This is a genomic window from Sphingomonas sp. GC_Shp_3 (genome assembly GCF_026540945.1).
GTDB lineage: Bacteria > Pseudomonadota > Alphaproteobacteria > Sphingomonadales > Sphingomonadaceae > Sphingomonas.
This window is the reverse complement of the sequence record NZ_JALNUT010000011.1, coordinates 57,672-108,039: the sequence shown is the minus strand read 5'-3', so window position 1 is coordinate 108,039 and position 50,368 is coordinate 57,672. Positions and strand designations below refer to the sequence as shown.

Below are 50,368 nucleotides of genomic sequence, written 5' to 3'. Positions count from 1 at the left end.
GGACGATCGCGAAAGCATGTGGCGTAAACCTTGCGGACATGCACCATCTCCGCCGGCAGTGCCCAAATTTACGCGTTCCCAGTCGGCGCGTCGTCATAAGTTCATCAATCTGATTGTCCGCGCGGCGGAAGACGATCTTTGAACAGCTTGGGACCTGCTCCCGAGAGTACCTGCCGACGGCAACATGGAGATTATTTAATGTACATCGTTGTGATGTGATGCCGCACGGTCCCTTGGGTGACGATGGTTGTAACGCTGGCGACTTAAACAACGGGTAGCGGCCCGGGCATCGGGAGAACGTCCCGAGGCTAGGGGTAACGACATGAAAACTTCGCCAGGCGTCCGCCTGCAGCTGCTACTCGGCAGCGCTCTTATCGCACTCAGTGCTTCGCCGGCACACGCCGCGGATGCAGCTGCCCCCGTTCCCGCGGCAGCGCCCGCTGATGCCGAGCCCGCAGCAGATACTCAAAACGTCGGCGTACCTGACATTGTCGTTACCGCGACGCGCCGCGAAACCAATCTTCAGAAGACACCCATCTCCATCAGCGTTCTCGGCGCGCAAGGCATTGCCGACCGGCATGTGCTTAGCCTGTTCAATCTCGCCGATGGCTCGATACCGTCGCTGCGCGTCGCCACGTTCGAAGCACGTCAGTCAGCACTGACGATCGGCATCCGCGGCATCGTTCCTTATGACCAGAACCAGACCGCACGTGACGGCGGCGTCGGCGTGTATATCGACGGTGTTGCCCTCGGTAAGACCCAGGGCCTCAACGCCGCGCTGTTCGATATCGAGCGCATCGAAGTCCTGAAGGGGCCGCAGGGCACGTTGTTCGGCCGTAACACCGAAGGCGGCGCGCTCAGCCTCGTTTCCAAGGCGCCCACCGGCGAGTTGGACGGTCGCATGACCGCTGGCGTCGGCAATTACGGCAGCCGCAACGTTGACGCACACCTCGATCTGCCATCCTTCATGAACATCGCGTTGAAGTTCGACGGCGTATACCAGCATCAGGACCCGACCGTGAAGGATCCGCTCTCGGGTTCGACCGGCTGGAACTATTACGATCGCAAGGGCGGCCGCGCCGCCGCGCGCTGGACGCCGATCGACGGGCTGACGGCGGATTTCGCATATGACTATGCGAAGGACAACAACACGCCGAACTTCAGCCAGTTGGTCAACTACAACCCGAACGGCTACGCCGTTGGCAGCTACACCAATCCCGCCACCGGCGTGGTTGGCACGCAGCTATACCAAGCGAATGGCCAGACCTGCGGCGGCACCAGCAGCCGCATCTGTATCGCGCCGAAGGCGCCGCTCGTCGGCGTCCATCCGGACCGCCAGTATGTGGCGGACGTCGGTGTGCCGCAGCAGCCAAGCGAGGATATCACGCATGGTTTCTCATCCAACCTGAAGTACAAGGTTGCACCTTGGCTCGAGCTGCGTTCGATCACGGCGTGGCGCGGTGTGAGCACGGACCAGTGGGACAATTCCGGCGGTCCGGAACGTCAGACTTTCGCTCCCAACTCGAACTTCAGCCGGTACAGCCTGTCTTTCTTCCGGCAACACCAGTTCAGCCAGGAAGTTCAGGCAGTCGGCAGCGTTCCGCAGTTCGACTACGTCGTGGGTGCCTATTACTATACTGAGCACGCAACCGAATATGCCGCAACCCCGTTGAGCAATCTGTGGAACGCAGACGGCACGGGCTACACGGTTCGCAGCCCAATCCCGGGCAACGCGGCCGCGATTTCGAGCGCGAACTCGGGCTACCAGCAGTACGACCCGTCGTGCAACAACACGCTGGCGCCGACCGTTCCGCAATTCACCAACAGTTGCCAGTTCATCACCCGCGCAAGCCAGGCGCACGACCACAATTACTCCGTGTTTGGCAACCTGACCTTCACCCCGGAGGCGTTGGGCGACGTCGTGCACATTACCGCCGGCGGCCGTTGGACGAAGGACGACCGTCACGGTACGCTGTATGTCGTAAACAACCGTTCGAACCTGGTAACGCCGGCTGTTACGAACGTCGCGTCGCCATTCAGCTTCAAGAACAGCATCAGCCGATTCGATCCGATGATCAACATCGCGTTCGACGCAACGCAGGACGTTCACCTCTACGCCAAATACGCGACCGGCTTCCGCGCCGGCGGTGCCAACGACCGCTCGCAGAGCTTCAACGCGTTCGGCCCCGAGTCCGTGAAATCGTATGAAATCGGCGCTAAGATGGACTTCTGGGAGCACCGTGCGCGTCTGAACATCGCCGGTTACATCATGGACCGCAGCAACACGCAGTTCGACTTCGATCTTTACGACACGTCAGCGACCAGCCCGACCAACGGAAGCCATATCGAGCAGACGCAGAATGCTGGCGACAGTAAGATCCGCGGCATCGAAGCGGATCTGACCGTGAAGCCGATCCCGGACCTTACGCTGACTGGCTCGTATGCCTACACCTACTGGCGCGCACCGTCGGCGGTGAACTCGATCACGGGTGGCCTGCCGCAGCAATTGTACATCGTCTACACACCGAAAAACGCAGCATCGGGCGCAATCGACTATGTGAAGCCGGTCCAGATCGCGGGTGGTGCTAACATTCGCCTCCACCTCGACGCGAACTATGCGAGCAGCCAGTACAGCTTCCAGCTGGAGCCGACCAAGACAAGCGCGAGCTTTGTCGTGAACGGTCGCCTCGCGCTGGCGGACGTGATGGTCGGCGATCGCAGCAAGGTCACCTTTGCGGTGTGGACGCGCAACCTGTTCGACACCACCTACATCTACCGGCGTTCGGCAGCCAACTCCGTACCGGTCAACAACTATAACGGCACCACGCTGGTTTCGACCAGCTATGCCGGCGTGCTTGGCGACTATGCCAACTTCAACCCGCCGCGCACGTTCGGCGGTGAGGTCAGCGTCAGCTTCTGATCCGCTGAACGCCCACGAACGGGGCCGGCAACCGCAAAGTTGCCGGCCTTCTCGTTTCCTACCGCAAACGTGGGAAAGAGATCACCAGCCGGAGGCCCGGCGCAGCGTCCTCCAGCCACAGCGTCCCATCGTGCAACCGCACGATCGCATCGACCAGCGACAAACCAAGCCCCTGCCCCTCAACCTGATCGTTGAGCCGGCCGAACTTCCGCATCGCCAGTGCGTGATGCTCGCGGGCGATACCCGGGCCATCATCCTGAACTGTCAGCACCACGACGTCCGCCGATCCCGCGAGTGATACTGTCGTCGTCGTACCGGTGGGTGTGTGCCGGATCGCGTTCTCGATCAGATTGACGAGCATCTGGCGCAACAAATTGGCGTCGCCCAGCACCCAGGCCGACACGATCTGGTTAGCGGAAAGCCGATCGCCGGCATCCTCCGCCACGGTTTCCAGCATTTCGACCACGTCGCCGACCAAAGTGGCGACATCTACGGTGCCAAACCCTTTGCGCCGCGCGTCTCCTTCAATCTCCCACAAGCGCGTCAGGCTGGTGAAAAGGTCCAGCATGCGATCAGCCCGCGCAACGAGCGCCGCAAGCCCGTCGGCCTGCGGCGAATCAGCCGCATGCCGCGCCAGTGACGCCGCCTCGCCGCGCAGCTGCGCGAGCGGCCCCCTCAATTCGTGCGCGATATCCTTTGCACCATGCTGCAGGTTCGTCATGCGAGCCTCGATCCGGTCGAGCATGTGATTGAACGAAGCCGCTTGCCGGTCTCCCGCTGAGCCGGAGCCATGCAGCGGAATGCGTCGGTGCAAATCGCCCGCGACCACCGCGTCGATCGCCGCCTGCATCCTTTGCCGCTCGCGATCCCTCGGTAGCCACGCGCGCACGATGTGCCGTACCCATGTTGCAGGTCGCCACGCCACATCAGGCCTTGTCGGTGAGCATGTAGCCGACCCCGCGGATCGTCGCGATCGGATCGCGTTCGTCCGCAATGGAGAGGTGGTTGCGCAGCCGCGTCATATGCGATTCAACGATGTTGGTTCGGGGTACGAAATCGTAATTCCACACCGCTTCGTACAGCATCTGCCGGGTCACGATCGTATTCGCATTGCGCACCAGTTCGCACAGGATGCGGAACTCGATATTCTGCACCTTGATCGTGCGCCCCGCCCTGGTCGCGCTGCGCTTGACTTCGTTCACCTCGATATCCCCAGCCCACATCACGCCCGATTTCTGCGTGGAGGCACCGCGCCGCAGGATGACGCGCAGGCGCGCGTCGACTTCCGCAGGGGCTGCGGGCTTGATGAGGTAATCGTCGGCACCCGCCTCTAGCGCGATCAGCCGATGGTCGAGATCATCGACGGCAGAGATCATCATAATCGGCAGATCGATACCACGATCGCGCAGCAGCGCGGTGACGGCGATGCCGTCGACGAACGGCAGCAAGCAGTCGAGCAGGATTGCGTCAAACCGGGTTCCGGTCGCCTGGATCAGCGCTACACGTCCATCGCCTGCGATCTCGCAGTCGTGGCCGAGCTCCGCGAGATCACCGGCAAGCTGCCGGGCGGCGGCGCTGTCGTCCTCGACGATCAGTAAGCGCATGTTACTCTTCCACTTCGCTAAACGAGCCCTGGGGGTGGGCTTGCCAGCACGCACACGCCAAATCGCGTGAAATTCGCGTCACCTTAGCAGCGCTTTCGCAAAGCTGCGATGTCGCTAAAGCTATGCGGATGGATAATGAGATCACTACGCGCGAACGGGTGCGCCGGATGACCCGCATCGGTCTGGCCGTGTTGCTGGCCGGACTGGGATTGTGGATCGCCGGTGCGTTCGTGCCGGCATTGGTGTGGGCCGTCGTCATCGCAGTGGCGATCGACCCGTTGCGGCAACGCGTTGTGCAGCGATGGCCGGGCGACCGCGCGCGGACATGGCTGGCGGCGATCGGCACGACCGCACTCGCGCTGCTGGTGGTGATCCCCCTGATATTGGGCATCGCCGAGGCCGCGCGTGAGGCGCATGATGTGGCCACCTGGGTCACGCTGGCGCAGACGCAGGGGCTGCCGGTACCGGATTGGGTTTCGCATCTTCCGTTCGGTTCCCATGTCCTGTCGAACTGGTGGCAGGAGAACCTCTCCACGCCCGAGCGTGCCACGCTGCAATGGCAGCATTTTCGCGGCGCCGAATGGGTGGCGCGCACGCGGCTGATCGGTAGCAACGTGCTGCACCGCGCGGTGATCTTCGGCTTCACGCTGCTTACGCTGTTCTTTCTGCTGCGGGATCGTGACGCGATCCTCACGCAGTGCCGCCACGCCAGCGACCGTATGCTCGGCCCGCCTGGCGAGCGCGTCGCACTGCTGGCCGCGCTGTCGATTCGCGGCACGATCGACGGGCTCGTGCTGGTCGGGATCGGCGAAGGCGTGGTGATGGCGGTGGTATATCTTGCGCTCGGCGTACCGCACGCTTTGTTGCTAGGCGCGCTGACGGCAGTGGCGGCGATGATCCCGTTTGGAGCGGCGTTGATGTTCGCGGTGGCGGCACTACTGTTGCTCGCCAAGTCTTCGGTGGCGGGTGCGATCGCGGTGGTCGTGATCGGACTCGTCGTTGTCGGTATCGCCGATCACTTCATCCGACCAATCCTGATCGGCGGCGCGACTCGCCTGCCTTTCCTGTGGGTGCTGATCGGTATCCTTGGCGGGGTTGAGGCCTTCGGACTGCTTGGTCTGTTCGTCGGCCCCGCAACCATGGCGGTGCTCATCATGCTATGGCGCGATTTCGTCGGTGAGGCACACGTGGAGACGACTGCGACCTAGCGCGGGTGCGAAGCGCGGCGCAGCCGGTCGTTGATCGCGGTGCCGACGCCCTCCCCCGGCACCGGCGCTACAGCGATGCGGGCCTTGTCGCTTGCATCCGCCTGATGCAACAAATCGAACAACCGCGCCGCCGCCTCCTTGAGGTCGCCCGTGCGCGACAGCGATGCATCCCCGAAAATCGGGCCGAACCCGATCATCCACTCATCCGGCTCAGCGTAGATCGCGCCGGTACGAAGCGGTTTGGTCGGCGCGTAGTGCGAAGCGAGTTGCCCGGGCGCCTCGATCCGCGCCTCGAAGCCGCCTAGTCCCGGATCGAAGCGCTCGACGCCGGGGATCGACTGCCATCGTTCGCCCGCACCTTGCTGGATTGTGGAGAGCAGCGCGTTCACGCCGATCGGCCCGTGCCGCAACACGCGGGTCGTGCCGTCAACTTCGTGCACGATCGTCGATTCCACCCCCTGCTCGCACGGGCCGTCGTCGAGGATCAGCGGGATGCGACCGCCGAGGCTCGCCTGAACATGTGCTGCCCGCGTCGGGCTAATCGCCCCACTGCGGTTGGCGGAGGGTGCCGCCAACGGCCGCTCGGACCTTACGATCAACGCGCGCATGGCGCGGTGGGCAGGAACTCGTATGGCGATCGTATCAAGCCCGGCGGTGGTGATCGCCGCGATCCCCGATCCGGCGCGGCGCGGCACCACCAGCGTCAACGGGCCGGGCCAGAATGCGGTGGCGAGCGCCTCGGCGCGTGAGTCAAACTCGCCAAGGCGGTGCGCCATGTGCAGATCCAACACGTGCACGATCAGCGGATTGAATGCAGGCCGCCCTTTGGCGGCGTAAATTTCGGCAACCGCCACCGGCTCGGTCGCGTCGGCAGCGAGGCCGTACACCGTCTCAGTCGCGACTGCGACCACCGCGCGGGCCTTGATAAGCGCCGCCGCCTCGGCGATGGCGGCGTCGCCGAAGGGTAAGATGCGGGTGCTGTCGGTCGGACCGGACGCGTTCATTGGATCGCAGCCTAGCATGTTGCGTCGCAATATATAAGAGGGCCGCGATGAATAGCTTCGACATTGCCGCCTACCTGGAACGCCTTCACCTGCCCCAACCGGAGGCAGCCGATGCGGCTTCGCTGGAGGCCCTGCAACGTGCCCACCGTTTGGCGATCCCGTTCGAGAACCTCGACGTCATGCTGGGCCGAACAATCGCAATCGATAGCGACGCGGCGTTCGCCAAACTGGTGACCGCACGGCGTGGTGGTTATTGTTTTGAGCACAACCGACTGTTCCTCGACGCACTCGCCGCGCTTGGTTTCGCCGCGCGTCCGCAGCTTGCGCGGGTGTGGCTCGGAGCGACCGCCGTACCGCCGCGCACCCATGCGATCAGCATCGTTACGCTGCAAGGCGACGAATGGATCGCCGATGCAGGTTTCGGGGGTAGCTACACGCCGCCGATGCCGCTGGTGGAAGGTGCTGAAGCGCATGCGCCAGATGGCGCGCGCTTCCGTCTGACACGCGATGCCGAACACGGCTGGATGCTGTGGCGCGCCGGCGACATCGCCACGACAGACGGGCGCGGCGGAGGCGACGGCTTCCAGCCCCAGTACAGTTTCGTGGTCGGGCCGGCCTATGATTCGGATCTGGCGATGGGCAACTTGTGGGCTGCAACCGCACCGGGCAGCCGGTTCCGCACCACCAATGTCGTCAGCATCGTGCTGCCGAAGGGCTTCGCTTCGCTGACCGACCGCCTGTATCGCCGCCGTTCCGGCAACGACACGACGGAGGCGGAGATCACCGATCCGCGCGTTTACCGGATGCGGCTGAGCATGTTGTTCGGCATTGACCTGACCGCCGAAGATGTCGCGAAACTGGGTCTGTTTTGAGAGGCTAGATACCGGATTTACGATGCTACGCCGTTTGCCGACGCAGCTACCGCCTCGTGAGGGCGTTCTGAATGACGCTAGGTTTCCACGGCAACGCACTTCAGCCGATCAGGCGTCGACGCCCTCCAACATATCAGCGGCACTCAGTCCGAGCAGGCGGATGTGGTCACGGATCCGCGGCCAGCTATCGCGCAGGAATCGCGTGCGCTCGGCCTCGCGGAGTTGCTCGGCGGCACCGGGCAGCACGAACATGCCGACGCCGCGCCGCACCTCGACATAGCCATCGTCCTGGAAGGTCTGATAGGCCTTGGCGACGGTGAGCGGGTTGGCGCCGTGCTGCGCGGCGAGCGAGCGCACCGATGGCAACTGATCGCCGGCGCGGAAATCACCGCGAAGGATCGCGGCGACGATGATACCGCGCAGCCGGATGTAGACCGGGCTGTCGTCGTTGCTAAGCGCTGTCATGCCGCCCTAATACAGCAACCGTGCCGCCCGTCCAGCGGTCAGCCGCCCCATTCCGAGACGACCGCGCCCAGGTCCGGGCGTGGCCGCTCATCGAGCAGACGTTCGGGCGTGCCGAGGAACATGAACCCGGCGATCCGTTCCGGCGCGGCGCCGAACGCATCGCGCACCGCATCCGAATAGGCGGGCCAGCCGGTCAGCCAGCCGCCGACGAAGCCTTGTGCGTGCGCGGCATGGAGCAGGTTCATGCACGCCGCACCCGCCGACAGTTCCTGCTCCCACACCGGGATCTTGGATGTCGGGTGCGGCGCGGACAGAACGACCACCAGCGCAGGCGCCTGATGCGCGAACTGGACGAGCGCATCGACCTCAACCTTGGTCGCCTGCGGGCGCTCGGCGCGATAAGCGTCGGTGATGACTTGGGCGAGCTGGTCGCGCTGACCCTCACCCACCACCACGAAGCGCCAGGGGGCGAGCTTGCCGTGATCGGGCGTGCGCGCGGCAACCTGGAGGATGGCCTGCATCTGCTCGGCAGAGGGGCCGGGCGCGACCATGTCGCGCGGTTTGCCGGAGCGGCGGGTGGTGAGCAGCGAAAGCGGCGAATGGGTGTCGTTGAACATGCCGCCGTATGTAGCCTGTGCTTCCAAGTATTTACAGACCGGCGATTGCCGCTAGTTTCATCCGCTACCAACCGCCCCCATTCGAGCGGGCCGGACAGTCTTTGGGAGCGTATCGACATGGTGGACACCCCGACCGCGGACAGCCCGCGAGAGCCGGACATCACCCATATCAATCCGGCGGCGGGCGAGACGTGGTTCGGCCATCCGCGCCAGCTCGCGCGGCTGTTCACCACCGAGATGTGGGAACGGTTCGGCTATTACGGCATGCGTGCGCTGCTGACCTTGTACCTCACAAAGCATTTCGTGTTCGGCGATCGCGCCGCCACCGGGCTGTACGGTGGCTATACCGCGCTGGTGTATCTGACGCCGCTGGTCGGCGGTTATCTGGCGGATCAGTATCTCGGCGCGAAACGCGCGGTGAAGTTCGGCGCGCTGCTGATGGCGGTCGGTTATTTCGTGCTGTGTTTCGGCGGCCCGGCGGCGACGCCCTATGCGGTGGTCGACGGGACGCGCCACACGGTCGAGGTGACGACCACGGCCGGCACCGAGGCGCGCTACGTGGTCGACGGCGCGCAGCGGCTGCGCATCAAAGGGAACGACGACGGCAGCGTATCGCTGCTTCGCCAGAACGGCGCGGTCGCGCAGACCGTCGCCAAGGGGCATTTCGTCTCGGACGGCGAACGCAGCCCGTTCTACATCGCGGTATTGCTGATCGCATTGTCGATGGTGTCGGTCGGCAACGGCTTCTTCAAACCCAACATCTCGACGATGGTCGGCGAACTCTACGCGCAAGGCGACCGACGACGCGATTCGGGGTTCACGATCTTCTACATGGGCATCAACCTCGGTTCGCTCGGCTCGCAATTGCTGTGCCCGTGGCTGGCGGATGCGGTCGGCTGGTGGGCAGGCTTCGGGCTGGCCGCGATCGGCATGCTGTTTTCGTGGGCGCTGATCCAGTTCAACGGCGGCAAGCTCGGCGGCTACGGCGAGCCGCCAGCGGGCATCGCGGCGGGTACGGTCAAGGATCGCGCGCTCGGCATCTATGCCGCCGCGCTAGTTGGCGTACCGATCTTCTACCTGTTGTTCGTCAACCTGATGAACGCGGAGCCGCCGGTGCCGGGCTCTGGCTTTGTCGGCTATGTCGCGTCCCTGTCGTTGATGGGTAAATTGCTGTTCGGCACGTTCCTGGTGTCGGTGCCGGGCATTCTGATCTGGTCGTTCATCGCAGGCTCGCGCAAGGAATTCCAGATGATGCTGGCGGCGATGGTGCTGGTCACCTTCAACGTGATCTTCTGGACGTTGTTCGAGCAGGCCGGATCGTCGTTGACCTTGTTCGCGGATCGCAACACCCAGCCTGAGCTGTGGGGCATCCCGATCTCGGCCGGGCAGACGCAGTTCTTCAACGCGTTCTTCATCGTTACGCTCGCGCCGGTGATGAGCTGGCTGTGGACGAGCCTCGCCAAGCGCGGGCTCGAGCCATCGATTCCGGTGAAGTTCGGCCTCGCGCTGGTCGGCGTCGGCCTCGGCTTCCTGTTCCTGGTGTGGGGGACGACGTTTGTCGGGCCGGACTTCAAGGTCGCGATGTGGTGGCTGGCCGGCCTGTACCTGATCCATTCGGTCGCGGAGCTGTGCATCTCGCCGGTCGGGCTGTCGATGATCACGAAGCTGTCGATCGCGCGCGTGGTCGGGCTGATGATGGGCGTATGGTTCCTGTCGATCTCGGTCGCACAATATGTCGCGGGCGTGGTGGCGCAGTTCGCCAGCGTGGAGACGGTCGGCGGCGAAGTGACCAACCTGAAGGTCAGCCTCGACACCTATGTGCGGGTGTTCGTGACGATTTCCGAAGTGGCGATCGTATTGGGCGTGGTGTTGTTGCTGCTGTCGTGGCCGCTCAAGAAGTGGATGCACGGGGTAAAGTGACGCCCCCGCCCTCTCGCGCTGGCCGCCCGCCAGCGCTATCAGGGCGGTAATCCACCCTTGGAGCGACGCATGGCACGCAAGTATTTCGGCACCGACGGCATCCGTGGCCTCACCAACAAGAGCCCGATGACGGCGGCGATGGCGATGCAGGTCGGCATGGCGGCGGGTGCGCACTTCCGGCGCGGTGACCACCGTCACCGCGTGGTGATCGGTAAGGATACGCGCCTGTCGGGCTATATGCTCGAAAACGCGATGGTGGCGGGGTTTACGAGCGTCGGCATGGACGTGGTGCTGGTCGGACCGATGCCGACGCCGGCGGTGGCGATGCTGACGCACGAGATGCGCGCCGATCTTGGCGTGATGATTTCGGCCAGCCACAATCCCTATCAGGATAACGGCATCAAGCTGTTCGGGCCGGACGGCTACAAACTGTCCGATGCCGACGAACTCGCGATCGAAGCGCTGATCGACGGCGAGGTGCCGCTTGCCGCCGCCGAGGAGATCGGGCGCGCGCGGCGCGTCGAGGATGCGCGCGGGCGCTATATCCACGCCGCCAAGCTGACCTTCCCGCCCGGGCTGACGCTCGACGGGCTCAAGATCGTGGTCGATTGCGCGAACGGAGCCGCCTATCAGGTCGCGCCCTCCGCGCTGTGGGAACTGGGCGCGGAGGTGATCGCGATCGGCGTGACGCCCAACGGCAAGAACATCAACGACGGCGTCGGCTCGACCGCGCCGCAACTGCTGTGCGAGACGGTGGTGGCGAGCGGCGCGCATATCGGCATCGCGCTCGACGGTGATGCCGACCGGCTGATCGTGGTGGACGAAACCGGCAAGGTGATCGATGGCGACCAGTTGATGGCGACGATCGCGAGCGGCTGGGCGCGCGCCGGGCGGCTGCAACAGGGCGGTCTGGTCGCGACGGTGATGTCCAACCTCGGGCTGGAGCGGCACCTCGCCACGCAGGGCATCAAGCTGGTGCGCACCAGCGTGGGGGATCGCTACGTGCTCGAGGCGATGCGCGCGCAGGGGTATAACGTCGGCGGCGAGCAGTCCGGTCACATCATCCTCGCCGATTATGCCACCACCGGCGACGGGCTGGTCGCGGCGCTCCAAATCCTCGCCGAACTGGTGCGCGCGGGCGTGCCGGCGAGCGAGCTGCTCCACCGCTTCGATCCGCTGCCGCAATTGCTCAAGAACGTGCGCTTCTCGGGCGGCAAGCCACTCGAGGCGGAGAGCGTCAAGGCGGTGATCGCCGAGGCCGAGGCGGAACTGGTCGGCAAGGGCCGGCTCGTCATCCGCCCGTCTGGCACCGAGCCGGTGATCCGCGTGATGGCGGAGGGCGACGATCTCGCCCAGGTCGAGCGCGTGGTCGACCGGATCTGCGACGCGGTGCGCGTGGCGGCGGCCTGACATGCTGGAGATGCGCCCCGATTGCGAACGCTGCGGCGTCGACCTGCCCGCCAATGCGGCGGGCGCGTTCATCTGCTCGTTCGAGTGCACCTTTTGCGCCGAATGCGCCGAGGATCTCGACGATCGCTGCCCGACCTGCGGCGGCGAGCTGATGGACCGGCCCGCGCGGGTCGGCAAGGCGCTGGCGGGCAACCCCGCCTCGACCGTGCGCCGCTTCAAGGGGCATGCGTGACGACACCGCGGATCCTCATCATCGCCGGATCGGATTCGGGCGGCGGTGCCGGGATACAGGCCGATATCAAGACGGTGACGATGCTCGGCGGGCACGCAATGACGGCGATCACCGCGGTCACCGCGCAGAACACGCTGGGGGTGCAGGCGGTGATGCCGGTGCCGGCGGAGATGGTGGCGGCGCAGATCGCGGCGTGCGTTTCGGACATCGGCGTCGATGCGGTGAAGATCGGCATGATCGGATCGGCGGAGATCGCGCATGTCGTGGCGGATGCGATCGCAGGCTTGCGGGTGCCGGTGGTGTTCGATCCGGTGATGGTGGCGACCAGCGGTGCGTTGCTCGCGGATGACACGACGGTGGCGGCGTTCGCACGGCTGATGCGGCTGGCGAGCGTGGTGACGCCGAACCTGCCCGAACTGGCGACGCTGGGCCGCGATGCCGAAGCGCTGGCGGCGAACATAGGCACAGCGGTGCTCGCCAAAGGTGGCCACGGCGATGGCGACATGCTGACCGACCGGCTGGTCGGACCGGATGGCGAGATCGCGCGGTGGAAGAGTCCACGCATCGACACGCGCCACACGCATGGCACCGGCTGCACGCTCGCCTCGGCGATCGCGGTCGGGCTGGCGCGCGGGGCAACGCTGCCCCGCGCGGTCGAGCGCGCGCGGGCGTTCGTGCGGCTGGCGATGCTTGGCGCGGCCGGCCTTGGCGGCGGACATGGGCCGATGGCGCAGCAGAGCGTGCGGCTCGATCGTGATGGCCCCAACCAGATCACGCTGCCGCTCACCGACTTTGCGTCGAGTGCTGCCTTCTACGAAGCGCTCGGCCTGACCCGCATCGTCGATGCCGCCCCGCGTTATGCACGCTTCGAGAGCGCGAACGGCGTCACCGTCTCGATCGAGGCGGCGGAGGAGATGCCGAACGGGCCGATGCTGTACGTCGAATGCGACGACCTCGACGCCGCCCTCGCCGCGCTGCGGGCGACCGGCGCGTTGGTGAGCGATCCGCAAGACCAAAGCTGGGGCTGGCGCGAGGCGCGCACGCTCGACCCCGCAGGCAACGCGATCTGCCTCTACCGGGCTGGTGAGGCGCGGCGGTTTCCGGCATGGCGGATCCCCTGATGCCGACGCGGAAACGCCCCCTCCCCAAGCCGAGTTTAAAACACGAGAAGCTATGCCTCGCTCCCGTCGTCGGCGTGGACGAGGCGGGGCGCGGGCCGCTCGCCGGGCCGGTGGTGGCGGCGGCGGTGATCCTGCCCGCCAAGGCCATTCCGCGCGGGATCGACGATTCGAAGAAGCTCCCCGCCGCCGAACGCCTGCGGCTGCATGACCGGTTGCAGGCCTGCGCACAGATCGGCATCGGCATCGTCGAGCCGGACGAGATCGACACGCTCAACATCTACTGGGCAACAATGAAGGCGATGACGCTGGCCGTAGAGGCGCTCGGTTGCGCGCCCGGCCACGTGCTGGTCGACGGCAACCGTCTGCCGCGCTGGAGCTTCGCCGCCACGCCGATCGTATCGGGCGACGCGATCAGCCTGTCGATCGCCGCCGCCTCGATCATCGCCAAACATACCCGCGACACGATCATGCGCGCGCATCACGACGCGCATCCGCATTACGGCTGGATCACCAATCAAGGCTATGGCGCGCCCGAACATCTGCGCGCTTTGCGCGAACACGGCCCCTCGCCGCTGCACCGCCGCAGCTTCGCTCCGGTCGCGCAGGCCGCGGTTGCGTTCGCGCCAGCCGTCGCGGCGGAATAGCGAGCGGGCGGTTGGGTGGTCGCGGTGGCGACGGGTTCGCGGGAGGTAGAGGAAACGCGCACGTTTGGGAGTGATGCTGTCGCGCGATCCCTTGCGGTTCCCGTTCTGTCGGACACCTGCTATCAGCGCTCGTCTTGTGAAAGTTCCGCCATGCTTCGCACGTTAACGTCGGCCGCGTTCTTGCCGGTGGCGATCTGCTCTCTGGCTCTTGCCGCTCCTGTGCTGGCGTCGCCGGGGCCGCCTCCGCCGGGCTATATCGTCGAAGCGGCCAAGCACCTTGTTCCCACACAAACGGCGGCGACATTCGATGGCTATGCTGACGAGTTGGCAGGCGACGTAACAGTGTGGGTCGATGGCGAGAAGATCGCATCGAACAAAGCCGATTGGCTCGTGATGGAGCGTCGCAGGGTTGGGAAGGTCGACCGACGTGTCTTGGGGTATGCGGTTGGGTACAACACGATCCTTGTCTTCGATCAGTTCGACGACAGGTCCGCCTTACCAGATAATCCCGACATAATTTTCGACTCACGTTTCCTGACGCGCGCAGTCCAGTATCGTTTTGGACCTGACCACATGATCCATGTGATACGTGTCTCGCAAACCGAAGGCGTGCTGCAGAAGCCGTTCTGAGCGAGCGTATCGCCATCCACCAACATCCGACACTGCGGCTGCATCGGAACAGGTCGCTATCCAGGCCGGGCCGCACAGCGGTGGCGCGTAGGGGAAATAGCTACGCCATTTCAGTGAGTCTTTCGCGCCACACACCATCCCTTGGGCCTGTGGATAACTCCACGACTCAATATGTGGATAAGTCTCGGAATGTTCCGCCGTGTTAACGCTTTAGCAGTGATTCCCATTAACCAATGTTCGCTTGACGCGAGTCCCGCGATCCGCAGGAAGGGGCGGAATGGAACACGGGGATACGGGCATGGGGCTGTTGGAAAAGGTTAAGACGCGCGGCGCGAAGCCGGTTGTGGCAGCGCCTGCGGAACTGCCGCTCGACCGGATCATCCAGCGTGATTGCATCTCCGCGATGCGCGCCCTGCCGGCCGCGTCGGTCGACATGATCTTCGCCGATCCGCCCTATAACCTGCAACTCGGCGGCGACCTGTCGCGGCCAGATGGCAGCCATGTCGATGCGGTGACGGACGAATGGGACAAGTTCGACAGCCTCGGCGCATATGACAAGTTCACCCGCGCTTGGCTGGCCGAGGCGCGGCGCATCCTGAAACCGAATGGTTCGATCTGGGTGATCGGCAGCTATCACAACATCTTCAAGGTCGGCTCCGCGATCCAGGATCTCGGCTACTGGATCCTCAACGATATCGTCTGGCGCAAGTCGAACCCGATGCCGAACTTCAAAGGCACCCGCTTCACCAACGCGCACGAGACGCTGATCTGGGCGTCGATGGGCGAGAAGGCGCGCTACACGTTCAACTATCGCAGCATGAAGACGCTGAACGACGAACTCCAGATGCGCAGCGACTGGGAGTTCCCGGTTTGCGGCGGCCCGGAGCGGTTGAAGAAGGATGGCCACAAGGTCCACCCGACACAGAAGCCCGAGGCGTTGCTGTATCGCATCCTGCTGGCGTGCACCAAGAAGGGCGACGTGGTGCTCGATCCTTTCTTCGGCACCGGCACCACCGGCGCGGTGGCCAAGCGGCTCGGCCGGCACTGGATCGGCATCGAGCGCGAAGACGCTTATGTCGCCGCCGCACAGGAACGGATCGATGCGGCGCTGCCGCTGGACGAATCCGCGTTGACGACGATGCAGTCGCCCAAGGCCGCGCCGAAGGTGGCGTTCGGCGTGCTGGTGGAAAACGGCTACCTCACCGCCGGCGCGGTGCTGTTCGACGCCAAACGCAAGCACCGCGTGCTGGTGCGCGCGGACGGCAGCGTGGCAAGCGTGTGCGGCACGCATATCGGATCGATCCACAAGGTCGGCGCCGGCGTGCAGGGCGCGCCTTCGTGCAACGGCTGGACCTACTGGCATATCGAGACGGCGGGCGCTTTGCAGCCGATCGATACGCTGCGGCAAACGTATCTGCTGGCGACGCAGCCTTAAGGGGGGGCTGGCAACTCTACTCTGGCCTTCACCGGGTAAGGTAGCAGGGGTCGACGGCATCTCGACACGAACCGCTCCGCCGGATTACGGCTACCGCCATGACCTTGCACCTGCGCCCTACCCAGTTCGTCGATACACCCGCCACGCACCCCGACGGCGGCGTGGCGCGGCTGGCAGGGGGGATGCTGTGGTTCGCCGCGTATGAGGTGATCGAGAGGTCGCGGCGCAGGACCGTGCCCGTCGCCGAGATCGCCAACCTGGGACCGGGCGCCGCCGCGATCCACGCGCGCATCACCGCGCCGCGCGCTGCGCTGACGATCGGGGAGCGCACGCTGCGGTTCGATCAGCCGATGGTAGCGGGCATCCTCAACGTGACGCCGGACAGTTTTTCCGATGGCGGCACGCTTCAGGACGATCCTGAAGCGGCCGCAGCGGCGGGGGTCGCGATGGCAGCGGCAGGCGCGGCGATGATCGACGTAGGCGGCGAATCGACCCGTCCCGGCGCCGCGCTGGTATGGGAGGGTGACGAAGCGAAGCGCGTCTCGCCGGTGATCGAGCGGCTGCTGCGCGCGGGCACCCTCGTGTCGGTCGACACGCGCAAGGGCGCGGTGATGGAGGCAGCGCTCGCGCTCGGCCCGGTGATCGTCAACGACGTGTCGGCGTTGCTCTGGGATGAGCGTGCCGCCGGCATCGTCGCGCGCGCGGACGCGCCAGTGATCCTGATGCACTCGCCCGATCCCAAACGCGGGCCACATGGCGGCGATGGATATGCGAACGTGCTGACCGAGGTGTACGACTGGCTGGAGGCGCGGATCGAGGCGGTGGTGGCGGCGGGGATCGACCGCGCCAAGGTCATCATCGATCCAGGTATCGGCTTCGGCAAGAGCCTGGCCGACAATCTCGCACTGATCAACGGGCTCGCGCTGTTTCACGGGCTCGGCTGCCCGGTCATGCTCGGGGTGAGCCGCAAACGGCTGATCGGTGCGCTGTCGGGCGAAGCACCGGTGGCTGAGCGGCTCGGCGGATCGATCTCGCTGGCGGTGAAGGGCGCGGAGGCGGGCGTACAGATCCTGCGCGTGCATGACGTCGCGGAGACGGTGCAGGCGCTGCGCGTGTGGCGGGGCCTGCGCGACCGTGCGCTGGTCGGCTGACACAGACGCACACCGAACCTTGCAAGCCGAATGGAGAGACCATGATCCTGTTATTGTTGGCCTTGGCATCAACCAAGCCGCCGGTGGTGGTAAGCGCGCTGACGACACGTCATCTCGCCGAGGATTGCCGGGGGAAGGACACCGATCCGACCGCCAATTTCTGCACCGGCTATATCATGGGCGTGTTCGACACGCTGTCGTCATCCTATCAGATATGCCCCTCGGCGGCGGACGTTTCCACGATCGATGCGGTCGCCGTGGCGCGCAAGTACATCCGCAAGAACCGAAAGGGGTGGAGCAGCGCCCCGTGGTTTGTCGTGCGAGAGGCTTTCGTGACCGCCTATCCGTGTCACACTGAACCCGACGCTCAGCCTAAGACCGCTCCCAAACCTGACGCCAAGGCCAAGCCGAAGCCAAGGCACCTCAAGCGGTCCCGTTAGCGGTCAGGCCGCGTTGTCGATGCCCAATTCACCCAGCTTGCGGTACAGGGTGGATCGACCAATGCCGAGCCTCCGCGCAACCTCTGTCATGCGGCCGCGATAATGGCCGATGGCGAGACGGATCACGTCCGCCTCGATCTCCTCCAGCGCGCGCAGATTGCCGTCGGCATGGAACAGCGTGACGCCGCCCGAAGTCGCCATCGGCGCAGGTCCGGGTACGCTGTGGCGTTGCGCGCTGAGCGAGGCGATCTGCGGAAAATCTGCCGAGGTAAGCGCGGCGCCGTCGCACAGCACGGCCGCGCGGAATAATGCGTTCTGAAGCTGGCGGACGTTGCCCGGCCAGTCGTATTTGCCGAGCAGCGCCAGCGCTTCGTCGGTGATGCCGAGCGGGCGCAGGCCGGGTTGCTGCGCGATGCGGGCGAGCAGGTGGCGGGCGAGCGCGGGGATGTCGCCCTGCCGTTCGCGCAAGGGTGGGATCGTCACCTGCACCACGTTGAGCCGGTAATAGAGGTCCTCGCGGAAACGACCGGCCTCGACCTCCTCGATCAAGGTTTTGTTGGTGGCGGCGATCACGCGCACGTCAACCTCACGGGCGTGACGCGCCCCGATCGGCTGGATATCGCCGGATTGTAGCACGCGCAGCAGTTTGACCTGCGCCTCCAGCGGCATCTCGCCGATCTCGTCGAGGAACAGCGTGCCGCCGTCCGCTTCCTGGAAACGGCCGATCTTGCGTTCGAACGCACCGGTGAAGGCGCCCTTCTCATGCCCGAACAATTCGCTTTCGACGAGATTGGACGGAATCGCGCCGCAGTTCACCGTCACCATCGGCTTCTTGCCGCGCGGGGATGCGGCGTGGATCGCCTCCGCCACCACCTCTTTGCCGACGCCGGATTCGCCCTCCAGCAGCACCGGCACGCGCGCGCGCGCCGCCTTGGCAGCGATGGCGAGTGCAGCGCGGAAATCGGGCGCGGAGCCGACAATCTCGTCGAAGGCGAGCAGCGCGGGGATCTTCTCGGTAAGCGGGCGCAGTTCGCCCGCCGCCTTGCCGGCGACCGCCGCGTCGAGCGCGCCGAGCAGCCGTTCGGGCGCGAGCGGTTTGACAAGGAAATCGGTCGCCCCCGCACGCATCGCGCCAACGGCCTGCGCGACCGAACCGTTGGCAGTGAGCAGCAACAGCGGCAACGCCGGACGCCGGCTTCGCAATTCGGCGATCAGCGGCGTGGCGTCGGCATCGGGTGCCCAATGGTCGAGCAGGATCGCATCGAGTTGCATCCCGTCCTGCGTGCCGAGCGTGGCGATCGCCATCTCCCCATCGGCGGCGAAGATCGCGCGCCAGCCGCGCCGCGCCGCGATCGCCGCAACGAGACGACGCTGCGCCGGCTCGTCGTCGATCAGCATCAGCAGGCGTTGCCCGTTACGCGTCATTCCCACACCCCAAGTACCCTTTGGAGCACCTCTGCTATACGATGAGGGTAAAAGCCGCCTTAAGCGCCCCATCGCGGGACTTGAGAGACAGGCCCACACAAGCTAAGCCTGTTGGGAGATAAGCATTGGGGAGATGCGACATGGCCGAAGACGGCGATATCAAGGTCCACGAAGCGACCTATTCGAAGGTGATCGGCCTGCTGAAATATGGCGCGGTGGCGTGCTTTCTGCTCGCCTTCGTCATCGTCTATTTCGCCCTCGCCCCTGCCAGCAAGTAACACGCAGGTGAAGATCGCCGTCCTGCGGGAAAGTGCCCCCGGTGAGCGTCGTGTCGCCGCCACGCCCGAAACCGTCAAGAAGTTCATCGCGCTCGGCGCATCCGTCGCGGTCGAGGCAGGTGCCGGCCTGACCGCCGCAATCGCCGATGCCGATTATGCCGCTGCCGGCGCGAGCGTGAGCGACCACGCAGGTGTGCTGGCAGGCGCGGGCATCGTGCTTGGCGTACAGGGGCCGGACCCGGCTGTGCTTGGCGGCGTGGCACCCGGCGCGCTGGTGGTGGCGGGGTTGAACCCGTTCGGCGATCGCGCGCGGATCGACGGCTATGCCGCCGCTGGTGTTGAGGCATTGGCGATGGAGTTCATGCCCCGCATCACCCGCGCGCAATCGATGGACATTCTGTCGTCCCAGTCCAACCTGTCGGGCTACAAGGCGGTCTTGGACGCGGCCGGCGAATATGGCCGGGCTTTCCCGATGATGATGACGGCGGCAGGCACGATCTCCGCCGCACGCGTGTTTGTCATGGGCGTTGGCGTGGCGGGGCTACAGGCGATCGCGACGGCGCGGCGACTGGGTGCGCAGGTGTCCGCCACCGACGTGCGGTCCGCCACGAAGGAGCAGATCCTGTCACTCGGTGCCAAACCGATCTTCGTGGAAAACGTGGCCGGGATCGATGGCGAAGGGACGGGCGGCTATGCCGGTGAGATGTCGCCCGAATACCAGGCGGCGCAGGCCGAGCTGGTGTCGGCGCACATCGCCAAACAGGATATCGTCATCACCACGGCGCTGATCCCCGGCCGCCCTGCCCCGCGGCTGATCTCCGCCGCACAGGTGGCGAGCATGAAGCCGGGCTCGGTGATCGTCGATCTCGCGGTCGAACAAGGCGGCAACGTGGAAGGTGCGGTCGCTGGCGAAATCGTGTCCGTCGGCGGCGTGAAGATCGTCGGCCACCGCAACGTTCCCAGCCGGCTGGCGGCGGACGCGAGCGCGCTGTTCTCGCGCAACCTGTTCAACTTCCTGTCGGCGTTCTGGGACAAGGACGCGGCCGCGCCGGTACTGGATGACGAGATCGGCGACGCGGTGCGGCTGACCCGTGGCGGTCAGGTCGTCAACGCGCGGTTGCTCACCTGATGGGGATTTTCAACGCCACCGCGATCGATCCGCATGATGTCGACAAGGCGCATGGCCATGCGCTGCTCGAGTCCGAGCGGGTGCTGTTCGCGTTCAAGACGGTTCGGGACTTCATCGTCTTCACCGAATGGCGGCTGCTCTACATCGACGTGCAAGGCATCACCGGGTCCAAGACTTCGTATCTGACTATCCCCTACCGCTCGATCACGTCATTCGCGATCGTCAGCGCGGGGACGTTCGACCTCGACGCCGAGATCAAGCTGTCGCTGTCGGGCCTCGCGCCGATCGAATTCAAGATCGGCCGCAGTTCCGATGTGCGCGGCTTGCAGACGTTGCTGGCAAGCAAGCTGGACCGATAGGAGCAAATCATGGACTTCATCTCGATCCTGTCGATCTTCGTCATGGCCTGCTTCGTCGGCTATTACGTCGTGTGGTCGGTCACGCCCGCGCTGCACACGCCGCTGATGGCGGTGACCAACGCGATCTCCTCGGTCATCATCGTCGGCGCGTTGATCGCGGCGGCGGCCGCCGGGATCGGTGCGGGCGGCGCGGTGTCGAAGTGGCTCGGGCTGGTCGCGGTGGTGCTGGCGAGCGTCAACATCTTCGGTGGCTTTGCGGTCACCGCGCGAATGCTGGCGATGTACAAGAAGAAGGAGCGGCCGGCGGCCGTTCACAAATAGGCGCCACCCAAGCCGATATCGCGGCTTGGATGGACGCCGCTCCGGCGCGGACGACCGGCGGATGCCGGCCCGGCGCGGGCATGACGAGGTAGGGGGAATATGGAACAGCTGACGGTCAATCCCTGGGCGGCACTCGCCTATCTCGTCGCGGGTGTGTGCTTCATCCTTGCGCTGCGTGGGCTGTCGAGCCCGGCGACGTCGCAGCGCGGCAACCGCTACGGCATCATCGGCATGACCATCGCGGTGGTGACGACCTTGATAACGCACGTTCCGATCGATCCGACCGTAACGCTCTTTGCTTCTGGCCCGCCCGCGTTTGGCGGCGTGGTGGACACGGTCACCGTCGTCGAAATCCTGATCGCGATCGGCATCGGCGCCGCAATCGGCCTCGTCACCGCGCGGCGGATCGCGATGACCGACATGCCGCAGCTCGTCGCGGCGTTCCACTCGCTGGTCGGCATGGCGGCGGTGCTGGTGGCGGCGGCGGCGTTTCTCAATCCGCAGGCGTTCGGCATCGCCGACATGGTAATCCCGATGATCGGCCAGCCGTTCCTGGTGATCCATCAGGTCAGCCGGATAGAGATGGGGCTCGGCATCGCGATTGGCGCGATCACGTTTTCGGGTTCGGTGATCGCCTTCCTCAAGCTCAACGGCAACATGGGCGGCGCGCCCATCCTGCTGCCCGCGCGCCACGTCATCAATCTCACCGTGCTGGCCGCGATCCTCGGTCTGGTCGCGTATTTCACGCAGGATCAGAGCGCGTGGGTGTTCTGGACGATCACCGCCCTCTCCTTCGCGATCGGCTTCCTGCTGATCGTCCCAATCGGTGGCGCGGACATGCCGGTGGTGGTGTCGATGCTCAACAGCTATTCGGGCTGGGCGGCGGCGGCGATGGGGTTCACGCTGCACAACAGTGCGATGATCATCACCGGCGCGCTGGTCGGATCGTCGGGCGCGATCCTCAGCTACATCATGTGCAAGGCGATGAACCGCAGCTTCATCAGCGTAATCGCGGGCGGCTTCGGCGCAGCGGTGGCAAGCGACGGTGGTGGCGCCAAAGTCGACCGCCCGTGGAAACGCGGCAGCGCCGAGGATGCCGCGTTCCTGATGCAACAGGCCGAACAGGTCATCATCGTGCCCGGCTACGGTATGGCAGTGGCGCAGGCACAACATGCTCTGCGCGAAATGGGTGACAAGCTGAAGGAACACGGTGTGCGGGTGAAGTACGCCATTCACCCGGTCGCGGGGCGTATGCCCGGGCACATGAACGTGCTGCTTGCCGAAGCGAACGTTCCGTATGACGACGTGTTCGAGCTGGAGGATATCAACTCCGAATTCGCACAGACCGATGTGGCCTTTGTGATCGGCGCGAACGACGTCACCAATCCCGCCGCGAAGACGGACAAGACCTCACCGATCTACGGCATGCCGGTTCTGGATGTGGAGAAAGCCAAGACCGTGTTGTTCATCAAACGCTCGATGGGTGGCGTCGGGTATGCCGGTGTCGATAACGATGTGTTCTATATGGACAACACGATGATGCTGTTGGCCGATGCGAAAAAGATGGTCGAGGAAATCGTCAAGTCGCTCGACTGACGACTGCCAGCGTCAGACATCGTGAGAAATTGCCACGAGATGTTGAAACATTCAGTTGAAAACGCCACCATCTCGTTACCAGGGAAGATGGCACACTGTATTTTGTCCTCTGTAACGGTGAGATCGCGTTCCGAGCTTTCGCTATTCGAACGAAATCAACGGTTAAATTCGTGAGAATGACCCATATCGGAGATTTTAGACCTGCTCCATTCTGGAGAAATGCGTACTTTAGCTATGGGGAAAAAGCAGGGAATCGATATGCATAGATGGGAAGGATGGGAAACCGCGCGGCCGCCGGCCGCTTCGGTCGCCGCACTAGTGATTGCCGATCACAATGCCGACGACGCGACCGCAGCAATCGACGCGGTCGGCACGCGCATGGTTGGACGGGTTGGCTGGGCGGAGGTGACGCAACGGCTCGACACGCAGGGTCCACTTCAACTGATCGCGCTCGATTGTGCGGGTGCCGACGATAACACGCTGGCGGCGGCGCTCCCGCTTATCGATCAGTTCGCACGTGACACCGATGCGCGCCTGGTTGCAACGATGGCCGACTCGCAGGTAGATCTGGTTGCGGCCAATCTGTTCGGTCCACATGTCGAGTTGCTCTGCGCGCCATCGCTCGCGGAGCGGGTCGCGGTCTACGCCCTGTCCGTATCGCAGGGCGGCAGCCACCGTTTGTCCGATTCGGCGCGCGATATCGAGGTGGTGCGCCTGCGCCGCTTGAACGAAGAGATCGCGCGTATTGCCGAAACCTTGGCTCGGCTCAGCCGTACCGACTCGGAACACTCGCCGCGGGGCCGGATCGCCGATCGCACGATGGGATATACTGCGCCACCCCCGGCCACCACGGGCGAGGCGCCTCCGGTCGCACCGCGCGAGGTGCGTGCCGCGATTCGGGCACGCCGACTGCGCGACCAGCACTTCGATGCCGGACTGTTCGAGGATCCGGCATGGGACATTCTGCTCGATCTGTTCGCAGCACAACTGGAACGCGCGCAGGTCTCGGTTTCGAGCCTGTGCATTGCAGCCGCCGTTGCGCCGACCACGGCGCTGCGCTGGATCGCCAAAATGACCGACGCTGGCATGCTGGTTCGCGTGCCCGACCCGTTCGATCGGCGGCGCGCCTTTATGGAGCTATCGACCGGATCAAGCGACGCGATGCGCAATTATCTGGGCGCCGTGAAGCGCGCCGGATTGCCGCTCGGATAATCCGCCTCCAGTCTTCGTACCGGCTGGCGTCGCCATGACGCCAAGCGTTGCGGTAGATATTGAGCTCTCATCTGCCCGCCCGGCCTCCTGCCGGGCGGGCATTTTCAACGATGATGCACCAAAGCGCGCAATGAAGAACCTGGATGGCTTGCACTATATCCCGCCATATACAATAAGCCACGTCAGCGCTTAATAAGAGCGTAGCGGATCCGCTGCGCCGAAAGGGGTTTCATGACACATCCGGTCCTCCGCGCCGCGAGCGCGGCGTTGTTGGCGTGCACGCCGGCCACCGCCCTAGCAGCGTCCGCCCCCGCACCCGCCGCAGAGGCTGCCGCTCAACCCACGAATGATGCCGACATCCTTGTCACCGCACGCCGCCGCCCGGAAGACCCGCAGACGATCCCGGGTTCGCTGTCCGTGGTGAGCGGTGCGCTGCTCGACCGGTCGTACACGGTCAACACGCAAGGGCTGTCGGTGCTGGTGCCGTCCCTCAACTACAGTTCGGCCAACCCGCGCAACACCGCCTTCACGATCCGTGGGCTGGGTTCGAGCGTAGTGGCGGTGAGCCAGGCGAACGACGGGCTGGAGCCGGGCGTCGGCTTCTATGTCGATCAGGTCTATCACGCGCGCCCGGCCACCGCCGCGTTCGATTTCAGCGATATCGATCATGTCGAGGTGCTGCGCGGGCCGCAGGGCACGTTGTTCGGCAAGAACAGTACCGCAGGCGCAATCAGCATCACCACGCGAGCACCCACCTTCACGCCCGAAGCATATGAGGAGGTGTCGATCGGCAGTCGCGATTACGTGCAGGCCAAGGCCGCCGCATCGGGCGCGCTGATCGGCGATACCGTCGCCGGCCGCATCTCGGCGGTCGTCACCGGGCGTGACGGTGTGATCCGCGACACGCGAACCGGCGCCGATCTCAACACGATCGGCAATCAGGCGGTGCGCGGGCAGTTGCTGATCAAGCCTACGCAAGCTCTTCAGGTGCGCCTCACCGCAGATTTCAGCAATTTCGAGAGTGATTGCTGTACACAAGTGTATCTGCGCGTCGCCCCCACCCTAAAGGCGGCGACGCGGCAATATGCCTATCTGGCCGCGCACGTGCCCGGCGGCGCATACACTCCGGCCAGCCTTAACCCCTATGATCGTGTGACCGATATCGACGCGGCGCTCGGCACCAACACCAACGAGGGCGGCGTCTCCGCGATCGCCGACTGGAACGTCGGACCCGTAACGCTCACCTCGGTCAGCGCGTGGCGGTTCTGGAACTGGGATGCGGCCAACGACCGCGACTATACGGGCATCCCCATCCAGACGACGCAGCACATCCCCTCGCGGCAGGACCAGTATAGCGAGGAACTGCGCTTCGCCTCGAACGGCTCCCACGCGATCAGCTATGTCGGCGGGCTGTATTTCTTTCGCCAGCGCGTGATCGGGCGGCCGATCTCGATCTACGGGCCGCTTGCCACCTATTGGTTGCTGGGGGGGCCGTCCGCCGCGCTGCCGGGCAATCTGCTCGACGGTTACGGCTCGGACGGGCGTACCGATTTTCAGTCGAACAGCTATGCTGCGTTCGGCGAGGTCAACTGGCGCCCGTTGCCGCGTGTCACGCTGACCGGTGGGCTGCGCTACACCTATGAGGAGAAGACCGGCAGCTATAACACCTTCACCTTCGGCGGCCCGAGCGGTCTCAGCCAGGCGCAGATCAACAGCCAACTGTCGATCCTGCGGGGCCAGTCGTACAATGCCAAGGTCGACGGCGGTGCCCTGACCGGCCGTGCCAGCCTGTCGTATGATGTCACCGGAGGCGTACTCGGCTATGCGAGCTTCGCGCGCGGCGCGAAGTCGGGTGGGATCAACATGTCGGGGCTGCCGCTCAACAACGCCGGGCTGCCGGCACTCGGCACGGCGGTGGTACGACCGGAGACCAACACCGCCTACGAAGTCGGCATCAAGACGCGGCTGTTCGACCGGCGGCTGATCCTCAACGTCGACGGTTTCTATACGCGGGTGACCGATTTCCAGGCGAACGTGACCGATACCGGTGCTGCGGCTGCGCTTCGCACCTATCTCGCCAACATTCCGCGTGTGAGCGTGAAGGGGTTCGAGGCGGATGCGACCGCGATCGTAATGCGTGGCTTCTCGTTACGGGGGTCGGTCGCCTACGCGGACGGCAAATATGATTCGTACCCCAACGCGCCCTGCCCGATCGAGCGGATCAGCAGCGCGACCACCGTCTGCAACCTGTCGGGCCGGCCGCTATCGAGCCTGCCGAGATGGACCGTATCGGCGGGCGGCGATTACACGTTGCCGGTACCGGGGCTGCATGGCGACGTCATCCTGCACGCCGATTCCGTGTCGCGCACAAGGCAATGTGGCGACCCGACCGATTCCGCGTACACGCTCATCAAGGGTTATACGTTGGTCAACGCCAGTCTCGGCTATCGCAACCGCGCCGGTTGGGAGATCGACGTGTTCGCGCGCAATCTGTTTAACGCCAACTACCTTCAGAACGTGACGATCCAGGCGGGCAATTCCGGGCTGATCCTCGGCACGCCGAGCGATCCGCGTACGATCGGGCTGACGTTCCGCGCGCGGCAGTAAGGCGTCAAGCGTTCGTGCCGAGAGATACGCGACGCGGTAAGGCGGCAGAGCGCCGCCGCGACATGCTCGCGCGCCTCGTCACTGACCGCCTCACTCTCGGCGAGGATGCGCGTGGCGCAAACCAGCCGCCCGATAACAAACGCCGACATCATCAACAAGGATCTGCTGGCGTTCGTGAAGGGCTGATCCGGCAATGCGGGCGCGGCGCAAACGTGCCGCACGCTACGTCATCGCGCACCGCGAGAAATGAATTTCAGGCGCGCGCCGGCAAGGCCCAGTCGATCGGCGCGCGGCCATGCTCGCGCAGGAACGCGTTGGCCCTGGAGAACGGCCGGCTTCCCAAAAACCCGTTGTGCGCCGAAAGTGGCGACGGATGTGCCGATTTCAGCACGAGATGCCGGCCGCCGCGTGACACGTCGTCGATGAACGCCGCCTTCTTCTGCGCGTAATTGCCCCACAGCATGAAGACCACCGGATTTGGCGAGGCCGCCACCACGCGGATCACCGCATCGGTGAACCGCTCCCAGCCTTTGCCCTGATGCGAGGCGGCAGCCCCCATCCGCACGGTCAGTACCGAATTGAGCAGCAGCACGCCCTGCTTCGCCCAATGTTCAAGGAAGCCGTGATCGGCCCGCACGATGCCGAGATCGGCATGCAGTTCCTTGTAGATGTTGACCAGACTCGGCGGCGTGCGCACGCCCGGTTGCACCGAGAAGCACAAGCCATGCGCCTGCCCCTCGCCGTGATACGGGTCTTGCCCGAGGATGACGACGCGCACCTCCTCGGGCGGCGTCAGGTCGAGCGCACGGAACCAGTCCTCAGACTTGGGGAACACGCGCGCGCCAGCAGCTTTCTCGTCCGCGAGGAAGCACCTCAGCGCAGCCATGTACGGGCTGTCCAACTCGCCCCGCAACGCGGCGAGCCAAGCGGAGTGGAGGGTAATCTGGTCGCTCATCGACAAACGCGTGGCCGATGGCGCGCGCGCCTGTCAATCGTCAGCCGGGCTCGCCCATGTCGGCAGGGGGATGCTCGGGATCGAAGTCGGACGTCTTGGCGTCACCATATGCAACCAGATCGGAGGAAACCGATACACTATACGCCGGCATCGGCTCGACGCGTGGTGGCGCGACCGGGATCGGCGCGGTGATGACGATAGGCACCGGCGCGGACGCGTTGCTCGCCCCCGTCGCTACGATCGTCCCGGCAGCGTGCACGGCCGGCGAGACCATGCCGCCGAGATGGGGTGTAGCAACGGCAACCACGGCGAGAAACCCCGCGAACCCAGCGAGTTGATGTGACACGTGCGACCTCTGTATTTTCCAGATTGTGTGCACTGGCTTAGTGGTCGCGATCTAAAGAGCCGCTTACAAGCTGCGGTAAAGAAAGGTTTGTTTCGCGCCTACGCAAACCTCCGCGATGGCGGCTTTTCCCACTGGTCCGCCCTTCGAACCCATCAGAGAATTGCATCCAATTTCAATCTTTTGCGCCGTCTCCGCCGCAACTCCGCGCGGACGTGCTGCGGCAAGCTCTTGGTCCGGCATCCGTGTTCGTGCGGAGTGTCGTTTCCCCAGCCGCAAAGCAGCGACGGTGGCGCGTCGATCACCCGGTTCGGGCGATCTCGCGCCAGCCGATGTCGCGCCGGCAGAAGCCGCTCGGAAAGTCGATCACGTCGAGCGCGGCGTAGGCGGCGGTCTGCGCGGCCTGTACGTCAGCGCCGCTCGCGGTGACGGCCAGCACGCGGCCGCCGGCTGCGACGAGTTGCCCCTCAGCCAACCGCGTGCCCGCCTGGAATATCTTCGCGCCAGTCGCCTCCGCCGAGACCACGCCGCCGATCGTGCCGCCGGACTGAGGCGTGCCGGGATAGCCGCGTGCCGCCATCACGACCGTCAGCGCGGTGTCGTCCGCGAAACGCGCGGGCCCACGCTCGCCAAGCCGTCCTTCCGCGACGGCAAGCAGCACGTCGAGCAGATCCTCCTCCAGCCGCATCATCAACACCTGGCATTCCGGGTCGCCAAAGCGCGCGTTGTATTCGATCAGCTTCGGCCCGTTGGGTGTCAGCATCAGCCCGGCATAGAGCACACCCGAAAACGGCGTCCCCTCCGCCGCGAGCGTGCGGACAGTAGGCCAGATGATCTCTGCGATCGCGCGGGCCTCGAGGTCGGGCGTCAGCACCAGGGCGGGGCTGTAGGCGCCCATGCCGCCGGTATTGGGGCCGGTATCGCCATCCCCAACCCGCTTGTGATCCTGCGCGGAGCCGAACGGCAGGATCGCCGTGCCGTCGGTCAACACGAACAGGCTGGCTTCCTCACCTTCGAGGAACTCCTCGATCACCGCCTCACCGCCGGGTGCGGAGAACAGGTCGTTCAAGGCGGCTTCGGCCTGCTCGCGCGTCTCGGCGACGGTCACGCCCTTGCCTGCCGCCAGCCCATCCGCTTTCACCACCACCGGCACGCCAAACCGGTCAAGCGCGGCCAGTCCATCGTCCAGCGATGCGACGTGCGCGTAACCGGCGGTCGGGATGCCGGCGCGGTCGCACAGCGCCTTGGTGAAGGCCTTCGATCCTTCCAGCCGCGCCGCCGCCGCCGAGGGGCCGAACACCGCCACGCCCGCCGCCCGCAGCGAATCTGCGAGGCCGTCGACCAGCGGCGCCTCAGGGCCGATCACGACCAGTTTGATCGACTGCGCTGCCACGAAATCCACCACCGCCGCGTGATCGGTCACGTCGAGCGCGACGATCCGCGCATGCGCCGCAATGCCCGGATTGCCCGGTGCGGCGAACAGCGTATGGAGGCGCGGCGATTGCGCGAGCTTCCAGGCGAGCGCATGTTCGCGGCCCCCCGAGCCGATCAGCAGGACATTCATGGCGGACCCTTTTTACGACACCCAGACGCGGCTGGTAGCCGACGACGTGCCCGGCGACAACGCCGCGCCGCTGTCGGTCGGCGAACTGGCGGCAAAGCTGAAGCGCGTGGTGGAGACGGAGTTCGGCCATGTTCGGCTACGCGGCGAAATCTCTGGCTACAAGCGCGTCGCCTCGGGCCATGCCTATCTCAGCCTGAAGGATGACGGCGCGGTGATCGACGGCGTGATCTGGAAGGGACAGGTGAATATGCTGCCGTTCCAGCCGCAGGACGGTATCGAGGTAATCGCAACCGGGCGGATCACCACCTATCCCGGCCGCTCCAAATACCAGATCATCATCGAGCGGATGGAACTGGCCGGCGAAGGCGCGCTGATGGCGCTGCTGGAAAAACTGAAGGCGAAGCTCGCTGGCGAAGGGCTGTTCGAGACGACCCGGAAAAAACGCCTGCCTTACCTGCCGCGCGTGATCGGCGTCGTCACCTCGCCGACCGGCGCGGTGATCCGCGACATCATCCACCGGCTGGAGGATCGCTGCCCGAGCCACGTCATCGTCTGGCCGGTAAAGGTGCAGGGCGAAGGCTCGGCGGCGGACGTAGCGGCGGCGATCCGGGGCTTCGACGCGATCCGGCCGGGCGGTCCGGTGGCGCGGCCCGATCTCGTCATTGTCGCGCGGGGCGGTGGCTCGATCGAGGATCTGTGGTCGTTCAACGAAGAAGTGGTGGTGCGCGCGATCGCGGACTGCTCGATCCCGATCATCTCGGCGGTCGGCCATGAGACGGATACGACGTTGGCGGACTACGCCGCCGATCTGCGCGCACCGACGCCGACCGCGGCCGCCGAAATGGCGGTGCCGGTGCTGGCCGACCTGCGCCTGACCATCGCCAGCCACGGCCAGCGCACCGAGAAGTGCGTACGCCGCTATCACGAGCGCAACCGCGAGCGGCTCGATGCGCTGGTACGGGTTATCCCGAAACGCGATGCCTTGCTCGGCCCGCAGCGGCAGCGCGCCGACGATTTGGGCGCACGGCTGGACCGGGGGCTGGAACGGCGGGTGACGGTGTCGCGCGGGCAGCTCGACCGATCGGCCGGCGCGCTTCGACCGGCGGTACTGGAGCGCCAGCTGGAGGGCGCGCGCGACCGGCTGGACCGGACGTGGCGACTGGCCCAATCGCTCAACCCCGATGCGCTGCTCGATCGCGGCTATGTCCGCGTGACCGCGCGGCCGGGCGGCGAGACGCTCGTTTCCGGCGTGGCGGCGCGTGCGGCGGGCGCGGTGACGCTCCACTTCCGCGATGGCGCGATCGACGCCAAGGTTGAGCGCGCCGGCGGCAAAGCCTATGACCGCAAGCCCGAACCGGCCCAGCCCGACCTGTTCTGACAAGAGACGTTGCCATGCTGATGCCCAACACCGATCGCCTCGCCCGCCTGCACTACATGGCCAACGGTTTTCGCGTGCTGACGCCCGGCGATCACGTTGTGTGCGCTGCGAGTGGCGCGCAAATCGCCCTGGAGGATCTGCGCTACTGGAGCGTGGCGCGGCAGGAAGCCTATGCGACCGCCATCCTCGCCACCGAATCATTGAAGGCTTGATGCGCCGCGCAGGCATCGGCGCGAGCCTCACCATCCTGCTGCTCGGCAGTTGCGCGATCGTGCCGCCCGTTGACGCAGATGTGCGGCCACTCCCCGTCGATCCGGTCATCCACGCGCCAGACGTCCAGCCGCCGCGACCTGCCGAGCCGGTAACGTTCAGCTACGCCGGCACCATGACGCAGGGTGGTCTGGTGATCGGTATCGCCCCAGCCGGTACGACGCAGCTGACGGTGAATGGCGCGAACGTCGCCGTCGCTCCGGACGGCCGCTTCGTGTTTGGGTTCGACCGCGACGCCGGCCCGTCCACCACTCTGGTTGCGACGCTTGCCGACGGGCGCCAGGTGCGCGACGAAGTGACGGTCGCGCCGCGTGACTGGAACATCTCCCGGCTGTCGACCTTGCCCAAGTTCCCGGTGCCGGAAGCGGAAATGGCGCGGATTCGTCCGGGCGAACTCGCACAGATCGCCGCGGCCCGGCGCGTTCAGACCGATGCACAAGGCTGGCGTCAGCACTTCCTCTGGCCAACGACCGGACGAATCTCCACATTGTTCGGCTCGCAGCGCATCTACAAGAACGGCGAGGCGGGTGCGTACCATTCCGGTGTCGATATCGCGAAACCCACCGGGACGGTGGTACTTAGTCCTGCCGACGGCGTGGTGATCCTGGCAGCGGATCACCCCTTCACGCTGGAGGGCAATCTGTTGATGATCGATCACGGCATGGGACTGAACACCGCCTTCCTGCATCTGTCGCGGATCGACGTACATGTCGGCGACCACGTCCGCCGCGGGCAGGCGGTCGCGCTTTCGGGCGCGACCGGGCGTGCTACAGGGCCTCACCTGCATTGGGCAATCCGCTGGCGCGACGCCAAACTTGACCCGCTGCTGATCGCCGGGCCGATGCCGCATCCGGGATAGCGCGACGCCGATGCTACGTAAAAAGCCCGATGTGGCATAATTACTACAAAGAATGTGAATCACACATATTCACAGTACAGAAGCTTTACAGCCACTCCGGCCCCGTTATGCCTCCTTCATCCGCTCCGGGATCGACCTGAACAGGTTCGAGGGGGGCTTTGTATCTCCCGCATCGTCGATACGGCGGGCGGGGGGTCGCACAGGGGGTATATGATTTTGCATTCGACTCTGAAGAACCGTCTGCTCGTCGGCGCTGCCTCGCTCGGCGCGCTGGCTGCGTTTGCTGCGCCTGCGTTTGCACAGGATCAGGCTGCACCCGCGACACTGCCTTCCGACGCGCCCGCAACCGGGCCGGCAGCCGCGCCGACCGATGATATCGTGGTTACCGGCTCGCTGTTCCGTCGCACCAACACGGAAACGCCGTCGCCGGTTACCGTGCTGACCACCGAAACCCTGTCGCGTGCCGGCATCACCAACATCAACGACGCGGTGCGCTCGATCTCGGCCGATGGTGCTGGTTCGATCTCGACCGGCTTCACCAACGGCTTCTCGGCCGGCGGCGCCGCCGTCTCGCTGCGCGGTCTCGGCGTTTCGTCGACGCTGGTGCTGATCGACGGCACGCGTTCGACCAACTTCCCGCTGAACGACGATGGCCACAACGCCTATGTCGACCTCAACTCGATCCCGTTCAGCGCGGTCGAGCGCGTCGAGGTCCTGAAGGACGGCGCATCGTCGAGCTACGGCGCTGACGCGATCGGCGGCGTGGTCAACATCATCATGAAGAAGCACTTCACCGGCCTCGCCGGCACGGTCGAAGGCGGCGTGACCGAGAAGGGTGACGGCGCACGCTATCGCGGCAACCTGACTGCAGGCTACGGCGACTATGACGAGAAGGGCTGGAACTTCTACGTCAACGGCGAATACCAGAAGGATCAGCCGATCTCCGCCACATCGCGTGGCTTCCCGTACAACACCAACGATCTCAGCTCGATCGGCGGCCTCGACAACAACACCGGCGACAGCTCGCTGACGACGCAGTCGACCAACGCGGTCGTGCGCCGTGCGCCGCAGACCGATCTCAACAACCCGTTCGCGGGCGGCGTGGCGACTGGCACCTACACGCTGCTCGGCGGCACCGCGGCATGCAACTACGGCACCTTCACGGTCGCAGGCGCAGCGGGCGGTACGGGCTGCAAGCACGATTACGGCAAGGAATATGGCACGCGCTACAACGACATTCAGCCGTCGCAGGAGCGTTACAGCTTCACCGGTCGGCTGAGCTTCCGCGTCGCGCCGACTGTAGAAGGCTATTTGACCGGCAGCTACTCGCACAGCGAAGTCACGATCGGTCGTCAGCCAAGCGGCATCCGCCAGACTCAGCCTTACGGTGCCTCGCCGACGCAATCGTCCAGCAACCCAGGTATCGTTCTGCCGGTGTACATCTGCTCCACCGGCGTAAACTGCGCCACAGCAAGCGACCGCACGCTGAACCCCAACAACCCGTATGCAGCGGCTGGTGCGCTTGATCCCGCCAACAACGCAGCCCGCATCTATTATGCATTCGGCGACATCCCCGTTTACAGCAAGCGCGACAACGAGGTGTTCCGTGGCGCGTTCGGCCTGAACGGCGACATTGCTGGGGACTATCACTGGAAGGTTGATGCGGTCGGCGCACGCGACAACTTCTCGATCGAGAACCACGGCGTGCTCGACATTGCCGGGCTGAAGAAGGCGGTCAACACCGGCGCGTACAACTTCGTCAATCCGGCGCTCAACACGCAAGCCGTGCGCGACATGATCGCGCCGGTTTATACCACGCCGTCGCATACCTCGCTGATCTCGGTTGACGCATCGATCGCCAAGGATCTGTTCGCGCTGCCGGGTGGCAATCTCCAGGTCGCAGTCGGTGGTCAGTTCCGCCATGAAACCGAGGAAAACAACAGCAACAACCCGGGCCTGACCAAATACGCCAACACCTCGGCGGCATTCGGTACGCATGACGTGACGGCGGGCTATTTCGAGATCAACGCACCGATCCTGACCACCCTTGAGGTCAATGGCTCGGGTCGCTACGATCACTATTCGGAAGGGTTCAGCCACTTCTCGCCGAAGATCGGCGCCAAGTGGACGCCGATCAAGCAGCTGGCGATCCGCGGCACCTACTCGAACGGCTTCCGTGCACCGACTTTCGCGGAGAACAACCCGCTGTCGAGCTACGCCGGTTTCGTAACCGTCACCCCGCCCGCCTCCTTCCAGCAGGCGCATGGCGGCCTCATCACCGGCACCAACCCCAACACCAATCCCTATGCCCAGGCTTACAGCCTCGGCTCGGGTGCCACCGGCAACCCTAACCTCAAGCCTGAGAAGTCGCGTAGCTTCACCGGCGGCGTGGTGGTCGAGCCGGTTCGCAACGTCAGCTTCACGGTGGACTATTACAACATCAAGAAGACCGACGTGATCGTGACCGGTCCGGATGCCGCCATCGCGCGTGCGAACTATTTCGCGGGCACTGCGCTTCCGGCAGGGTACACCGTTTCGGCTGTCGATGCGCCCGATCCGCTGTTCCCGAACGCGCTGCCGCGAGTGCTCATCATCAACGTGCCGTTCGTCAATGCGGGCTCGATCAAGAGCTCGGGGCTCGACTTCGGCGCCAACGTGGGCGTTCCGATCACCGACACGATCAAGTTCACCAGCCGCCTCGATCTGACCTACGTGATCCAGTACGACCTCGATCCGGGCAACGGCAGCAAGATCCAGAAGTATGTCGGTACGCTTGGACCTTACGAGCTGTCGTCGGGCGCTGGCACGCCGCGCGTGCGTGGCAACTGGCAGAACACAATCGAGTTCGGTCCGGTCGCTCTGACCGCGACGACCTATTACGTGTCGCGGATCAAGGAAGTCGCGGCGGACGAGGGTGATGACCTCTCCTGCGCCGGCGGCAACCTTTATGGCACGGGTGACAAGTTCTGCTACGTCAAGCGGTTCATCTACGCCGACGTCAACGCGGCATTCCGCGTCAACGACGGCTTCACCCTCAACCTGTTCGTCGGCAACATCACCGGCGAGAAGGCTCCGCTCGCGCCGGCCTCCTATTCGGGCGCGAACTACCTGCCGACCTGGCACATGGCCGGCATCGTTGGTCGCAGCTTCCGGGCGGGCGCGAACTTCAAGTTCTGATCGCTTCCGATCTTACCTGAAAAACAAACGGGGCGGCTTCCTCACGGAAGCCGCCCCGTTCTTTTTGCCCAACGATGCGGTCAGGCTACGCTCAGTTCCAGCTTGCCGTCACCCTCGTCGACCCGCACCGTGGCGCCATCCTTCACGCCACCGCGCAGGATCAGATCGGCGAGTGGATCCTGCAAGTAGCGTTGCACCGCCCGCTTCAAGGGCCGCGCACCGTATACGGGATCGTAGCCGACGCGCCCCAGCCACGTGCGTGCACCCGACGTGAGATCGAGCGTCACCTTGCGATCGGCAAGCAGCTTGTCGATGCGCGACACCTGGATATCGACGATCGGCGCCATCTCGCTCTGCCCCAACCGGTGGAACAGCACGATCTCGTCGAGCCGGTTGAGGAACTCCGGGCGGAAGTGGCCGCGCACGATCTCCATCACCTGCGGCTCGACGGTGGCGACGTCCTGCCCGTCCTCCAGCGTGGTCAGCACCTGACTGCCGAGGTTCGAGGTCAGCACGATGATTGTGTTGGTGAAATCGACCGTGCGCCCCTGCCCGTCGGTCAGCCGCCCGTCATCGAGCACCTGGAGCAGCACGTTAAACACGTCGCCGTGCGCTTTCTCGACCTCGTCGAACAGGATTACCTGATACGGACGCCGGCGCACGGCTTCGGTCAGCACGCCGCCTTCCTCGTAACCGACGTAGCCGGGCGGGGCACCGATCAGCCGCGCGACTGCGTGCTTCTCCATGAACTCACTCATGTCGATCCGCACCATTGCCGATGGGTCGTCGAACAGGAACTCGGCGAGCGCCTTGGTCAGTTCGGTCTTGCCAACGCCGGTTGGTCCCAGGAACAGGAACGAGCCCATCGGCCGGTTGGGATCCTGCAACCCGGCGCGTGAACGCCGCACCGCGGTCGACACGGCGCGCACGGCGGCGGCCTGCCCGATCACGCGCTTACCAAGCGCTTCCTCCATGTGGAGCAGCTTCTCGCGTTCGCCCTCCATCATCCGGTCGACCGGGATCCCGGTCCAGCGGCTGACCACGCCGGCGATGTCGTCGGCGGTGACTTCCTCGCGCAGCATCGCGCCCTTGGTTGCGCCCTGTGCCTCCGCCACCTGACGCTCCAGCGCGGGGATGCGTCCGTAGGACAGTTCGCCCGCCCGCGCGAGATCGCCCGCGCGTTGCGCCTGCTCCAGTTCAAGTCGGGCTGCGTCGAGCTGCTCTTTCAGCTTTGACTCAGCTGCGATCTTGTCCTTCTCGCCCTGCCAGCGTGTGGTCAGTTCGGCGGATTGCTGTTCGAGATTGGCGAGATCTTCCTCAAGCGTGGCAAGCCGGTCCTGCGAGGCATCGTCGCTCTCGCGCCGCAACGCCTCGCGCTCGATCTTGAGGCGCAGGATGCGACGGTCGAGCCCCTCGATCTCCTCCGGCTTCGACTCCACCTCCATGCGGATGCGGCTGGCGGCCTCGTCCATCAGGTCGATCGCCTTGTCGGGCATGAAGCGGTCGGTGATGTAGCGGTTCGAGAGCGTCGCCGCCGCGACGATCGCGCCATCGGTGATGCGGACGCCGTGGTGGAGTTCGTACTTCTCCTTCAGCCCGCGCAGGATCGAGATGGTATCCTCGACGGTCGGCTCGCCGACGAACACCGGCTGGAAGCGGCGCTGGAGCGCTGCGTCCTTTTCGACATACTTGCGATATTCGTCGAGCGTCGTGGCGCCGACGCAGTGCAACTCACCGCGCGCGAGCGCGGGTTTGAGCAGGTTGGAGGCGTCCATCGCGCCATCGCCTTTGCCCGCGCCGATCAGCGTGTGCATCTCGTCGATGAACAGCACGACCTGCCCCTCTGCGCCTTTCACTTCGTCGAGCACGCCCTTCAGCCGTTCCTCGAACTCGCCGCGATATTTCGCGCCGGCGATCAGCGAGCCCATGTCGAGCGCCATCAGCGTGCGGTCCTTGAGCGTATCGGGCACGTCACCATTGGCGATGCGCAGCGCGAGGCCTTCGGCAATCGCGGTCTTGCCTACACCGGGTTCGCCGATCAGCACTGGGTTGTTCTTGGTACGACGCGCGAGGATCTGGATGGTACGGCGGATTTCCTCGTCACGACCGATCACCGGATCCAGCTTGCCGTCGCGCGCCGCCTGCGTGAGGTCGCGCGCGAACTTCTTCAGCGCATCGTAGCGATCCTCGGCACTGGCGGTGTCAGCGGTGCGGCCGCCGCGCAAGGTGTTGATCGCCGCGTTAAGCGCCTCGGCCTTCACGCCCGCCGCCTGCAACGCCTTGCCCGCAGCCGTGTTCAGCGCAAGCGCAAGCGCGACAAGCAGCCGTTCGACGGTGACATAGCTGTCGCCGCTCTTCTGCGCGATCTGCTCGGCACTATCGAGCACGCGCACCAGATCGTTATCAATGCCCGGTGCGTTTTGCGCGCCGCTGCCCGATACGACCGGAATTTTGGCGAGGGCGAGATCGGTTTCGGACAGAGCGCGTTTGGCGTCACCGCCGGCAGACTGGATCAGGCCAGAAGCCATCCCCTGTTCGTCTTCGAGCAGCGCCTTCAGCAGATGTTCCGGGGCGATGCGCTGGTGGCTCATGCGGATGGCAACCGTCTGCGCCGATTGCAGGAAGCCCTTCGCGCGGTCGGTAAATTTTTCGAGGTTCATGGGTGTAAGTCCCTCCTTTACTGGATCGCGATATGGTGTTGCCTTTTTACAACACAAGGGCTGTTGCTGATCATTGTAGGGTAGTGGCAGTCTCCCAGCATGAACCACGCGTCTTACGCCACTCACGCTTGTCGAGACCGTCACCGGAACCGGAGAACCGCTGCCTCGTCGCCGCCAACGATGCGCTAAGCGGCGATTCCGTATAGGATCGACATGCGCGGGGACAAGCGTCCGGGGAGCTTCAACACGCAGCTTCGTAAGGCGTTTAGGTTCCGGTGCAGGCCGGCGCATTGAGCAACGAATGCGGCGGCTAAGTTGCCATCACTGAGGTGACGCCGCTTAAGTCGTAAAGAGCGATTGCCGATGTACGCGCGCGGTACCGGGCCATTTGAAAACGTGGGCGCGCGGATATGCGACATTCAGAACAAGACGATTGGGTCAGTACGCAACGGTACGCGCGCTTACTCTCCGCCAAGTGCCGTCGACAGCGCGTGCAACGATCGATCCTGCACAGGCGTTCTGGGTCATGATTGGTGATGCCAAGGTGGTGCGCCCGCAGCTTGACAGTCGCGGCCTGCCCGTCGAGGTGATCCCGGCAGCGTCGGTCGCGACCGCGCGTTGATGAGTGCGAACGTAAAGGAGTGACGTGATGGCGGCAGTCGATGGCAATTGGGATGTCGTGGTGCGCACCCCGCTTGGTGATCAGAAAGCGGTTCTTGCCGTGCGCAGTTCGGGCAACAGCTTCACCGGCTCGCTCAGCGGCGCGCTTGGATCGGTCGAGATCCCCGAAGGTACGGTGAATGGCGACACGCTCGGCTGGGTGATGTCGATCACCACGCCGATGTCGATGACGCTGGAATGCGGCGCCACGATCACGGACGATGTGCTGACCGGATCGGTCGGCGCCGGCATGCTCGGCAGCTTCCCCCTTTCGGGGACACGTAAGCCCTGATTGCACTGCGGTGGGCGTCGCTTATCTGAGCTCACTGCTATGCCTGCTGTCGTAGAGCGTGGGCTGTCCAGCGTAACCTTTGCTGGATCCGCACGACCGTAAGAGGGTCTGAAGCTGCTCAAGTATTGGCTGAGGCCGCGTTCATCGCAGTCCATGCGTCTTGGCGAAATGGTAGCAGAACGGCGCAGATGCTTCCGGTTACGCGCCCCATCTCGATGCTATGGAGCTTTCCTGCAGAGCTAAACCTCGATGCCGCCAGCGCGTGTTCAGAGCCGGCCGATCCGTGTGACATGGCCCATCTTCCGGCCGGGGCGGACATCCTTGCCGTAGAGGTGCAGATGGGCGCCCGGTTCGCTGAGGATGTCGGCCCAGCCGTTTGCCTGATCGCCGATCAGATTCTCCATCACTACACTTGGCGCGGTGAGGCCGGTGTCGCCGAGCGGCAGCCCGCAGATCGCGCGTATGTGGTTTTCGAACTGCGAAGTCATCGCGCCTTCGACTGTCCAGTGCCCGGAATTGTGGACGCGCGGCGCCATTTCGTTGAACACCGGGCCGTCCGCGCCGGCGAAGAATTCGCACGCCAGCACGCCCACATAGCCAAGCCGGTCCGCGATCCGCCCGGCGAGCGCTGCCGCCTCGCCCCAGTGCGCTGCGATCTCGGCGGGGGCAGGCAAGGTCGAACGCGCCAGGATGCCGTCCTGATGCTCGTTCCATGGCGGCGGATAGCTCACCATCGCGCCGTCCACACCGCGTACCAGAATGATCGAAAACTCGTGGCTGAAGCTCACGAATCCTTCGAGGATGGCAGGCCGGCCGCCGATCGCGTTCCATGCGGCTTCCGCCTCGGCGGCGGCGTGGATACGGACCTGACCCTTGCCGTCATAGCCCATCCGCAGCGTCTTGAGGATGGCGGGTGTGCCGATCGTCGCGAGTGCGGCGTTCAGTTGCGCCAGCGTCTCGACCTTCGCCCATGGCGCGGTGCGGCCGCCGAGTTCAGCGACGAAGCTCTTCTCCTCGGCCCGGTCCTGCGCGACGCCAAGCGCGGCGGGGGCGGGATGCACCGGCACCTTGGCGGCGAGATACACGATCGGGTCGAGCGCGATATTCTCGAACTCATAGGTGACGACGTCGGCCAGTCCGGCGAATTCGTCGAGCACGATGCGGCTGTGATAGTCGGCGCGGGTGAAACTGCCGGCGGTCTGCGCGGCGACGCTCTCCGCATCGGGCGCGAGGACGTGGGTGCGATAGCCGAGCTGTGCCGCCGCGACCGCAAGCATCCGCCCGAGTTGGCCGCCGCCGAGGATGCCAATGGTCGAGCCGGGGGGAAGCGGGGTCATGGTCTACTTTCGTTGGCGGATCTGCACGGATTACGCCGGTTCGGTGGCGACGCCGTCGGTTTGTGCGGTCCGCCACGACTGCAACCGCGCGGAAAGCGGCGCATCCGCCAGCGCGAGGATCGCGGCGGCCAGCAGCGCCGCGTTCTTGGCGCCGGCCTTGCCGATCGCGAGCGTGCCGACGGGGATCCCGGCGGGCATCTGAACGATCGAATACAGGCTGTCGAGGCCGCTCAGTGCCTTGGACTGAACCGGTACGCCGAGCACCGGCAGATGCGTCAGCGCCGCCGCCATGCCGGGCAGATGCGCCGCGCCGCCGGCGCCCGCGATGATGACCTTGAGGCCGCGTGCCGCCGCTTCGCCGGCATAATCGTAGAGCCGCTGCGGGGTGCGATGTGCGGAGACGACCCTGCTCTCATGCGGGATGCCGAGTTCGCTCAACAGATCGGCGGCGTGGCGCATCGTCTCCCAATCGGAAGTGCTGCCCATAATGATGCCGACCTGCGGTTCCATCATCTGCCCCTAGCGAGGCCGCGCGGCAAGGGCAACGGCGGAAAGCGGGTCGACAGCTTCGGCGAGAGGGTTATGTTCGGCCCATAACAAGCAGGAGAGCGCGCATGAAACTGGCCAGCCTCAAAGGGGGCCGCGACGGCCGCCTTGTCGTCGTCTCGAACGATCTCGCCTGGTGCGCCGATGCCGCGCATATCGTGCCGACCCTGCAAGCCGCGCTCGACGATTGGGACCAGGTGGTTACCGCTCTCCAGAACCTCGCCACCGATCTTGAGCATGAAACGATCCCGATGCGGCGCTTCCACGAACATGCCGCCGCCGCCCCCCTGCCCCGCGCCTATCAATGGGCGGACGCCTCGGCCTATGTGAACCACGTCGCGCTGGTGCGGCAGGCGCGCGGCGCGGAGGTGCCTGACAGCTTCTGGCATGATCCGCTGTTGTACCAGGGCGGATCGGACGGGTTCCTCGGCCCTCGCGACCCGATCCCGCTCGCCGACGAAAGCTGGGACCTCGACCTGGAGGCCGAGGTGGTGGTGGTGACCGGCGACGTGCCCGCCGGCGCCACTCGCGAAGAAGCACTGGGCGCAATCCGGCTGGTCGGCCTCGCCAACGACGTGTCGCTGCGCGCGCTGATTCCGGGCGAAGTCGCCAAGGGGTTCGGGTTTTTCCAATCGAAGCCGGCAAGCGCGCTGTCGCCGGTGTTGGTCACGCCCGAGGCGCTCGGCGACTGGTGGCAAGACGGCAAGCTCCACCGACGCATCAACGTCGACGTCAATGGCAGCCCACTCGGTCGGGTCGAGGCGGGTGTCGACATGACGTTCGATTTCGGTGCGCTGGTCGCGCATGCGGCGAAGACACGCGCGCTGGCGGCGGGGACGATCATCGGCTCTGGAACCGTCTCCAACCGCGATGCAGACGGCGGCCCCGGCAAGCCGATCGTTGAAGGTGGCGTCGGCTATGCCTGCATCGCCGAACAGCGCAACGTGGAGACGATCCGGGGCGGGCAACCGTCTACGCCATTCCTCAAACGCGGCGATACCGTGCGGATCTGGGCCGAAGACGATAGGCATCATGCCATCTTCGGCGTAATCGAGCAGACCGTCGGCGGCTAAGACAGGGGGCAGGTTTGCGAGCGATGAAGGCGATTCTGGCGGCGGCGCTGCTCGCGCTGGCCGGCGGTTCGGTCGCGCACGCCGCGTCGCCGCAGCGCGCGACCGCACACAAGACGGTGAAGGGCAAGGCGGCAAAACACCGCAAGGCGCGCCGCCCGCGCCACCACGCCGCTGCCGCCCCCGAGGTCGTCGCCGAAGTCGCCTCGTGCATCCCGCCCGCGACGCCGATCGTGGGGGCGGTGCCGACCCCGCTCGACCTGTACGGCCCGATCTTCACCGCCGTGCAGACCGCGCGGCTGTACCCGGACAGCAAGAGCTTCGCCGACGCGACCCCGCTGCGCCCGCATGCCGCGATCCTCGCCGACTGGTGCGCGACGCAACCCGAGACGCCGGACCAGTTACATGCCTTTGTCCAGCGCAACTTCACCGTGCCGATGGCGGCGCCGACTCCGCCGGCCGACCCGTCGCGCCCACCGGTGCAGGACCATATCGCCGCATTGTGGCCGCACCTGACGCGCCCGCCGCTCGTCGCGACACCGGGCGGCTCCGCGCTGTCACTGCCGGAACGCTATGTCGTCCCGGGCGGCCGCTTCCGCGAGATGTATTACTGGGACAGCTATTTCACGATGCTGGGCCTGAAGGCGGACGGGCATGGCGACCTCATCGACTCGATGCTGGCTGATTTCGTGTCGCTGGTCGAACGCTATGGCCATATCCCCAACGGCACGCGCAGCTATTATGTCGAACGCTCGCAGCCGCCGGTGCTATATCTGATGATGGCGCTGTCCGACACGCACGACCCCGCGATCGAGGCGCGCCGGCTAAAGGCGTTGATCCGCGAGCATGACTTCTGGATGCAGGCCGAGCATGTCGTGACGATGCCGGACGGCAGCGTGCTCAACCGCTATTACAGCCACGCCGACCGCCCGCGCGAGGAATCGTGGCGCGAGGACGTCGCCCTTCAGGCGCGTACCGGGCGGGACGCCGGGCCGCTGTACCGCGACATCCGCGCTGCGGCCGAAAGCGGCTGGGATTTCAGCTCGCGCTGGTTCGCCGACGGTAAGACGCTGGCGACGATCGACACCACCAACGTCGTGCCGGTCGATCTCAACAGCCTGCTGTACGGCATGGAGGGTGCGATCGCCGATTCCTGCCGGGGCGACGGCGATGTGGAATGCGCCAAACGCTTCGACGCGCTCGCCAACGCACGCCGCGCGGCGGTGGAGAAGTGGCTGTGGGACGACAAGGGCGGCCGGTACGGCGACTGGGATATCGCCAAGCACGCTTTGCGCCGGGGTCTGAGCGCAGCCACCGCCTTTCCGCTGTTCACCGGACTTGCCGCGCAGGACCGGGCGGAGATCGTCGCGTCGACCATTTCGGATTCGCTGGTCGCGCCGGGTGGCCTTCGCACCACGCAGGCGCGCACCGGCGAGCAATGGGATGCGCCCAACGGCTGGCCGCCGCTGCAATGGATCGCGATCGAGGGACTGAACCGCGCCGGCCACGAGACGGCGGCGCGCGAACTGGCGCAGCGTTTCCTCGCGACGGTGCTGCACGAATACCGGGCGAGCGGGCGGATGCTGGAGAAATACGATGTCGAGCAGGCCCGACCGGGCGGCGGCGGCGAGTATCCGTTGCAGGACGGTTTTGGCTGGACCAACGGCGTGGTGCGCGCGCTGATCGCACGCTACGGCAGGGCCCAATGAGCAAGGCTTCGTGACCGTCGTTACCGGGCGCGATGCGATGATCGCGGGCATGGCGCCTGTCCTGCGCGAGGGATGCTTCGTGTTCTGCACCGCGCCCAACCTCGAACGCTTCGGAGCCGATGCGATCAGCCTGTTCCGCGAGGATGAAGGCTGGTCCGCGATCCTGCCGCTCGATCGCGCAATCGTGCTTGGCTTTGATTGCGCCACACCGATGCGCCAGATCACGTTGCAGGTGTTCTCCGCGCTCGGCGGCGTCGGGCTGACCGCGGCGGTGGCGGGCGCGCTCGCCGGGGCGGCCATCGCCTGCAACATGGTCTCGGCGTTCCACCACGATCACGCCTTCGTCCCCGCCGCGCATGCCGATCGCGCGCTTGCCATGTTGCAACGGCTGCAGGCGGACATTGCCGTCGCCTCGTCCGCCGACTAAGGCGCGCCTCCGGGGCCACGTCCTCGTACCGCCCACGCGGTTGCATGTCCGGGACGACCCGGCTTCTCAACTCGGGAGGGCGGTATGCCCTGGATTGCTTTGACCATCGCCGGACTGCTCGAGATCGTATGGGCGTATGCCATGAAACAATCGGCCGGCTTTACGAAGCCCGGACCGGCCGCGGTGACGATCGTCGCGGTAATCGCGAGCTTCAGCCTGCTCGGCTATGCAATGCGGAGCCTGCCGCTCGGCAGTGCGTACATGATCTGGACCGGCATCGGTGCGCTTGGCGCATTCGTGCTGGGCATCGTCCTGCTTGGTGAAGCGGCGACGCCGGGGCGGCTGGTCGGTGCGGGGCTGCTGCTGGCAGGATTGCTGATCCTCAAGGTGACGTCTTAAAGCGGATGCCGAAGCGGCATGACGAGCCGCTGCGCGCGCTCGCGCTACACGGCTCGCACGCCAGTGGTTCCGGCGAGCTGCCTCAATGAAAATCGTGGCTTTTCACCGGAATCGCCGGCTTCTCGCGGTAATGCCAGTCGATCCGGCCACGCTTCCACTCCGGGTCGCGCGGGTCGATGGTGCCGCCGTGCGTCGCGCCATCGCCGGGCATGGTGAGGCGCGGCAGTTCGATGTCGCCAACCTGGCCGAGCAGACCGGTAAGATCGACCACGCGGTCGGCGACGACATGGATCACCAGCCCCTCCTTCTGTACGCGCCCGATGATCGAGACCATCGTCGCGGTCATCACGGTGCGGCGCTGCGCCTCGAACCGGTCGGGCCACAGGATACCGTTGGCGATGCCGGTCTCGTCCTCGACGGTGATGAACAGCACGCCCTTTGCACTGCCCGGCCGCTGCCGCACGAGGATGATCCCCGCCACCTCGACACGCGCGCCGTCCTTTATGTGTTGAAGGTCGCCGCATGCGCGGATGCCGCGCCGGGTGAGGTCGCCGCGCAGGAAGGTGAGCGGATGCGCGCGCAGCGAGAGTTGCGTCGCGCGGTAATCCTCCACCACCTCACGCCCGGCGGTGAGCGCGGCGAGCACGACCGGCGGCTCAATGCCCGACGCGCGCGCATCCGCGGCGGCGAACAGCGGCAGCGGCTTTGCGCCAAGCCCACGCACCGCCCACAACGCCTGCCGCCGATCAAGCCCGAGCGCATGGAACGCATCGGCCCGCGCGAGCTTCTCGAGCGCGAGCGTCGACAGTTTCGCACGCCGCCACAGGTCCTCGACCGAAGCGAACGGCCGCTCGTCGCGCGCGAGCACGATGCGGCCGACGTCCGCGCCGGCCAGCCCCGAGACGATACGCAGGCCGAGGCGGAGCGGTGCCAGCAGACCGCTCGGGGCTGGCGTGAGGATGGTGTCCCACTCGCTCGCGTTGATGCACGGCGGCAGCACCATAACGCCATGCTCGCGCGCATCGCGGACGATCTGTGCGGGGGCGTAGAACCCCATCGGCTGTGCATTGAGCAAGGCGGCGCAGAATACGTCGGGGTGATGATGCTTCATCCAGCATGAAGCGTAGGCGATCTTGGCAAAGCTCGCCGCGTGGCTCTCGGGGAAGCCGTAGCTACCGAACCCCTCGATCTGCTTGACCAGCCGCTCGGCGAATTCCTGAGTGATGCCGTTCCTGCGCATCCCCTTGATGAGATCGTCGCGGAACTCACCGACACCACCGGTTTTCTTGAACGTGGCCATCGCCTTACGCAGCTTGTCGGCCCGGGTCGGCGGAAAGCCAGCACCGATAATCGCGACCTGCATCGCCTGTTCCTGGAACAGCGGCACGCCGAGCGTCTTTTTCAGGACGCTTTTCAACTTCGTGCTGGGATATTCGATCTCTACCTTGCCCTCGCGCTCCTGCTCGCGGCGTTTGAGATACGGGTGCACCATGTCTCCCTGGATCGGCCCCGGCCGCACGATCGCCACCTGAATGGCGATGTCATAGAAGTTCGTCGGCTTCATGCGCGGCAGCATCGACATCTGGGCGCGGCTCTCAATCTGGAACACGCCGAGCGTGTCCGCCCGCTGGATCATCTCGTACACCGCAGGATCGTCGACCTGCATTTCCGGACCGGACATCACGAGGTTCAGCCCCTTGTGCGCGCGCAGCAGCTCAAAGCAGCGCCGCATGCAGCCGAGCATGCCGAGGCCAAGAATATCCACCTTCATGAAGCTGAGATATTCAATGTCGTTCTTTTCCCACTCGATCACGCGGCGATCAACCATCGCCGCAGGTTCGATCGGGATCAGCGAATCCAGCCGGTCCCGCGTCAGCACGAAGCCGCCAGGATGCTGCGAGAGATGCCGCGGCGTGCCGATCAACTGCGCGGCCAGGCTGAGCGCAAGCGCAAGCCGCGGTTCCGTCTTGTCGAGGTTGAGCGCTTCGACATGTTCATCGGGAACGCCCTCGCTCGACCAGCCCCAGATCTGGCTCGCAAGTCCTGCGGTGACGTCCTCGGCCAGGCCCAAAGCCTTACCGACTTCACGGATGCTGCCCCGCGAGCGAAAACGGCTGACGACGGCCGTCAACGCGGCATGATGATGGCCGTACGTATCATAGATCCACTGGATCACTTCCTCGCGGCGTTCGTGCTCGAAATCGACGTCGATATCGGGCGGCTCCCCACGATCTTCCGACAGAAATCGCTCGAACAGCAGTTGGTGCCTGACCGGGTCTATCGAGGTGATGTCGAGCACGAAACAGATTACGGAATTCGCCGCCGAACCGCGGCCCTGGCACAAAATACCTTGGCTACGGGCGTATTGCACGATCGAATGGACTGTCAGAAAATAGGCGGCATAGCCCCAGTGCTTGACCAGTTTGAGTTCCTTGGTCAGCAGTTTGCGATAGGCCGCACTTGGCCGCGCATCTTTACTTCGGATGTTAAGGGCGCGCCACGCCAACTTCTCCAGCGCCTTTTGTGGGCTGTGCCCGCTCATCACCAACTCATCGGGGTATTGGTGACCGAGTTCGCGCAACGAGAAGGTGCAGCGCTCCGCGATCGCGGCGCTGGCCGCGATCGCGTGCGGAAAGCGACGGAAGCGGCGCGCCATCTCCCCCGAACTTTTAAGATGCCGGTCGGCGCTGCGTTCGCGGCGAAAGCCCAATGTGTCGATGGTGCATTTCTCCCGGATCGCGGTGACGACATCCTGCAACATGCGCCGTTCGGGCAGGTCGTACAGCACGTCGCCCGTGGCGAGCGGCGTCAGCCCGAAACGTCGCGCGGCATGGTCGAGTGCGTGCAGGCGTGCCACGTCGCCGGGGCGGCGCAACTGGGTGAGGCAAACGTGGCCGCGCGTGCCGAACACGTCCGCCATCCACCGCATCGCTACCGCATCCGCGTCGGCAATGCCGGGCACCAGCGCCGCCACCAACCCATCGGCATACGCCGCGACATCCTCCCAATGCAGAAAACAGCGCCCCTTTTCACCGGCCTTGCGGTCGGCACGGCTCTTGCCGAGCGTGAGCAGGCGCGTGAGGCGACTCCACGCGGCGCGGTCCTCGGGCCAGACCAGCAGCGACGTGCCGTCGACCAGATCAAGCCGACAACCAGGGATCGACCGGATCGCAACGCCGATTTCGGCGAGTTGATCGCAGGCGTAGAGGGCTTGCACCACTCCGGCGACGGAATTGCGGTCGACGATGCCGAGCGCGGGCAGACCCAATGTCGCAGCGACCTTGAACAGTTCCTCAGGCGACGCCGCCCCGCGCAGGAACGAATAATGCGTCGTGACCTGAAGTTCGCAGTAGGTCACCCGAACGCACCGTGAATGAACCAAGCAAGGTCGCCGGTCTCGGCCCGCTCGCCGTCGCCGCGACGGAACAGCCAGAAGCGATGGCCGATTTCGTCCTCAACCTGAAAATAGTCACGGACCAGTTGCGCCTCCGCGGTGCGATGCCACCATTCGCCGAGGATGCGTTCCGGCCCGTCGGCACGGACGATCCGGTGCGTCTGCCCGCGCCAGGTGAAGCGGCGCGGGGGCTGGTCGGGCAGTTCGGCGATGACATGATCGAGCTGTTCGGGCCGCCGCAGCAGGCGCGCCGGACGCGGCCAGCGCGGATGCCAGGGGTGTAGATCAACACCGCGATCGAGTTGACGGATGTCGTCCGACTTGAGCCGAACGCCGGCACGCGGCGCCTCGCTCATGGGCGGCGCAGGTGCAAGCGAGCGTTCGGGCACATCACTTTCGACCGCGCGCATCCGCCATAGCCGCGCATCGCCGATGCGGTTGGCGAGCGTATCAACGAGGGGAGCAAGGTCGGCGGGCCGATCCTCCAGCCGTTCGTCGAACGGCTGCGCATCGAGCCGGTCGGCACGGCGGACGTGGAGCGCGAGCGCGTCGATGCCGTAGCCCGGGGCGATCTCCTCGATACGGCGGGTGATGAGACGCAGCATGTGTGCGCCATCGCGGCTTGGCCGGGCGAGGCCGATGTGGAGGCGCTGCGGTATGCCGTCGATGCGATCGGCAACGAGTTCGATTCGCCGTGCCCCCTGCCCGACCTGCGCAAGCGCGGTGACGAGGCGCGGCATCAGCACACCGAGCCAATGCGCAATCGCCTCGGCCGTGGCGATCGGCTCCATGAAACGCTGCTCGACCAAGATCGGCTCGGGCGGAACGACCGGATCGAGCGGCTCGGCGACACGCCCGCTCGCCTGATCGATGCGGGTGACGAGCGCGTCTCCAAACCGGCGCACGAGGGGCGCGCGCGGCATTGCGACAAGCTGGCCGATTGTATCCACACCAAGGTGAACAAGCCCATCGACCGCGCCGGAATCGAGGCGGAGCGCGGCGAGGGGCAAGCCGGCAATCGCCTCGACATGACGCGCGGGCGGCACGATGCTGCACCCCCGTCCACCGAACCGCGCCATCGCCCAAGCCGCACCCGCCGTGTCCGCCACCGCGATTCGCGCGGTGAAGCCCAGTCGCCCAAGCAACCGGACGATGCGCTGCGCCATCCGGGCCTCACCGCCGAACAGATGTGCGGAGCCGGTGATATCGAGCATCAGCCCGTCCGCATCCCCCCCGTCCGTTGTGGAAAGCGCAGTGAGCGGCGTCCAGCGGCGTGCCGCCGTGATGGCGAGGCGCAGCAGATCGGCGGCGTCACCTGCGGGATCGGCGTCGCGGATGTCGAGTTCCGGCACCAGCGCACGGGCCTGCGTTATCGCCATGCCGGGGGCTAGGCCGAGCGCACGTGCGCCGGCGCAGGCCGCGGCGATGACGAGGCGGCTGCCCTGTTTGATGCTGGTGACGAGCGGGCGATCCTCACCGCTATGGCAGACCGGGGTGGGACGCTCCGGCGCGGCGATGTCACGCAATCTCGGACGCTGCAACGTCTCGCGTCCGGAAGAGTCCGGATGTCCGGCCATGCTGCGCGGGTCTGGCCCGAGCGATTTCGGAACCGAGCCCGCCGGGCGGAAGGGTTGGCCCCCGGTCGCCTCGTCGGCACGCATCGCGCGGAACGGTGGTGCGGCCGCTTCGCTGCGACGGCCGAGGTCGCGAAACGGAGGCCGCTGGTGTGCGGGCAAAGCGGCGATCTGCGCTTCGACGTCTTCCCGAGCCCAGCGCGCGCCCGGACGCCAGCCTCCGCCGCGAGGGACAGAGCATGTTTCCGCACGTTCGGCGGCAGCGGCTTTCTCGAGGGGGGTAGCGCCACGGCCAAAGCCCGTGTCGCCGGACGACGCCTCGCGCCGCCGGCCGCCTTCGTCGCCGTGCGAAATAGCTGCGCTATTTGGTCTCGCGACGTCAGGCCGCCTCGACATAGACGTATCGATCCGCGTCATCCGTCGCAGCCGTTCGATCGGCCAGTCGGGCAGGTAGAGCGAGGCGACCCGTTTCATCGCATGCCTCCATGATGGTTTGGAAAGGCTCGCCGCCGCGCTGGCGGACGAGGTCGATGTGCCAGCAGGCGCGCCCCACCCCCTCGACCGGCAGCGGCGTGGAGGGCGCGCTGCCGATCCGCCAGCGTGTGATTGCGGCGGAGGGGACGTGAAGCGGATTGCCGCCTTCCCTCGCATGGCGTTTCAGCAGCAGCGCGATGGTCTTGCCGCCTTCCGCCGCCAGTTGCAGGCGGCGCGTATTGGGCATGGCGGCGCGCTTGACCTCGCCGATCACTGCGCCGAGGCCACGGTGCCGCAGCCCCTCCTCCATCAACGCGAGCACCTCGGCATCGTCGGAGGCCTCCGCATAGAGCACGCGGTCAGGATCAAGCCCGGCCTGATACAGGCCCGGCGCGAACAGATCGCGCCGGCGTACCACCCACAATACCGGCCCCCATGCCCGCGCGGCGGCGCCCGCCATGAACAATGTCGCGGCGGCATCGTCGCCGGGATTCGGGCTGGCGGCGGCAACCTCATGCAACGAATCGAGCCGCAAACCGCCGCCTGCGATCCGCTCGTCGAGCGCCGCCACACCGAACGGCAAAACCGGGCGACGCTTGTAGCCGTCGCCCTGGATCGCTCGCAGGCTTTCGCGCAATTCTGCTATAGTGGCTGACGACACGATTCGACTCGCTGCTAAC

44 protein-coding genes are annotated in these 50,368 nt (G+C 65.5%); 29 read left to right on the top strand and 15 right to left on the bottom strand.

All coding sequences use genetic code 11. The features are described 5' to 3' along the window. The first annotated feature begins 322 nt into the window (after window positions 1–322). Complete coding sequence (locus tag OXR00_RS17070) at window positions 323–2,920, top strand: TonB-dependent receptor (protein ID WP_267389448.1); 2,598 nt, start codon at window positions 323–325, stop codon at window positions 2,918–2,920. 58 nt (window positions 2,921–2,978) lie between these two features. On the opposite strand, the gene OXR00_RS17065 is transcribed toward OXR00_RS17070, so the two are convergent. Both OXR00_RS17065 and OXR00_RS17060 read right to left on the bottom strand, forming a co-directional pair. Continuing rightward, window positions 2,979–3,641 (bottom strand): HAMP domain-containing sensor histidine kinase, encoded by a 663-nt coding sequence (locus OXR00_RS17065; RefSeq protein WP_267389447.1) that lies wholly within the window; start codon window positions 3,639–3,641, stop codon window positions 2,979–2,981. A gap of 205 nt (window positions 3,642–3,846) precedes the next feature. Further along, window positions 3,847–4,524, bottom strand: a complete 678-nt coding sequence (locus OXR00_RS17060) for a response regulator transcription factor (RefSeq protein WP_267389446.1) — start codon at window positions 4,522–4,524, stop codon at window positions 3,847–3,849. 128 nt (window positions 4,525–4,652) lie between these two features. Here OXR00_RS17060 and OXR00_RS17055 point away from each other — a divergent pair, with 128 nt between their 5' ends. Further along, complete coding sequence (locus OXR00_RS17055; protein WP_267389445.1) at window positions 4,653–5,732, top strand: AI-2E family transporter; 1,080 nt, start codon at window positions 4,653–4,655, stop codon at window positions 5,730–5,732. Here the strand turns inward: OXR00_RS17055 and OXR00_RS17050 are convergent. After that, window positions 5,729–6,736, bottom strand: coding sequence for an L-threonylcarbamoyladenylate synthase (locus tag OXR00_RS17050; protein ID WP_267389444.1), 1,008 nt, complete (start codon window positions 6,734–6,736; stop codon window positions 5,729–5,731). The two genes, OXR00_RS17055 and OXR00_RS17050, sit on opposite strands and share 4 nt — an antisense overlap. A gap of 47 nt (window positions 6,737–6,783) precedes the next feature. Between OXR00_RS17050 and OXR00_RS17045 the strand changes: the two genes are divergently transcribed. Next, window positions 6,784–7,608 (top strand): arylamine N-acetyltransferase, encoded by an 825-nt coding sequence (locus OXR00_RS17045; protein ID WP_267389443.1) that lies wholly within the window; start codon window positions 6,784–6,786, stop codon window positions 7,606–7,608. Window positions 7,609–7,716: 108 nt separating this feature from the next. On the opposite strand, the gene OXR00_RS17040 is transcribed toward OXR00_RS17045, so the two are convergent. Both OXR00_RS17040 and OXR00_RS17035 read right to left on the bottom strand, forming a co-directional pair. Then, complete coding sequence (locus OXR00_RS17040) at window positions 7,717–8,073, bottom strand: GntR family transcriptional regulator (RefSeq protein WP_267389442.1); 357 nt, start codon at window positions 8,071–8,073, stop codon at window positions 7,717–7,719. Window positions 8,074–8,111: 38 nt separating this feature from the next. Beyond that, entirely contained in the window at window positions 8,112–8,690 is a 579-nt protein-coding gene (locus tag OXR00_RS17035; protein WP_267389441.1) for a nitroreductase, read from the bottom strand. A gap of 117 nt (window positions 8,691–8,807) precedes the next feature. On the opposite strand from OXR00_RS17035, the gene OXR00_RS17030 reads away from it, so the two are divergent. From OXR00_RS17030 to OXR00_RS16990, 9 genes are all read left to right on the top strand, one after another. Then, window positions 8,808–10,610: a peptide MFS transporter gene (locus tag OXR00_RS17030; protein WP_267389440.1), complete on the top strand. Its 1,803-nt coding sequence runs from the start codon at window positions 8,808–8,810 to the stop codon at window positions 10,608–10,610. 69 nt (window positions 10,611–10,679) lie between these two features. Then, the gene (gene glmM, locus OXR00_RS17025; RefSeq protein WP_267389439.1) at window positions 10,680–12,020 is read left to right on the top strand and encodes a phosphoglucosamine mutase; all 1,341 of its coding nucleotides are present in this window, start codon (window positions 10,680–10,682) and stop codon (window positions 12,018–12,020) included. Window position 12,021: 1 nt separating this feature from the next. Further along, window positions 12,022–12,252: a DUF1272 domain-containing protein gene (locus OXR00_RS17020; RefSeq protein ID WP_267389438.1), complete on the top strand. Its 231-nt coding sequence runs from the start codon at window positions 12,022–12,024 to the stop codon at window positions 12,250–12,252. After that, complete coding sequence (gene thiD / locus OXR00_RS17015; protein ID WP_267389437.1) at window positions 12,249–13,373, top strand: bifunctional hydroxymethylpyrimidine kinase/phosphomethylpyrimidine kinase; 1,125 nt, start codon at window positions 12,249–12,251, stop codon at window positions 13,371–13,373. The genes OXR00_RS17020 and thiD overlap by 4 nt, the downstream gene beginning before the upstream one ends. Further along, window positions 13,373–14,017 carry a ribonuclease HII gene (locus OXR00_RS17010; RefSeq protein ID WP_267389436.1) on the top strand — a complete coding sequence of 215 codons (645 nt, stop codon included), beginning with the start codon at window positions 13,373–13,375 and terminating at the stop codon, window positions 14,015–14,017. Before thiD ends, OXR00_RS17010 begins: the two co-directional genes overlap by 1 nt. A gap of 150 nt (window positions 14,018–14,167) precedes the next feature. After that, on the top strand, window positions 14,168–14,647 hold the full coding sequence (locus OXR00_RS17005; protein ID WP_267389435.1) for a hypothetical protein: 480 nt from the start codon (window positions 14,168–14,170) through the stop codon (window positions 14,645–14,647). A 298-nt stretch (window positions 14,648–14,945) separates the two neighbouring features. After that, window positions 14,946–16,082, top strand: a complete 1,137-nt coding sequence (locus OXR00_RS17000; protein ID WP_276593161.1) for a site-specific DNA-methyltransferase — start codon at window positions 14,946–14,948, stop codon at window positions 16,080–16,082. A 98-nt stretch (window positions 16,083–16,180) separates the two neighbouring features. Next, window positions 16,181–17,233, top strand: a complete 1,053-nt coding sequence (gene folP / locus OXR00_RS16995) for a dihydropteroate synthase (protein ID WP_267389434.1) — start codon at window positions 16,181–16,183, stop codon at window positions 17,231–17,233. Window positions 17,234–17,274: 41 nt separating this feature from the next. After that, window positions 17,275–17,673: a Rap1a/Tai family immunity protein gene (locus OXR00_RS16990; protein WP_242152430.1), complete on the top strand. Its 399-nt coding sequence runs from the start codon at window positions 17,275–17,277 to the stop codon at window positions 17,671–17,673. A gap of 3 nt (window positions 17,674–17,676) precedes the next feature. On the opposite strand, the gene OXR00_RS16985 is transcribed toward OXR00_RS16990, so the two are convergent. Then, the gene (locus OXR00_RS16985) at window positions 17,677–19,098 is read right to left on the bottom strand and encodes a sigma-54 dependent transcriptional regulator (RefSeq protein ID WP_242152434.1); all 1,422 of its coding nucleotides are present in this window, start codon (window positions 19,096–19,098) and stop codon (window positions 17,677–17,679) included. A gap of 140 nt (window positions 19,099–19,238) precedes the next feature. On the opposite strand from OXR00_RS16985, the gene OXR00_RS16980 reads away from it, so the two are divergent. The 7 genes from OXR00_RS16980 to OXR00_RS16950 all read left to right on the top strand — a co-directional run bounded on the left by OXR00_RS16980 (window position 19,239) and on the right by OXR00_RS16950 (window position 26,600). Further along, entirely contained in the window at window positions 19,239–19,376 is a 138-nt protein-coding gene (locus OXR00_RS16980) for an aa3-type cytochrome c oxidase subunit IV (protein ID WP_242152437.1), read from the top strand. A gap of 7 nt (window positions 19,377–19,383) precedes the next feature. Continuing rightward, window positions 19,384–20,505: an NAD(P) transhydrogenase subunit alpha gene (locus tag OXR00_RS16975; RefSeq protein WP_267389433.1), complete on the top strand. Its 1,122-nt coding sequence runs from the start codon at window positions 19,384–19,386 to the stop codon at window positions 20,503–20,505. Next, the gene (locus tag OXR00_RS16970; RefSeq protein WP_267389432.1) at window positions 20,505–20,864 is read left to right on the top strand and encodes a PH domain-containing protein; all 360 of its coding nucleotides are present in this window, start codon (window positions 20,505–20,507) and stop codon (window positions 20,862–20,864) included. Before OXR00_RS16975 ends, OXR00_RS16970 begins: the two co-directional genes overlap by 1 nt. A gap of 9 nt (window positions 20,865–20,873) precedes the next feature. After that, a complete protein-coding gene (locus OXR00_RS16965) occupies window positions 20,874–21,185 on the top strand; it encodes an NAD(P) transhydrogenase subunit alpha (RefSeq protein WP_267389431.1) in 312 nt (103 codons plus the stop codon). A gap of 99 nt (window positions 21,186–21,284) precedes the next feature. After that, window positions 21,285–22,781: an NAD(P)(+) transhydrogenase (Re/Si-specific) subunit beta gene (locus OXR00_RS16960; protein ID WP_267389430.1), complete on the top strand. Its 1,497-nt coding sequence runs from the start codon at window positions 21,285–21,287 to the stop codon at window positions 22,779–22,781. Window positions 22,782–23,039: 258 nt separating this feature from the next. Next, window positions 23,040–23,993 carry a MarR family winged helix-turn-helix transcriptional regulator gene (locus OXR00_RS16955; RefSeq protein WP_267389429.1) on the top strand — a complete coding sequence of 318 codons (954 nt, stop codon included), beginning with the start codon at window positions 23,040–23,042 and terminating at the stop codon, window positions 23,991–23,993. 231 nt (window positions 23,994–24,224) lie between these two features. Next, the gene (locus tag OXR00_RS16950) at window positions 24,225–26,600 is read left to right on the top strand and encodes a TonB-dependent receptor (RefSeq protein WP_267389428.1); all 2,376 of its coding nucleotides are present in this window, start codon (window positions 24,225–24,227) and stop codon (window positions 26,598–26,600) included. 253 nt (window positions 26,601–26,853) lie between these two features. On the opposite strand, the gene ung is transcribed toward OXR00_RS16950, so the two are convergent. The 3 genes from ung to purD all read right to left on the bottom strand — a co-directional run bounded on the left by ung (window position 26,854) and on the right by purD (window position 29,462). Continuing rightward, window positions 26,854–27,555, bottom strand: a complete 702-nt coding sequence (gene ung / locus OXR00_RS16945; protein WP_267389427.1) for a uracil-DNA glycosylase — start codon at window positions 27,553–27,555, stop codon at window positions 26,854–26,856. A gap of 40 nt (window positions 27,556–27,595) precedes the next feature. Next, the gene (locus OXR00_RS16940; protein WP_267389426.1) at window positions 27,596–27,901 is read right to left on the bottom strand and encodes a hypothetical protein; all 306 of its coding nucleotides are present in this window, start codon (window positions 27,899–27,901) and stop codon (window positions 27,596–27,598) included. Between the two features lie 298 nt (window positions 27,902–28,199). Then, a complete protein-coding gene (purD, locus tag OXR00_RS16935) occupies window positions 28,200–29,462 on the bottom strand; it encodes a phosphoribosylamine--glycine ligase (protein ID WP_267389425.1) in 1,263 nt (420 codons plus the stop codon). On the opposite strand from purD, the gene xseA reads away from it, so the two are divergent. The 4 genes from xseA (at window position 29,461) to OXR00_RS16915 (ending at window position 35,146) form a co-directional block, all read left to right on the top strand. After that, window positions 29,461–30,840 carry an exodeoxyribonuclease VII large subunit gene (xseA, locus tag OXR00_RS16930; RefSeq protein ID WP_267389424.1) on the top strand — a complete coding sequence of 460 codons (1,380 nt, stop codon included), beginning with the start codon at window positions 29,461–29,463 and terminating at the stop codon, window positions 30,838–30,840. The genes purD and xseA overlap by 2 nt on opposite strands. Window positions 30,841–30,854: 14 nt before the next feature. After that, on the top strand, window positions 30,855–31,052 hold the full coding sequence (locus OXR00_RS16925) for a DUF2093 domain-containing protein (RefSeq protein WP_242152469.1): 198 nt from the start codon (window positions 30,855–30,857) through the stop codon (window positions 31,050–31,052). Beyond that, window positions 31,052–31,969 carry a M23 family metallopeptidase gene (locus OXR00_RS16920; RefSeq protein WP_267389423.1) on the top strand — a complete coding sequence of 306 codons (918 nt, stop codon included), beginning with the start codon at window positions 31,052–31,054 and terminating at the stop codon, window positions 31,967–31,969. Before OXR00_RS16925 ends, OXR00_RS16920 begins: the two co-directional genes overlap by 1 nt. Before the next feature lie 210 nt (window positions 31,970–32,179). Next, window positions 32,180–35,146: a TonB-dependent receptor gene (locus tag OXR00_RS16915; protein WP_267389422.1), complete on the top strand. Its 2,967-nt coding sequence runs from the start codon at window positions 32,180–32,182 to the stop codon at window positions 35,144–35,146. An 80-nt stretch (window positions 35,147–35,226) separates the two neighbouring features. On the opposite strand, the gene clpB is transcribed toward OXR00_RS16915, so the two are convergent. Beyond that, the gene (clpB, locus tag OXR00_RS16910) at window positions 35,227–37,806 is read right to left on the bottom strand and encodes an ATP-dependent chaperone ClpB (protein ID WP_267389421.1); all 2,580 of its coding nucleotides are present in this window, start codon (window positions 37,804–37,806) and stop codon (window positions 35,227–35,229) included. A gap of 433 nt (window positions 37,807–38,239) precedes the next feature. Here clpB and OXR00_RS16905 point away from each other — a divergent pair, with 433 nt between their 5' ends. Next, entirely contained in the window at window positions 38,240–38,428 is a 189-nt protein-coding gene (locus tag OXR00_RS16905; protein WP_267389420.1) for a hypothetical protein, read from the top strand. A gap of 27 nt (window positions 38,429–38,455) precedes the next feature. Next, window positions 38,456–38,758, top strand: a complete 303-nt coding sequence (locus OXR00_RS16900; RefSeq protein WP_242152477.1) for a hypothetical protein — start codon at window positions 38,456–38,458, stop codon at window positions 38,756–38,758. Between the two features lie 266 nt (window positions 38,759–39,024). Here the strand turns inward: OXR00_RS16900 and OXR00_RS16895 are convergent, their stop codons facing one another. Both OXR00_RS16895 and purE read right to left on the bottom strand, forming a co-directional pair. Then, on the bottom strand, window positions 39,025–40,095 hold the full coding sequence (locus OXR00_RS16895; RefSeq protein WP_267389419.1) for a 5-(carboxyamino)imidazole ribonucleotide synthase: 1,071 nt from the start codon (window positions 40,093–40,095) through the stop codon (window positions 39,025–39,027). Window positions 40,096–40,125: 30 nt separating this feature from the next. Then, a complete protein-coding gene (gene purE, locus OXR00_RS16890) occupies window positions 40,126–40,608 on the bottom strand; it encodes a 5-(carboxyamino)imidazole ribonucleotide mutase (RefSeq protein WP_267389418.1) in 483 nt (160 codons plus the stop codon). Between the two features lie 101 nt (window positions 40,609–40,709). Here purE and OXR00_RS16885 point away from each other — a divergent pair, with 101 nt between their 5' ends. From OXR00_RS16885 to OXR00_RS16870, 4 genes are all read left to right on the top strand, one after another. Further along, window positions 40,710–41,714 carry a fumarylacetoacetate hydrolase family protein gene (locus OXR00_RS16885; protein WP_267389417.1) on the top strand — a complete coding sequence of 335 codons (1,005 nt, stop codon included), beginning with the start codon at window positions 40,710–40,712 and terminating at the stop codon, window positions 41,712–41,714. Window positions 41,715–41,737: 23 nt separating this feature from the next. Then, window positions 41,738–43,420, top strand: coding sequence for an alpha,alpha-trehalase TreF (treF, locus tag OXR00_RS16880; RefSeq protein WP_267389416.1), 1,683 nt, complete (start codon window positions 41,738–41,740; stop codon window positions 43,418–43,420). A gap of 10 nt (window positions 43,421–43,430) precedes the next feature. Next, the gene (locus OXR00_RS16875) at window positions 43,431–43,847 is read left to right on the top strand and encodes an ACT domain-containing protein (RefSeq protein WP_267389415.1); all 417 of its coding nucleotides are present in this window, start codon (window positions 43,431–43,433) and stop codon (window positions 43,845–43,847) included. 84 nt (window positions 43,848–43,931) lie between these two features. Next, on the top strand, window positions 43,932–44,246 hold the full coding sequence (locus tag OXR00_RS16870) for an SMR family transporter (protein ID WP_267389414.1): 315 nt from the start codon (window positions 43,932–43,934) through the stop codon (window positions 44,244–44,246). Between the two features lie 82 nt (window positions 44,247–44,328). Here the strand turns inward: OXR00_RS16870 and OXR00_RS16865 are convergent, their stop codons facing one another. Genes OXR00_RS16865 through OXR00_RS16855 form a run of 3 tightly spaced genes read right to left on the bottom strand, consistent with a single transcriptional unit; the run spans window position 44,329 to window position 50,352 of the window. Beyond that, window positions 44,329–47,604, bottom strand: a complete 3,276-nt coding sequence (locus OXR00_RS16865; protein ID WP_267389413.1) for an error-prone DNA polymerase — start codon at window positions 47,602–47,604, stop codon at window positions 44,329–44,331. Beyond that, complete coding sequence (locus OXR00_RS16860) at window positions 47,601–49,688, bottom strand: DNA polymerase Y family protein (RefSeq protein ID WP_267389412.1); 2,088 nt, start codon at window positions 49,686–49,688, stop codon at window positions 47,601–47,603. The genes OXR00_RS16865 and OXR00_RS16860 overlap by 4 nt, the downstream gene beginning before the upstream one ends. Continuing rightward, window positions 49,594–50,352: a protein ImuA gene (locus OXR00_RS16855; RefSeq protein WP_267389450.1), complete on the bottom strand. Its 759-nt coding sequence runs from the start codon at window positions 50,350–50,352 to the stop codon at window positions 49,594–49,596. The genes OXR00_RS16860 and OXR00_RS16855 overlap by 95 nt, the downstream gene beginning before the upstream one ends. Between the last annotated feature and the right edge of the window lie 16 nt (window positions 50,353–50,368).

Excerpts from the sequence above, each read along its gene's own strand:
- OXR00_RS17070 (WP_267389448.1), top strand. The coding sequence starts at position 323 with ATGAAAACTTCGCCAGGCGTCCGCCTGCAGCTGCTACTCGGCAGCGCT.
- OXR00_RS17065 (WP_267389447.1), bottom strand. The coding sequence starts at position 3,641 with ATGACGAACCTGCAGCATGGTGCAAAGGATATCGCGCACGAATTGAGG.
- OXR00_RS17060 (WP_267389446.1), bottom strand. The coding sequence starts at position 4,524 with ATGCGCTTACTGATCGTCGAGGACGACAGCGCCGCCGCCCGGCAGCTT.
- OXR00_RS17055 (WP_267389445.1), top strand. The coding sequence starts at position 4,653 with ATGGATAATGAGATCACTACGCGCGAACGGGTGCGCCGGATGACCCGC.
- OXR00_RS17050 (WP_267389444.1), bottom strand. The coding sequence starts at position 6,736 with ATGAACGCGTCCGGTCCGACCGACAGCACCCGCATCTTACCCTTCGGC.
- OXR00_RS17045 (WP_267389443.1), top strand. The coding sequence starts at position 6,784 with ATGAATAGCTTCGACATTGCCGCCTACCTGGAACGCCTTCACCTGCCC.
- OXR00_RS17040 (WP_267389442.1), bottom strand. The coding sequence starts at position 8,073 with ATGACAGCGCTTAGCAACGACGACAGCCCGGTCTACATCCGGCTGCGC.
- OXR00_RS17035 (WP_267389441.1), bottom strand. The coding sequence starts at position 8,690 with ATGTTCAACGACACCCATTCGCCGCTTTCGCTGCTCACCACCCGCCGC.
- OXR00_RS17030 (WP_267389440.1), top strand. The coding sequence starts at position 8,808 with ATGGTGGACACCCCGACCGCGGACAGCCCGCGAGAGCCGGACATCACC.
- glmM (WP_267389439.1), top strand. The coding sequence starts at position 10,680 with ATGGCACGCAAGTATTTCGGCACCGACGGCATCCGTGGCCTCACCAAC.
- OXR00_RS17020 (WP_267389438.1), top strand. The coding sequence starts at position 12,022 with ATGCTGGAGATGCGCCCCGATTGCGAACGCTGCGGCGTCGACCTGCCC.
- OXR00_RS17010 (WP_267389436.1), top strand. The coding sequence starts at position 13,373 with ATGCCGACGCGGAAACGCCCCCTCCCCAAGCCGAGTTTAAAACACGAG.
- OXR00_RS17005 (WP_267389435.1), top strand. The coding sequence starts at position 14,168 with ATGCTTCGCACGTTAACGTCGGCCGCGTTCTTGCCGGTGGCGATCTGC.
- OXR00_RS17000 (WP_276593161.1), top strand. The coding sequence starts at position 14,946 with ATGGGGCTGTTGGAAAAGGTTAAGACGCGCGGCGCGAAGCCGGTTGTG.
- folP (WP_267389434.1), top strand. The coding sequence starts at position 16,181 with ATGACCTTGCACCTGCGCCCTACCCAGTTCGTCGATACACCCGCCACG.
- OXR00_RS16990 (WP_242152430.1), top strand. The coding sequence starts at position 17,275 with ATGATCCTGTTATTGTTGGCCTTGGCATCAACCAAGCCGCCGGTGGTG.
- OXR00_RS16985 (WP_242152434.1), bottom strand. The coding sequence starts at position 19,098 with ATGACGCGTAACGGGCAACGCCTGCTGATGCTGATCGACGACGAGCCG.
- OXR00_RS16980 (WP_242152437.1), top strand. The coding sequence starts at position 19,239 with ATGGCCGAAGACGGCGATATCAAGGTCCACGAAGCGACCTATTCGAAG.
- OXR00_RS16970 (WP_267389432.1), top strand. The coding sequence starts at position 20,505 with ATGGGGATTTTCAACGCCACCGCGATCGATCCGCATGATGTCGACAAG.
- OXR00_RS16965 (WP_267389431.1), top strand. The coding sequence starts at position 20,874 with ATGGACTTCATCTCGATCCTGTCGATCTTCGTCATGGCCTGCTTCGTC.
- OXR00_RS16960 (WP_267389430.1), top strand. The coding sequence starts at position 21,285 with ATGGAACAGCTGACGGTCAATCCCTGGGCGGCACTCGCCTATCTCGTC.
- OXR00_RS16955 (WP_267389429.1), top strand. The coding sequence starts at position 23,040 with ATGCATAGATGGGAAGGATGGGAAACCGCGCGGCCGCCGGCCGCTTCG.
- OXR00_RS16950 (WP_267389428.1), top strand. The coding sequence starts at position 24,225 with ATGACACATCCGGTCCTCCGCGCCGCGAGCGCGGCGTTGTTGGCGTGC.
- ung (WP_267389427.1), bottom strand. The coding sequence starts at position 27,555 with ATGAGCGACCAGATTACCCTCCACTCCGCTTGGCTCGCCGCGTTGCGG.
- xseA (WP_267389424.1), top strand. The coding sequence starts at position 29,461 with ATGGCGGACCCTTTTTACGACACCCAGACGCGGCTGGTAGCCGACGAC.
- purD (WP_267389425.1), bottom strand. The coding sequence starts at position 29,462 with ATGAATGTCCTGCTGATCGGCTCGGGGGGCCGCGAACATGCGCTCGCC.
- OXR00_RS16925 (WP_242152469.1), top strand. The coding sequence starts at position 30,855 with ATGCTGATGCCCAACACCGATCGCCTCGCCCGCCTGCACTACATGGCC.
- OXR00_RS16920 (WP_267389423.1), top strand. The coding sequence starts at position 31,052 with ATGCGCCGCGCAGGCATCGGCGCGAGCCTCACCATCCTGCTGCTCGGC.
- OXR00_RS16915 (WP_267389422.1), top strand. The coding sequence starts at position 32,180 with ATGATTTTGCATTCGACTCTGAAGAACCGTCTGCTCGTCGGCGCTGCC.
- clpB (WP_267389421.1), bottom strand. The coding sequence starts at position 37,806 with ATGAACCTCGAAAAATTTACCGACCGCGCGAAGGGCTTCCTGCAATCG.
- OXR00_RS16900 (WP_242152477.1), top strand. The coding sequence starts at position 38,456 with ATGGCGGCAGTCGATGGCAATTGGGATGTCGTGGTGCGCACCCCGCTT.
- OXR00_RS16895 (WP_267389419.1), bottom strand. The coding sequence starts at position 40,095 with ATGACCCCGCTTCCCCCCGGCTCGACCATTGGCATCCTCGGCGGCGGC.
- purE (WP_267389418.1), bottom strand. The coding sequence starts at position 40,608 with ATGATGGAACCGCAGGTCGGCATCATTATGGGCAGCACTTCCGATTGG.
- OXR00_RS16885 (WP_267389417.1), top strand. The coding sequence starts at position 40,710 with ATGAAACTGGCCAGCCTCAAAGGGGGCCGCGACGGCCGCCTTGTCGTC.
- treF (WP_267389416.1), top strand. The coding sequence starts at position 41,738 with ATGAAGGCGATTCTGGCGGCGGCGCTGCTCGCGCTGGCCGGCGGTTCG.
- OXR00_RS16870 (WP_267389414.1), top strand. The coding sequence starts at position 43,932 with ATGCCCTGGATTGCTTTGACCATCGCCGGACTGCTCGAGATCGTATGG.
- OXR00_RS16860 (WP_267389412.1), bottom strand. The coding sequence starts at position 49,688 with ATGAAACGGGTCGCCTCGCTCTACCTGCCCGACTGGCCGATCGAACGG.